A 57,671-nucleotide genomic window follows, 5' to 3' on the forward strand; every position below is an offset into this window, starting at 1 on the left:
ATTAGCAAAACTTTTTTGAAAAATATTTTTTCATCACTTTTCGCCAACCCTCAGTGTTTACTGAAGCGGACTGCAAAGATAAGACTCTTTATTTCGATTATCCAAATTTATTTTTAAAAAATATTTTCGAACCAATCTCAAGTCTTTTCTACTGCTTTTCTATGAACGTCTGCTTGTTTAATGCGGATGCAAAAGTAGTACCTTTTTCGCCACTTCCAAATTATTTGTTGCTTTTTTTTCAGTAAAATTCCACTTTTATTCACAACTCATTACTATAACGCACGTTAGATCGAAAAGTTTTTTTTGTAGGTTGCTCGTTGCTCTTCGTTCTTCGTTCGATGCTCGTTGTAAAGTACAAAACGGGAATATGAACAAAAACTGTATAGCTATAGCAGAACGAGACAGACGCACAACGTACGAATCATGTATACATATAGAAGGAGACAAAAAAAAAACTTAGAAAATAGGAGCAAGTGACATTGGGTTAGCAGAACAAAGAGCCACAGTTTCTTCACGCATGCCTAAGTGAAGGCATATTTCTGTTTTCTATTCATAGAAAATGCCCCGAAAGTATCTAACTTGTTGGGGCATTTACATGTATTACTAGAGTCGCTTTGGCTTCAACTTAAACTCAGAGTTGCTCGAATACATTTTTTATTTTTTCATTTCTACTTTCATTACAACAGGAAAATGGTCTGATGCATAATCATCTTTTACAGTATAATAATCGGTTACTGAAAAAATTTCTCTAGCCTTTTCATTCATCATCAGATAATCAATTGTTGTTCTCGGTTTTTTAGCTGGAGCAGTCAAAGGACATGTTCCCATACACCCTGTTTGAAACATAGTGGATAATGAATTCCACAACTCATGTGTTGGTGGCATATTTAAATCAGCTCCTAGAATAATGGGTTTACTATTATAAGGAGTTAAGAAATTCATCATTTCTCTTATTTGCACTTGTTTACTGCGGTCTTCTAGGTGATCAATATGCGTAGAAGCAACATACATACTTTGCCCTTCCTCAAATTCTATTTCAACTAAACCAATGGTTCTCAATTCTGATTTTGTTCCTTCAGCTCCGGGTAAACTGTGTTTAACTGAAAGTTTATGTTCTTTTTTGGTTAAAACAGCAACACCATATTCTCCATTTGAGCGATTTAAAGCTTTAGCAAAGTAATAATTCATGTTTGTTTTTGCACCTAATGTTAAGGCTTGATCTAGGGTTTTACCTGATCGATCAGTAAATCGATCCACTTCTTGTAACAATACCACATCTGGATTTTCTGCATTAATTACTGCTGCAATAGCATCGATATCTACAAATCCCTCTCCTTTTGATGGTGGGTTAGCGATATGGATGTTATAACTCATCAAGGTCAATACCTTTGCTTCCTCTTTGGGACCTTCTTCTTTTCCTCCTCCTTGTTCTTGTTCCTTGTCTTTTTCATTTCCGACTACATGATCACTTGAATTACAAGCTAAAGTGAACATTAAAATAACGAGACTCGTTACTTTACTAGTGATTTTTTTCAATTTTACCATCCTGGATTTTGTTTTAAATTTGTATTGATTAATAAGTCTTTTTCTGGAATTGGGTATAAATAGAATTTGTCTACCCATTGAATACGATCATTCCACAACCATTCTAATTCTCCTTTTGTTGTTTCTGACAAGCGTAATCCTCCTTTTGTAGGATCCACATTCACGTAGTTCACGCCTGGGATCTGGTCTTTGGGTTTACCTATATAAAAGACGACATCTAAAACACCGTCACTATTTAAGTCAATTGGTTCATCAAGTTGTTCGACATAGATTCCATTTCTTTCCTTTTCATACAATTTTCCCAACTTCCAACGCAGGACATCATCAAATCGAAAGCCTTCTAAAGCGAGTTCAATGGCTCTTTCTCTCCTTACCTCTAAAACTACTGGATCTGAAATTCCAGGATAAAAGGTAGATTGCAAGTATGTATCTACTGTATTGGGCTTGCTTTCATTATTTTCAATTCCTGCTCGTGCTCTTAATTTACCGATGGTTTCTTGCCATTGTTCTTCTGACATGAGGTTTAGCTCTGCTAAGGCTTCTGCATAATTGAGTAAGACCTCAGCATACCTCAGAATTGGAACTGCATTTGTATTATTTCGACCACTATCATAAGACACATCATCCTTTACCCACTTGATGGGTTGATATCCACTGTAGGTATAGCTAAATACGGGAGGAGTCGGTGTTAGGATTCCACCAATATTTCTTTGGTAACCTTTTGTACGGATAAGTTGGGACAATCTTTTGTCGCGCTGCTCTACTTCTGCCATAAAGGTTTTTGTTTTATAGGAAGCATTGGATGTAAAGAAAGTACCATCTTGATTGAGGAAGGTATGCATGAAACTACGAGTAAAACTAATTCGATCTCCGTAGGAGGCACTCGTATAATACCAATTGGCATCGTGGAGTATACCTAGTTCTTTATCATAGGCATTGACCAACAAAAACTCATTGGCATTGGGTTGATCTTGTATAAATAGATCGCGATATGGAGTTTCTGATTTGGTATGTAAACTATATTGCCCGCTTGAAATTACTAATTCAGCCGCTATAACAGCTTGATGTAGGAAATCATCGGCTGTGGAAGCGAGATTAAGTTCGGTATGATACTTGCGATAAGTTCCTTCGAATAAGGCAATTCTCGATTTAAAGGCTGCAACTACTTCTCTTGTAATTAGTGTTCTTGAGGCTTCTTTTTTTGTTCTGATATGAGTATAGGCAAAATCGAGATCTTGCATTATCGCATCCATCACAAGCACGCGCGAATCTCTACCTGCATAAAGCTGATCGTCATCTACATCTAAAGTTTTATTGATCCAGGGCACATCTCCAAATCGCTTTACTTTTTCAAAATAAAACAAAGCTCTAAAAAAACGCGCCAGTCCATTGTAATGGTTTCTTGTTTCTAGGTCAATTTGACTCGATGTGTTCTGCTCCAAAAAATAGTTAACATTTCGCAATTGTCCCCAACTCCATCCAGAGGATTGTTTCGGTCCAAAAGCACCTGCTCTAAAAAAATTAGGCACATCTTTGCGCACTATATAATCGGCCATATTATCTCCACGGAGGATTTCGTTGGCCGTTGGCAAGATTTGGTAGAAGGATTTGGAATACAATTCCAATCCTTTTTCACTATTGAAAACAGCTTCTCTACTCACTGTAGATACAGGATCTTGGTCTAACTCTGCACATCCGACGCAACAGAGAAGTAGAAAAGTGTAGAAGAAATTTATTTTTGACATCGTACTTAATTTTTAAAAACTGATATTAATTCCAAAAGAGATACTCTTTAAAAGGGGGTAATTAAAACCATCCCCATAATTTGTATTGGCTAAATCTTGATCAGAGGCTCCAATATTTTCAACATCAATAGCGCTCGAACGTTTATAAAAGGGTGAATAGGTGAATAAATTTTCACCTGACACATACAATTGTAGGGTATCTACTCCCATATGTTTAGGCAATAGTTTTGCTAGGTCATAACCGAATTGAATATTTTTTAAACGGATATATGCTACATTTTGCAAGTATTTCGTTTGGGTTTGACGCAGTGTTCCCGAATCAGACCAAGCGAGATAGCCAGTATAGCGAGGGAAATAAGCATTTGGATTATCTTCTGTCCAAATTTCGCCTAGTTGTGATTGAAGTGGATGTCCATAGGGTGCATTATACTGTCCCCAAAACGAGTTTGCTCCTTTACTCGGATACCAATCTTGTTTGCCTACCCCTTGAAAGAATGCTGAAAAAAAGAAATTATTCCAATCAGCAGCAAGCTGTAAACCAAAGGTATAACGAGGCAATGAATTACCTATTACTTTGCGATCACCTGGATCATCAACCGTATTATCACCATTATCAATAACCCCATCGTTGTTTAAATCTTGAAACTTTATATCGCCTGTACGCCAAACACCTTGAGCTGTTGAGCTGAACAAATCTTGATTCGCTGAACTTTTAATCTGATCTTCTGAAGTAAAAAAGCCATCGGTAACATAGCCCCAAATTTCACCTAATTGCTGACCTGCATAATAATCACTCAGCTTATTAGTAGGGTTATTGTACTTTGTTATTTTAGTTTTATTATCAGCTAGTGTAAAACGAACATTGTAATTGAGTGGTTTTGCCAATAGGTTAATCTGATCTCTCCAGTTTATTGTAAGTTCCCATCCGTTGGTACGCAAGTCGGCATAATTTCCTTTAGGGGAACTCGATCCAAAAACAGCGGGTAACTCTGGCCCAAGGGTGAACATATCTTTTGTTGTTCTACTGTAAACATCTCCACTAAAAGTCAATCGATTATTGAAGAAGTTAACGTCTAACCCTATATTTTTTGTTGTTACGGTTTCCCAAGTTAGTCCTTTGGGAATCACGCTAGGAGCTGAAGTGTAAGTAGCTAAATCCCCATTTAGGATTCTCAATTCTCTATTAATCATTAGCTGTTCGATAAACGAATACGAACGAATATTACCATTTCCTAAAGCGCCATAGGATCCTCTAAGTTTCAGTAAACTAATGTATTGAGGAGATAGGTTCCAAAATGGTTCGTTTGATACATTCCATCCTGCAGAAACAGAGGGAAAGAATGCAAATCGTTCATTGCTAGGAAACTTCGAAGATCCATCATATCGACCGTTTAGTTCTATCAAATAGCGGTTATCGAAATCATAGTTTAAGCGATAAAAACCGCCTAATAGACTCCAGCGTTCATATCCTCCTGATACGACCATGGATTCTCCTGTTGCTAAGTCCAAATCATTTGCATCGTCAAAAAGAAGTCCATTGCGTTGAGAACCTGTATTTTTGAAAGTTGACATTTCTTGATTCACCCCCAAGAGTGCATTGAAATTATGTTTATTCCAATCCTGTTTGAATTTGAGATATACGTTTGACGTCAAGTATTCTGTATTTCGGTTCATCACGCGATAATCGTTTGTACTAGCCCCTAGGTACTGAATTATACCCGGGGACTTGCTAAAAGGCACAGGCACTCGTCTTCTTGTTTCTTCCTCTACTTTCAATTGATAGGTAAAATCTGCATTTACACTTACTACATCTTCTTTTATATTCGCCTTAAAACTGGTCGTATTTTTGAATAGCTTATTGTTTTTATCTAGTCCATTTTTCCCATAATAGAAATCACCTACGGTATAAGCTGCAGAATGGGTCAGGGTACCATCAGGGTTTAACATTGGACTCATTGGGTGTCCTTCTGCAACCATATTTCGCCATATTCCTCCTGCTTCTCCTACATTTAAGGGATTGTGATAGGCTGTTTTAGCAAAAGAGGCAGTATTTGAGAAATCCAACCACGAACGTAGTTTTGAACTAGCAACCGCTCTGAAATTATACATTTTATAGTCATCAGAATTGTAGCGAAACAATCCTTTTTGATCGATAATTTGTCCACTTAATGAGAATTGGCTTTTCTCTGATCCACTTGACAAATACAAATTATGAGTGAGGGCATACGTTTGGTCTTTATACAACAATTTTTGCCAATCCGTATTTCCATAATACACATATTCTCCTGTTTGAGGGTCGATTTCTACTTTAGGAGCATTGGGATCTTTAGATCTTCGTTCTAACTCCAACAAATACTCTTGAGAGAAAGGCATGGTTTTATTGACATTTTGTGGTGTACTACTGTAGTTATTCCAACTAGAGAAAGCTTCGTTAAACATCGATGCCCAAGTGTAACTATCTGTTACAAAATCAGGTAGTCGCGTTGGTTTTTTAAAACTTACATTTTGACTATATGAAATTACGAAATGGTCTTTTTTTGGTTTTTTCGTTGTGATAAGCACAACACCAAAAGCACCTCTAGCACCGTAAATAGCGGCAGAGGAGGCGTCTTTCAGTACCGAAACACTTTCGATATCATTTGCGTTTAACAAAGCGGGATCTCCTTCTACTCCATCAATCAATACTAAAGCACTACCTCCTTGTCCAATCGAGGTTGCTCCTCGAATATTAAAACGTGGAGATTGGGTTGGTTTTCCATCAGTAGGGGCAATATTTAAGTTGGCTACTAACCCTTGTAAGCCCAGAGCCGCATTAGGTATTGCACGATTTTCTAATGCACTTCCCTTTATTTGATCAACAGCTCCTGTTAGGTTTTCTTTTTTTTGTTCACCATAAGCCACTACTACCACTTCATCAAGATGTTGATTTTCTTCTTTTAGATGTACGAGAACCTCTTTTCCTTGCTCAAAGCGGACTTGCTCAGTGACATAACCATATAAGGATACTTCTAATACCCCTGTAGTAGTGGTGGTTTGAATGGAAAATCTACCATCGAGATCAGTAAGCACAAGTGTGGCTGTGTTAGTATCTTTTACACTTGCACCAGGCAAATGACCATCTGCTGCTTGTACTTTACCTTTAATCACTATGCTTTGGGCTTGAGCATACCCACTTGTTGCAAGTAGGATAAAAAAAGTACAAACGAAATACCTTATGTTTTGTTCTATCTGTTTCATTGCTTGACTACTTAGAATCCGAATATGATATCATCTATGTTTACTCGAGGTCTATTGCCATTTTCGAAAGGTTGAGAAATATTGACTACTCTAAATCTCATTTTTCCTTGCTTGTGTTCCTCTATTTTAAATTCTGATACTTTTAATTCTTTTGATTTAGTATCTACTTCGATTTCACCAATACTGTGATACGTTGCGCCTTGATCCATCGAAATTTCGACGCTTAATAAGGTTGGGTTTTCGTTATTTACTTCTGCCTTAGCAGGATAAATTCCGTGGTGTATTTTTAACGTTTGTACGGGTTCATCTAAATCAAAATTCATACTGAGGATTCCTTTTCTCAGCTCATTCGATACATGTCCTTGTAGACGAATACTCTGTGCTCCATTTTTAGGATCTGCATCCGTTGCGGCCGTAATTCCACCATCAATAATCCATTCTCCTGTTCTAAAAAGCAAACTTTTTACATCGTATGAACTACTAGAGCTCTGTTCGAAATCTTCTTTCAATTCTGAAATTTTGAGTGTCATATCTTCTAATGAGCGAGGCATCAGTCTAACTCCCTTTTCATCCATTCGAGCAATTGCTGCTAGTGTGGCTAATTTTTTCACTATAGGCTGATCTGCGAATTGCGCTTCTTTACGCACTTCTAATGCAGCTGTGGCAATGCCATCACTTACTTGACGACTTCCTTGCCAAGTTGTCTGGTCTTGTGTATCGACTTGCAAATCGTCTAACACTACTAAAATAGGCCCCCAATAAGGAACTTCTTTCTTCAACGTTGAAAGATCAACGGCAATTGGTGCAACTTGAAGTTGTTCTCCAGTAACTTTTACATTTACTCCTGAGATATTTTTGACTATTTTTTCTCCATCTACTTCTTGTAAGGTTGCTCCTTCGAGGTTAATTTCTACGACTTCCCCCACTTTATAGCGAACTGCATTGGTCAATTCTAATACAATCGCCGCTTTTGCTATTTTATCTTGTACCACGAGATAATTGTGTTCGGTATTTCCTTGAGCGGGATCACTCACCACAACAGCTGTTAGCGCTGTGGCTCCAAATTTTAAGTCGGGCGATAGGGTTACTTTTCGCAAATGCTCAATAGTTTTGGGTTGAGGCCTTTGTTCCAATTGATCATCGGAAGAAGAACAATTAGCTAAAAAAGCTAGGTTCAACAAGGCGAATAAAAAAAACAATTTTTGTTTCATTTCGTTTAGGTTTACGTTCTTGGTTACTTTTTTTATTAGGTTATGGATCTAGAGGTTCAAGTGGATTAATCTGTGTCATGACTTCTACAGGATAGTACTCTAGGAGTTCACCATTTTCTATTTCGATAAATTCCCCTGGGAGATAGCCTAATTCTGTGACGAATCGCTGTTTGAATTTGGCATCGTAAATCATCCTAATGTGATTATAGTGACTGACGATCATGCTTTTTTGTTTGATATTAAATCCATAGCGCAGCATTAAACGGGTTGCATTTCTCAAATTGGTTGTAGTGTGTCGAGCATAAGGTTCAACAATAATGGCTTTCTCAGGAATACCGTAGACTTTCATCAACTCGTCTTTCATGACAATTGCTTCACAAGTTGCAGTTCTGTTGGGGTGTACGTGTCCTCCTGAAACAAGAATAAAGGGTGCTTTCTTTTGTCTGTATTGAGCCACAGCAATCTCTAAATTAAGCTTTCCTAAAGCCGATAAAGGATCTCGATAATTGGCTGGTCCATCCCCTAAGACAAGCAGCGCATTATAAGGGTAGGATCCAAAATCAACTTCTTTTGCATAGTCTATTGCCTTTGCATTGTACTGCTCGTCTAACGATTCATAGCGAACGCCTTCATCTCGATGATTGAAATACATCAAATACAAAGCATAGTCTAGTGAACGCTCAAAAAACAAGGAGATGTCCTTTCCGTTCTCCAATAAATGACTAGACCAATAAAGCAAGGTTCGCTTGTAGTAATTGGAGGTTACCTCATAAGAAACAGCGTCAATTTTTGGATAGAACGGATCCAATCCTTTACCATATACATTTAAGGTGTGATTGATTCCTTCTAAATTTAATCGGACAATTTCAGCGAGAAATGAATCGTCGTTTGCAGTATCCAAATTTGCATACTTTCCTGAATCTCGCATAGATTGAACAAATTTCTTCACATCTTTGTGCTTGCTCATCTTTTGAAATTCACTGACTATGGCAACCATTTCTTCTTTTGTAAAAAGATAAGGGGTGATCAATTGATCAGCTGTTATGATTTGTGTTACATCCGCTTGACTTTCAAGTTTTACTTTTTGATTTTCTGTCCAAGCTTGGAGTTTTCTACTTTTCAACACGTGCTGACTCACTTCTGCATTTTGAAGGAGCTGACTAAAAAAGTAAAAATTGTTTTCCTTCAATTGTTCAACTGTTTTATTGTTGTGGCTTTCCTGAGCAGATCCAGTCAAACTCCAGGCAGCAAAAACAAACAGCAACATCATTTTTTTCATACTTAATAATTTGGGTTTTGTTCGATTTTAATTTCCCCTGCTCCATCGATATAGCGCTGAGGAATAGGGAGGTACTCATTTTTTCCTTTTTGAAAATGAGCGTTGGTTAAGAAATTTCTCTTTTGTTTTTCTCGAGGTAAATATTGATTATTGATGACATCCGAGGCAATTCCCCATCGCACAAGATTAAAAAAGCGTTCACCTTCTAGGGCTAGTTCTAATCTCGACTCTAATCGAACCGCTTTTTGGGCTTGTTCTTTTGTTCGCCATGGGTTTTTATAGGGTTCGATATAGTAAGGCGCAGCAGCACCTTGTTGATCTAATCGTTTTACGTACTGTGATTGTTTCGCTCGCATGCGAATTTGATTTACTAAGACTTGAGCTTGATTAAAATCTCCTTGTTCAACCAAGGCTTCTGCCCTCCACAACAAGACCTCAGCATATCGAATCACATAGTAATTCAATGCCGAAACATACGGCCAAGTCTTACTATAGTATGGTGATTTTGCAGAAACGATGCGTTTTTTGGGACCATACGGTCCATATGTAGCCTCGTCTCTAGCCCAACTTTGGTGGTACAGAATACCTAAATCGCGATAGGGTATTCCTGGTCGTCCAACTGTATGGTCCAATCGTGGATCTACAAAATCACTAGCACGGAGATCTAGCGTATCCAACACTGGCAATCCATGTTCATTTGTTCGAAAAGCATTAATTAAATTTTGAGAGGGACGATGAAAACCATATTGCGGATAAAACGGCCCACCAGGTGAAGCGAGTCTATCTCCGACGCTCCCGTTATAATTGTGAAGACTACCATCTTGTATGGCGTGCTGCACAGCAAAAATGATTTCTTTATTGTTGTCGTTTTCAGGTAAGAAAAGTCCTTCAAAATCGGCATATAAACCATAAGTACTTCCTAGCACTTGTTGGGTTAAATGAATAACTTCTTCCCACTTTCCTTGGTATAATTTCACTTTAGCGTGATAGGCAATCGCTGCCGTTTGTGTAGGTCTTCCCACTTCCATTTGCTTAAGGGGAAGTCGCTCACTGGCTCGCAAAAAATCTTGACCTATTTTTTCCCACAGTTCCTCTGATGTATAGAGAACATTGGAAACAGTAAAGGCGTCCATGTCAACGATACTTTCATCTAGATAGGGAATTCGATTGTAAAGACGTTTTAACTCAAAGTAATAGTGTCCCCTCAAAAAGTAGAGTTCCCCCTTTCTTTGTTGTTTGTGTTGTTGATCAAAATCATCGACAAGCTCCAACAAACGCAAAGCTGTATTGACCCTGTAAATTCCTTCATACAGAACGCTCCATTTGCGTTCAACATCGAGAATCGTTGGGTCTGTTTGATACATTTCCATACGGTGTATTTGCACTTGGTCTCCTGTTCCTCCCCCTCCTTTATAAGCGTCATCAGACATCACATCACCAAAGCTCCAATTAGAGGCTGGTGAATTCATTGCATTGGAAGAATTATCTAATTGTCCATTGAGTATTTGATAGGCTCCAATGATCAATTTTTCAACATGTTCTGTTGTAGTTATCTCTTCGGGTAACAACTCTCCTGGAGGTGTCTCCGTTAAAAAATCTGAATTACAAGCCCACAATGACGTGATACTTACTGCCAAAAGGAATCGCAAACTCAACAGATAAAAGGATATATTTTTTTTCTTCTTCATCGTTTAATAGCTAATGGTAAAACCTAGAGACATTGTTTTAGCTGGTGGATACAGTCCTCGATCTACGCCGAGATCAAGGCTTCTATTGTTACTAGCGTAATTTTGAAATCCCACTTCTGGGCTGACTCCTGAATATTTAGTCAGTGTAAAAACGTTACTGACCTGGAAGTATAGTCTGAATTTGGCTTTTTTATATCGTTTGCTTTCAAAGGAATAGGCCACTTGAAGCTGACTCAATTTCAAAAATGAACCATCTTCAATATAATAGGAAGAAGGACGAATATTATTATTGGGATCATCCCTTGTTAATCTTGGGATTGAACTGTTTGGATTGTCCACCGTCCATGCTCCTAATAATTCAGTTGATTTATTATAAGCCTCTTGATTAAAAAAATGCGTTTGATACTTCGTAAGGTTATATATTTCATTACCATAACTACCAATCCAAAACAGTTGTAATTCGATGTTTTTATAGGCAAAGTTCATGGATAAACTCGCAGTAAATTTGGGGTGAGGCGTTCCTATTTGGGTTCTATCCCTATGGTCGATTGTCCCATCTTGGTTGGTATCAACAAAGCGCAAATCCCCTGGTTGTGCATTGGGTTGTAAACCATAGGTTTCTATTTCTGTTTGGTTTTGAAAAACTCCAGCTGTTTTATAACCGTAAAATGCTCCTATTGGCGCTCCTACTGCTGTTCTAGAGACCTCTTGTCCAAAATTCACATCGTGTAAAGACGAACTGGGAATGGTCAAATAAGAGGTAGATGATAGACGGGTCATTTTATTTTTATTTTGTGTAAAGAGTAACTCAAAAGCACAATCGAGTCCCTGAAAAGAATTGCGATACTCGAGTCCGATTTCAATACCTTTATTCTGTACCACTCCATCATTTATCCATTGTCCTTTATGTGCACCACCAAAAGTCAGAGGCAGTGATCGGTAGACAAGAAGGTCTTTGGTTTTCTTTGAATAGAAATCAACGGTGAACCTCAACTTATCGTAAAAAAAAGAAGCATCCAATCCAGCAGAGACTTGCTCAGTTGATTCCCATCGCAAATTGGGATTGGCTACACGTGTGGAAACCAACCCAGTTTCACTTGTATGTTGAGATCCATCAATATCGTAATTCGAATTGTAGTTGTTGTGGCTAAAACTTTGAACAGTAGAATACGTAGGAACTTGTTGATTTCCACTAATTCCCCAGTTAAATTTCATTAATGCCGTGGTATTTTGTTGCTTTAACGGCCAAAAATGCTCTTCACTAATCCTCCATCCCAATGAAAGCGCAGGGAAATTACTCCATTTGTGTTTTTGTAACCGCGATGTACCATCGCGTCTAAGGAGCAACCCACCTAAATATTTTTGTTTGTAATTGTAAGAGACTTTTGCAAAATAGGAACTTAAATTCCATTGATAGGCATTGCCTGAATTGAGTTGATTTTGTGTTCCATAATCCAAGAACCAATTGGAGGGATCTTCTTGCAAAAAGTGATGTCTTGAAGCAGATAATCCCTCATAATAGTATTGGATTGCCTCTTGTCCTAGGAGTAATTGAACGGATTGATTTTGAAATTGGCGTTGGTATCCCAACGTATTGCTCATAACCATTTCGTAATTAAACCTACTTTCTGTTGTCAGGGCATTCACTTCATTTTGCACGAATAACTCATCAAAAGTCGCAGAAAACCGCTTTGCGTTTACATTCTGAAAATCAAGCCCTAAGGAAGTTTTGAAAGAAAAATCCCCATAGTTAGCCTGAGCATAAAGATTGCCTAAAGCTCTTAATTGTTTCACTTTATTATCCTTATTTCGGTGTAAGCGTCCTAGAGGATTTTGTCTGTCATTAATAGGATTTCCTGAAAAATCGCCCGCTTCATTGTACACAGGAATAATAGAGGGATACATATAGGCATCATATACAATAGAATTTAAGGCTTTATTCGTGCCAATTTCGACTTGATCTGCATAGGCTAAACTTACATTTTCCCCTAACACAAGATGAGAATTAAACAACTGATAACTAGAGTTATATCGAGCAGTAAGTCGTTTAAAATACGTGTCTTTAATAATTCCTTTTTGTTCAAAATAGCCTAAACTAAATAACTGTTTAGCTTGGGTATCGCCTTTTGAAACAGAAAAACTATGTGATTGAATACGCGCTGGAGTAAAAATTGATTTGACCCAATTTACGTCTGCACTTCGAATTGTTTGATCAGCAGTTAAATACTCAGGTAGTTGTATTGCTGTGGGATTATTACCATAAATACTGTGATTGGGCAATACTCCATCATTTTGATACGCTTGCCAAAGTAATTGGCCATACTGTTTTGCATTGAGCATTGTAGGTAGATTCACAGCATATTGAATACCTGCATAGCTAGATAGAGCAAGTGTCACAGCATTTAGATCATCCCCTTTTTTTGTTGTAATCAATAGGACACCATTTGCTGCTCTTGATCCGTACATCGATGCATCAGCGTCTTTTAAAATTTGAATATGTTCTACATCATTGGGATTGATTGTATTTAACCCATTAACCAAGGGTAATCCATCGAGGATAATTAGGGGGTCATTCGCGTGTATGGTACTGAGACCACGTATTGCCATAGCATTTCCACCACCAGGACTATGTGCGCTGAATACCTGAACACCTTTTGCTTTTCCATCTAACATATCTACGAGATCCCCATGCGGTAAATCGTTGATTGCCGAACCGGAAATATGCTCAACAGCTCCAGTATAATTAGCTCTTCTTTGATTGGCATATCCAGTAATGACAATTTCTTCTAAATCTTTATTTTGTTTGGTTAGTTGCAGGTGCAATTGTTTTGCTTGTATAGAGGTAACAGCAACTTCTATTGGATCATACCCTACTAGTTCTACCAACAAAATAGGATGCTTTATTCCTTTGACAAGTTGAATGCTAAAATTCCCTTCCTCATCAGTCCTTGCAAAGTCAGGGGTATGCAAAAGGCGAACCACAGCGTGTGAAAGAGGCTGTCCTTGTTGATCTTTAATGCTCCCTTGAATCAAATCGATTGAATTGGAAGTTTCTGAGGTAGCCGATCGTTCTTGAGCTTTTCTTCCATTTTTAAAGGAAATTAAATTTCCACTTACACTGTACATCATATCCCGTTTCGTTGTTATTTGAGCCAATAAAGTCCCTAAGTCAACATGCAGGGTAGAGGAATGAATCGTACGAGAAGTATCAATAGCTTCCAAAGAATATACAATCCTAAATTGAGTTTGTTTTTCAATTAGAGAAAAGAGTGTTGCTATGCTATTGGTTTTATGTTGTAGCACAATTATATTTTTAGGAGGCAAAACGGATATGGATTGGCAAGAAGCAAAAAGTTCGGCATACTGCAGGAGCAGCATACTAAGCACAAGGCCAAGATTCAGATACTTTCTTCTTAAACATTTCATCCGTTCCACTCGTTTTCAAAGTGAATAGCAGCGCCTGAAACCGTGTATCTCACTTGGTGAATAAAACAAAAACTGTGTAGAATATCTTTGAGGGAGGTATGTCTAAAATCTCCCGTAGTAAAAAAATCTGTGGTAGAGATACCCTCAAAATGAAGTTGTACATTAAACTCTTCTTCTATTCTTTTTTTCCAGGTAATCAAGGGTAATTCATGCATAACAAGCTCCTCTTTATTGGTTGATATTAGAGTTAAAACATCAACTGTAGAGGAGTGAAGACGCCCGTCAAACAAGGTAGTTTTCTCATGAGCGTTTAACCATACTTTATCCAAAGTATCCTTTTGATTTTCAACCGTCACTTTTCCTGTACGAACCACAACTTCTGAAGCACGAACCGTAAAAGAAGTTCCTAAAACCGTTACCGAAACTTGTTCTGTATGTACAATAAAAGGCTTGGTTGCATTGCGATTTACATTAAAAAAGGCTTCTCCTTCTAATGTTACTCGGCGATCAACAGCATTAAAATCAGAGGGGAGTATTAATTGAGAACCGGGCATTAGCTCTACTTCTGTTGCATCATCCAGCACAAAGCGTTTAGGTTCATCCCCTCGGGCTACTGTATATTGAAGTGTATCTTTAAAAATAAAATTGGACGTTAGCCACAAGCTAGTGCATATCAAACCTAAAAAAGCAACTAATAGCAATAGAGTTTGTTGACGTCTTTGTTTTTTCTTACGAACTACTGTTTTGAATTTTATACTACTAAAAATTCGCTGTTTTAGTTGTTTGTCTTCTCGAACAAGTTCGCCTGTAGTGAAGGCCTGTTTTTGTAGTTCCTGGATAAAATCATCTACTACCTTTTGCTCTGCTTGTGTAGCGGTTTGATTCAGGTATTTCTCACAAAGTTGTCTAAACTTATTAATCATGGGTCTAATGGGTTTCTATAATTAAGAGTGAGACATAGCCCATTCTCCCCATTCCTCTTGTTGTTTCTTAACAATTAGATAATATACCCTTGGATCAATAACCTATACGCAACCTAAGCTTGACTAATAATCAACAGTACAGTCATCACGTCAATAGCATAAGGCAAACTTGTTTTTAAGCTCTTTATCGCTTTGTGAATTTGTTTATCTACCGTACTTTCAGATATGCTGAGTTTTTCAGCTATTTGCCTATAGGTTAAATGGCTGCCATAGCGCAACTCAAATACTTCCAAACATCGTTGAGGGAGCACCTCTCTAGCTTTAGCAAAAACAAGGTGCACCAATTCTTCCTTATAATATCCTTGTTCTTCTTCTGACAACGACTCATTTTGAGTAAGAACGTGATAAACTGTTTCAATTTGAACTGTATCAAAATCAATTGATTTTAGAGCTAGAATACTTCGATTTCGCACACTTCTCCAAAGATAAGCCTTGGGATCTAAAATGGTCAATTGATGAAAGTTATTCCATATTTGTACAAAAACATCTTGTACTACATCTTCTGCTACCAAGTGATCGCGGACAATATTACACGAATACGTATAGAGTTCATCCCAGTATAGTTCAAAGTGATCATTGATCCATTTATCCTTTTGATCCATTTCGTTCTCATTAGTTCAAGCCAAAGGTATATCGCAAGAGGATGGGAAAGATTATGGAGCTATTACTAAACTGTTACCTCCATATTAGTTAACTTTTGAGTGAAAATAAAAAAGTATAGATCGGATAAGGTCTCCTAGGATTATCTCGTATTTTTGTAAAAAATTAGAATCACATGAAAAAGCTTTTTTATACACTGTCCACTTTTTTACTTTACAGTACTTCTTCCCTATTTGCGCAGAACCTTGAAATTATTCCCTTGGGGGTTTATGGTGGCGGAGATGAAAGTAATTTATCTTGTTATTTAGTAGGAGTTGAAAACAGCAATAGTTATTTAGCCCTTGATGCAGGAACGATAAGAAGTGGCATAAACAAAGCTATTGAAAAGGGCACTTTTGAGGTTTCCTTTGAAACTGTCCTCCAAAATTACATTAAAGGTTACTTTATATCGCATGGGCATTTGGATCACGTATCGGGTTTGATTATTAACTCACCTGAAGATTCGGCTAAACCGATATACTCCTTGCCTTTCGTGACTACTATTTTTAAGCACAATTATTTCACCAATGCTTCTTGGGCGAACTTTGGAAGCGAAGGAGAATCTCCTATCTTGGGTAAATATACCTATAAGAAGGAAAAACCGTTACAATCTTTTGCTATAGACCAGACAACCTTTACTGCGGAGATATTTGAATTGAGTCATGTCAATCCACAAAAGAGTTCGGCTATCTTACTCAAAAACAACAATGACTATGTCTTGTACTTTGGAGACACTGGAGCAGATCGCATTGAAAAGACCAATCACCTAGATGAGATTTGGCAATACATTGCCCCTTTAGTGCGCAATAAAAACCTAAAGACAATCTTATTAGAGGTTTCTTTTCCCAATAGTCAACCGGAACATTTACTCTTTGGTCACTTAACACCTAAACTATTACAGGAAGAGTTAAACAAGTTGGCACAATATGCAGGGCTGGAAAACTTAAAGGACTTAAAGCTGATTGTGACTCACCTAAAGCCATCAGGAAATCAAATTGAAGTTATCAAACAAGAGCTATTCCAAGAAAATCCACTACAGCTAAACTATATTTTTCCAAAACAAGGTGAAAAAATATCCCTATAAAGCAAGAAACCCCGTCTCATAAAGGCGGGGTTCTATTTTTTTACGTTTTTAGTTAAACGTATTTCTAATTTCGATTGAAGAGGTAAGCCACTAAAAACACAACAAAAGAAGGCAATAACCAAGGAACGTCATAACTGTATAGCGGAATCTTGTGTAATCCCTTCTCAACTTCCCATAGCCAACTATCTTCTGTAGCGGTTTTCAAGGTGATTGTCAAGAAAAATTGCACTAAAGAATAAATTGTTGTCGTAATAATGGCACCTACAAAAGGCACTTTGCTTTTGACTATCTTTCCAAAAACAACTACATATAATATTAAGGTAAGGGTAATCGGATAGATAATGCCCAAGAAAGGTCCTGCATAGTCTATAATCTGATCTACTCCATTTACAGCGAGGATAGCGGAAAAAACACAGGTAGCGATTACAATTGTTTTATAGCTTACTTTACCTTTAGTTAGTTGACTAAAAAAGGTTCCAGTTGCGCAAACCAAGGCAATTGCAGTGGTTAAACACGCTAGGGCAATACACAAGGATAAAGCAATTGTACCTTCATTTCCCAAGACGCTATTTGATATATAGAGCAATAATTCCGTCCTTTTTAAATCACCCGAAGCAGTGTAGCCAGAAGTTGCACCAAGATATACAAGTCCTCCGTAGATAAACAATAGACAAGAAGTTGCTACAGCGCCTGATAAGAAGGTTGCTTTTGTTTTAGCTTCTGTACTAGTATATCCTTTGGCTTTCACTGCGGATATAATAATTCCCGCATAAATAACGGATGCCAGTACATCCATTGTTTGATACCCTTCTGCAAAACCAATACGGAAAGATTCAACAGGATTTATTCCCGTATCTTCTGTAACGTCTAATGGATAAAGCACCCCCATCAGAATCATAACAACCAGTATGATTAACAGCAAAGGTGTAAGATATTTTCCAATAATATCCACAACTTTAGAAGGAGATATAGAGAGCGTTAGCGTTACACCAAAGAACAATATAGAGGAAATTACAGGGCTAAAATCGGGCCAGATTGGCGCCAATCCAACTTCAAACGTCGTTGCAGCGGTACGCGGAATTGCAACAAGCGGACCGATACTCAAAATAATCATGGTAGCTAAAATCACCCCACCTGTTCTATTGACTCTTTTCCCTAAATCCGTAAACTCATCCCCTGAGAACAGCACAGCAAGTATTCCAAGAAAAGGAGCTATAATAGCAGTAATAGTAAAACCCGTCACTGCCGATGTCCAATCTTCTCCAGTAATCAAACCAATGATTGGAGGTAAGATGATATTTCCTGCGCCGAAAAACATAGCGAATAGCGCAAACCCAATTGTTAATATATTACCGATTGACTTCTGTTTCATTTGTTTTGATTGTATTAAGTTGGATTCAATTTAAAAATTCTAAAATAATCATAATTTAATCCTACAAAAATCATGCTATTTAAAACTTAACTTTGAATTATATATCACAATATAGAATATTAATTATATTTTTTATCAAAAATTTTCACATTCTTACTTCCCTGAAAACCAATACAAAACCCGTATATTTATCTACTTTTTACATGTAAGATCAAATGTCTATTCTATTTAAAACAGAGCGCTTATCTATTTGCCCTATTCATTTGCCTTTGGATTATGGCGATTTATTAGCCCTACACAATCACCCCGTCACTATGCAGTGGATTCCAAACAATAAATCACCTTGGACACTTGCTGATTTGGAAGCGAAATACCAGATGAACCAAACACTGTATGACAAAAAAATCGGGTTATACAAAATTATTTGGGAAGAGGCTGGCATTCGCATTACAATTGGAGAAATTGGTTTATTTCCCTGTGGAGACGCTCCCACCCACATCGAAGTCGGGTATATCTTACACCAAACGTATTGGAAAAGAGGGTTTGCCACTGAATTATTATGTGGAGTAGAACAATTCGCTCAACAACACTTGGCGTATACCCATATTCGCGCACAGCTATTTGAATCAAATATCAATTCTAAAAAGTTACTCGAACGCTGCTCTTTTTTGCATCTTGCTTCAGTGTCCATTGACGCAGCAAACACTAAACTTATATACAGCAAGTCCCTTGTAGATCCATCCATTTAGGCCCTACACCTACTACTTGCCTTTTTTAACTTGTTAACAGACGACAATTGCACTGTGTACTTGCTGACTAGCTAAAAGGTACCTGCCTTTTTGCATTTATACAATAGCACATGCATGTACAACAACACTTCCCTTTGACTTCCTTTTAATATTCGTGCACTTGTGCGTATCATTTTGTAAAAGGGTAAAACCGCTACATACAAACGATCAAAAAAAATTAAAAAAGTCTCTTTTTTTTAAAAAAAGTTGATCTTGATCATGGAGTTTACGCTCTACCTAGAGCAGACTGTTTTTTTAATTGAGCGGTTGGACTTTTGTGTTTTCTTGGCTCTATTTTTTGAATCGCCTTTTGATTATAAATAAAAATTACCAGTAAAAACCTCAACCTCAGACTACAACGGAATAAATATTACTGATATTTCGAATTCAATTCACAATAAAAACGACTAACACTTACTAAAAACACATTTTGTCATGGACAAGATACAGTATGAAAACATATTTTTAAAAATATATAAAAAACACAACAAATAACGCATTTTAATCAAACATAAAGTTACAATAATACATAATTTTACCAATACCTATAAAACACAAATAAATAAGATCACGCTTTAATGATACCAGAATCTATATGTAAGAAACCAATAAGCGAAAAAAATGACAAATTCAACCCCAAAGATAGAATTGGATGATATCGATCAAGATCTGACGACTATATTTAACATTAATGCAAAGGAATTCGCTGTTTACTCACAGAAAGAAGGCAAAGAGTTACTCATACCTTATAATATAAAGACACATTATAAGGTATCGTATTTAAACAGTAAAAGCAAGTTATTCTGCGGTACGGAAACCCGTGAATTTAGTGGTCCAATTTTATTTTTTTCAAATCCATTATCTACCTATACCCTTGAGCCAACTTCCGAATCACCGGATGGTTTTTTTTGCTTGTTCACCAATAATTTTCTTGGCTTTAAAAGCAACGAAATTCGCTCTACCTTACACGCCTTACAAGCAACACCTATTTATGCTTTAGATTTAGAGCAAGATCGAATGATCCGGTCCTTATTTGAAAATATTGTCATGGAACACCGACAGGATTATCCATTGAAACAGGAGATTTTGCGGAATTATGTAGAGATTATTATTCATCAAGCTAACAAACTAAAGAGCACCTACACTTTAACAGAAAAGAAAAATGCAACGAATCGCTTGTGTGCTCAATTTTTAGAACTAGTCGAAAAGCAATTTCCCATTACTGACAAGCATCAAGTGGTTCGATTAAAAACAGCGACAGACTTTGCCTTCATGTTGAATGTTCATACCAACTATTTGAATTTTGTAGTGAAGCAAACCCTGGGAAAGCCAACCACTACGATTATACAAGAACGCATTCTAATTGAAGCCCAGCGATTACTAAAACACTCTACCATGAGTGTATCTGAAATAGCCTTTACTCTTGGTTTTGAATATGCTACTTACTTTTCGAGTTTTGTAAAAAAATATACAGGTTACTCTCCCAAGCAACTAAGAAAATAATACGTTTTTCTTCCGCTAAAGATCAACACAAAAACCACTCTTTTACTCTATATTAGAGGATCTTGTTCATACTAATTTCTTTAAATTAAGGCGTATCCTATGGATACGCCTTAATCCTATGTGCTCTACCGAGATACAAAGCAACTGTTAGCCACACCACCTGCTACTTGCCCTTACTAGTTTAGACGACTATGTCCATTCAGCTAAGGCCTGTGTTTGCATCACAAAATGAATAGTTTTTTAGGGTCTTTGTACTTAATTCTAGATATTTGTTTACCCCAATGTCTTAGACTAATAACTCTTTTATGACCGTGCACAGCATCCTTAATGACAAGGGGTATAAAACAAAAGAAAAAGTACAACTTACAACGAGACAGGTCATCGTTTATGGTTCGTTTTTTTGCTTAAAAGAGGACGATATAGAGATGCCTAAAAGTTAGAAACTTGATGAGGAAGGTCTTTCAGCGACCTTTTTTAATCATATCGAATAGCCTTAACAGGCGATATTTTTGTTATTAAATAAGAGGGAATCAGCAGTACGAGCATCGCTACAAGAACTACACCAACATTGAGCAATACAACATCAGACAAGCGAATCAACACGGGAGCTTCACGCACATAGTAAGACGTTGGATCTAATTTAATCAAACCTGTATACTTTTGAATAAAGAGCATCCCTAATCCAATGAGATTCCCGTATAAGAGTCCTTTTCCAATTAAGTAAAAGGCATTGTATAAAAATATTTTTCTCACACTCCAATTTGTAGCGCCTAAAGCTTTCAGCATCCCAATCATTTGAGTGCGTTCCAAAATTAGCACGAGCAAAGCGACAATCATATTAATAGACGCTACGGCAATCATGATAATGATGATTACTTTAATATTAAAGTCAAACATCCCTAGCCAGCCAAAAATATTCTCATATTTTTCGACGATGGTTTTACTATCCACAGTAGAAGGCAAATTCAAATAAATTTCACTTCCCTTCTCTTCAATTTGATCAAAGTCGTCCAAGATAACTTCGAATCCGCCTACTTCATTGGCAGACCAGCGATTTAACCGTTGAACGTGGCGCAAATCGCCAAGGATTATATTTTCATCAAACTGTTGCAATCCTGAGCTATACAGCCCGACAATTTCAAATTGACGAATATTGGGTACTTTATTCCCCCAATCTTTCATAAAATAGGTGTTTACTTTATCGCCCAAGTGAAAGCCCATGCGATTGGCAATATAAGTTGACATCAAAATTTCGTTACTCATTTCCCCTTCTTTCAGCACTGGTAGGCGTCCTTGTTCGATGTATTCTTCGATTTCCCCAAAGTGATACTGAGCGGTTACTCCTTTGTAAATGATTCCTTCGAAAGCATTTTCTGTGCGGATAATTCCCGCTTTTGAAGCAAATGGTTGCACATTTTTCACTCCTTTTACCTCGTCAAAATTAGGGTAAAAACGCTGATTTAATTCAATTGGTTTCAGCGTAATGTCAGTAATATTGGCATCGTACTTAGTAATTACAATATGACCGCTGAAAGCTGAAATTTTATCTCTAATTTTGTGTTTCAAGCCCAAACCTGTAGCAACAGAGACAAGCATCATAATAATCCCCAAAGCAATGGCTGTTATGGCGATTTTAATAATCGGAGCAGATACACTACTTTTATGATTCTTTGTAGTTACTAAGCGTTTAGCTATAAAATATTCTAATTTCAACTTTGTTATGATATCAAATTCAACAGTCAAAAATACATTATTATTCTTAGTAACCCTATTGATTTATAGTGTAAATTCTTATTCTTTTTCACCAGCTCCAGATGGGATTCCTTCTGCTGTATCGACAATTGTGGTAGGTGCTGAAAACACAGCGGCTTATTTTGATTTATTGCGCAACAAAAAAGTGGGTATTTTAACAAATCAAACGGGGGTTGTCCGCCAGGACATTACGAAAACAGACTATACCTCAACGGTTGATTTTTTAATTCAAAATAAGATTAATCTCGTCAAGATTTACGCTCCAGAGCACGGTTTTAGAGGAACGGCGGATGCGGGAGAATTAATAAAAGACGGCAAGGACACCCAAACGGGTTTGCCTATTATTTCGCTTTATGGCAACAGCAAAAAACCATCCAAAGACCAATTGGCTGGCATTGATGTTTTGCTATTTGACTTGCAAGATGTTGGCGCTCGATTTTACACCTATATTTCCTCCCTTCATTACGTAATGGAAGCCTGTGCAGAAAACGATATTCCAATCGTCATTTTAGATCGTCCCAACCCTAATATTGCTATTATTGATGGTCCGATTTTGGAAATGAAAAACAAGAGTTTTGTCGGCATGCACCCCATCCCTACCTTACACGGCATGACCATAGGCGAGTATGGATTGATGATAAATGGTGAGAAATGGTTAAAAAACGGGATTCAAGCAGATTTAACCGTCATTCCCAATTTAAATTATGACCGCAGCATGCAATACGCTCTTCCGGTAGCTCCATCGCCCAATTTGCCGAATGACCAAGCCATCAACCTCTATGCGAGTTTGTGTTTTTTTGAAGGTACAAATGTCAGTTCTGGTCGCGGTACCTCGTTGCAATTTCAGATTTATGGATCGCCGTATTTAGAGCATATGCCTTTTAGCTTTACCCCAAAACCCAATGCAGGAGCGAAAGATCCGATGAACAATGGAAAATTGTGCTATGGGGAGGATCTTTCAAAAGAGGAATACGTCAATAAACTGGAAATAAAATGGTTGTTAAAAGCTTATCAGCAATCGAAAAACAAAGAAAAATTCTTTACTAATTTCTTTGTTAAGTTAGCGGGAACAGAACAGTTGAAGCAGCAGATTATTGCTGGTCTAACAGAAGACGAAATTAGACAATCTTGGATAGAAGGCTTATCAGCCTTTGCGGTAACTCGTACCCCATACCTTCTGTATTAATTGTAACAAGTTGTACTTTTTATGAAAAAACTCCTGCTTTCACGTAGAACACTTTTGAGTATTGCAATTGCCATTGTGAGCATTACCTCTGTGGCAATTTTGTTCTTGAGTAATTCTATCAACAGCAGTTACGAAGAGACCTATCAAGATATTATCAAAAAAAGTTTTAACCATCGAAAAAATGCGTTAGAAGAAGAGTTTAAAAAATTTGACAATCAGCTACACTTGTTGGCGGATCTCGTTCAGGAACCCCCCTTAGATCAGCTTCAATTTAAGTATAATGTGGTCAATGAGATACAACCCTATAACAGCATACCTAGCTATAATTGGTATATCGTTATAGATTCGACCCAACACATAGAAGAACACAACCTAAGTCCAGATTCAGTAATGCCGTTGGAAACGCCTTTTGTGCAACAGCTGATACACCATCAACCGCTAACAAATACCAATACTTTCATCCAACTTCATCAGGATTTGTATTGGGTCATTTGGACCTATATAGAAAGAGAGCATAAACGCATTTTAACGGGGTTTACCTTTGACCTAAATGAACTCCACAAACACCTGACAACAATTGACATCACCACGCCAAACTACGCTTATATATTCGCAGCAGATGGCACCTGTATTTATCACCCTGAAATCAGTTTAATAGGGAAGAACGTCTTTGAAGTTTCCTCGACAACAAGTCGAGATACAACCACCCATAAAAACAATAAATCCCTTCCCCAAGTCGTTCAATCTGAATTTTTAAACTTAGAAGTATATCGCTTTTTTACGGCTTTTAACGTAGCCAGTTTTAAAGGGTATATCAGTATAAATTTTCCAAAAGTAAATGTAGATGAAAACGTAATTCCCTTGAAGCGAAATACTTATTTAATTTTTATTAGCTCGATATCAATCATCCTCCTATTGCTTTACTTTTACAATTTAGAGAGCAAACGCGCTTATAAAGAAAAAGAAGAGTTAGAGAAGTTGACTAAAGAAAAGGCTTTGATCCAACTCAAGCAGTTGAAAAATCAGATTAACCCCCATTTTCTCTTTAATTCTTTGAATTCGCTGTATATGCTCATTACCATTGACAGTGATTTAGCACAGCAATTTACTTTAGATTTGAGTCAGACCTACCGCTATTTGATTCACTCACCCAACAGCAATTTAGTTGAATTGGACGATGAGTTAAAATTCATTGAACAATACATTGCTCTACATCGCATTCGATTTCCGAAGGAACTACACTTTGAAGTCATCGATAAACGACAAGCGCCTACGCTCACTAAGATTCCTTATTTAGCCTTGCAAATTGCAGTTGAAAACGCGATGAAGCACAATATTGCTACGATAGAAACGCCGTTGTTGATCCAAGTAACCTTAACTAATGAATACGCAACCGTGATCAATAATATTCAACTCAAGGAGCAAAAAGAAGAAAGCGAAGGATTTGGTTTGTTCTATATTGCTTCAATATACCAATACTATCAAATAGACACCTTTGAAACCTATTCACATAATGAGACTTTTACTTGTATTTTCCCCTTGATCAATTGTTAAAATATCCACTCACTCCCAAAATAAATCCACTCACTCCTTAAAATTTTAAGTTTAACAAGAAGACCCTTAGCTTTATCCCTTACTTAACTTAAACTTAACATTGTAATGAATCGAAACACGGTTAAACTAAGTATCAGTACTTTAGCGTTACTAGGCTGTTTGACACAAACACCAACGGGCTTACTATACGCCAAAGAGAAGAAGACTGAAAAGAAAGCAGAGCAGAAAAAGGGGGAGGAAAAAGAAAAAGACTCTACTGATACGAAAGAGAACAATTACGCTGATTTAATAAAAAAGGGAACCTATACCAAAGGGCTATTTAATGTTATTCAAGTCAAAACGGATGTTTATTTTGAAATACCGGATAGTTTATTAAACCGTCAGTTTTTGTTGGTGAACAAGCTTTCGCAAGTGCCATTGGAGATCAATGATGCTGGGGCGAATAAGGGGATGAATTACGAGAACAAATTGATTACGTTTCACAAGGATACCCTTGCAAACAAAATTTGGGTAAAAACAGAAACGCCTCGTGTATCTTCTCCTAAAGAAGATGCGATTACACGTTCGGTTGCGGACAACTTTATCGAATCGATATTGGAGGTTTTTGACATTGAAACCCAAAATCCAGATTCAACGGCTACCGTTATTAAGGTAAACAAGGTATTTGATGGAAATCAAAAGAGTTTTAACGATGTTTTATCAGGATTGAGTTTACCTACCTCAATCAAGACGAATCTATCTTATATTGAGGGAATCAAGACGTTTCCAGAAAACATTGTGGTAAAATCCATGATGACAACTAGTGTGAATGAGGGGTCTGGTGATGTATCGGTTTCCATGGGAGTAACGACGAATATCGTTCTGTTATCAAAAGAGCCGATGCAACCGAGAATTGCGGATAAACGCGTGGGATATTTTACGGAGAAACATTGGTACTTCAGTGATGCCCAACACAAAATGGACGAAAAGGAATTCATTACCAAATGGAGAATGGAGCCAAAAGAAGAGGATATTGAAAAATACCTCCGCGGTGAGTTAGTGGAACCAAAAAAACCGATCGTATACTATATTGACCCTGCGACACCACCACAGTGGAGAGAGAAAATAATTGCAGGTGTACACGATTGGCAGGTTGCTTTTGAACAAGCAGGATTCAAAAATGCAATTACCGCTAAAGAGCCAACTGCAGAAGATACCGATTTTGATATTGACGACGTGCGTTACTCTGTGATTACTTATGCTGCTTCTCCAAAATCCAATGCGATGGGCCCTTCAGTAATTGACCCCCGTAGTGGAGAGATTATCGAATCAGATATCATTTGGTGGCACAACGTTATGACATCGGTCCACAGCTGGATGCGTATTCAAACAGGTCCTATTGACGAAAGAGCTCGTGCGAATAAATTTAGCGATGAACATATGGGAGAAGCAATTCGATTTGTATCCTCTCACGAAGTTGGACATACTTTTGGTTTGAAGCACAACATGGGAGCTTCTTTTGCTTTTCCTGTTGACTCTTTACGTTCAAAATCTTTTACAGATCAGATGGGCGGGACAGCACCATCAATCATGGATTATGCGCGTTACAATTACGTAGCTCAACCCGAAGATAAGGTAACCGCTATAACGCCACAAATTGGATTGTATGACAAATACGCCATTGAATGGGGATACCGCTGGTATCCAACCCAAGAACAAGAGAAAAAAGCACTTCGCCAAATGATTGAAGATCATCAAGATGATCCGATGTATTTTTACGGTGAACAACAAAGCTACTTGAATATCGTCGACCCAAGATCACAATCTGAAGATTTGGGTAATGACGCAATGAAAGCTAGCGAATATGGATTAAAAAATTTAAAAATAGTAGTAGAAAATATAATTCCATGGACCTATGACCAAGGAGAAGATTACTATGAAGCTGGAAAATTATACATGGGCGCTATTGGACAATGGCAAATGTATAATCAACATGTTTTAGCTAATATTGGTGGTGTTTATTTAGATCATGCTGTATTCGGAAACAACAAGAAAGCATATCAACCCGTGCCTTACGAAACACAAAAGAGAGCCGTTGAGTATTTGAGCAAAAATGTGTTCACTATTCCTAACTGGTTATTCTTCAATGACATCAATGAAAAAACATACAGCTTAAAAGATTCTCCTGTCGGTCCATATGAATACTCGCCTTACTCCTTAGCAAGAGAATTGCAATACACGGCTATTTATCACCTGTTTACAGATGAGCGTTTACTTCGTCTTTTGGAAAATGAAGCCTTGCAAACTCAGACTAAAGGAGAAAAAGTATATACGGTTCAGGCGTTATTTGATCAAGTAAGAGGGGATATTTTTGCCTCTACAAAAAAGGGGAAATCACTTTCTATTCTGGAGCGAATGACACAAAAAAACTACGTTGATGCACTCATTATAGATGTGAACAAACTATTTGAAAAAACAAACAAAAAAGGGTTAATCCTTGAGCAATCTTTGCAAATGCCTACCTTGTGTAGAGTTTCATTGAACGACAATCAGGCGCGCAACATTAACTATACCGTAATGAAGCGAGTGTCAGAGGTAACGAGTTACAAGAAAGGTGAATTATTTGCCATTCGAAAACTTGTCAACAAAAAAGCAAAATCAGGTGATGCAGCGACACAAGCTCACTATGCAGATTTAGCAAATAGAATTAACCAAGCATTAGGTATATAAAACTAACAACCTTACTTTTTAAGAAAATGAAAAAACTATTTCTTTTATTTTCGTTCTTCACCCTAACTTTAGCCTTTGCGCAAGAGAAGAGAACGATTACAGGTTTTGTTCAAGATGCGAGCGACAAATCGGGCTTACCTGGAGCATCTGTTATTGTTGAGACACAAAGTGTATCTACAGAAACAGGTCAAAAAGGGGTTATCGAAAGTACGAGTATCGGAACAATGACAGATTTCGATGGTAATTTCACCCTTGATCTTCCAAAAGATACAAAAGCAATTCGCGTTAGCTTTATTGGCTATGCGTCCAAATTAATTCACTTAACGTCTAAGACGCATTATAGCGTAGCCTTGGGAACAGATGAAAACATCTTGAACGAAGTGGTGATTACAGGATACCAAACCATTGAGAAACGCAAGTTAACATCTTCAGTTGCACAAATCAGCATGGCTGATATTGAACAAGGAGGTGTAGCGAGTGTTGATCAAATGTTAGCAGGACAAATTGCTGGAGTGGCAGTAACTACCCCAACAGGTGCTCCTGGTGGACCAGCGAAGATTAGAATTCGCGGTAACGCTTCTTTAAACGGCCCTCAAGATCCACTATGGGTGATTGATGGAATGCCTTTGGAAGGAAACAATTTGCCCAATTTTAACGACAAAGAGAATATCGACCAATTGCAAAACTTCTCCATAGCAGGATTAAACCCAGATGACATCTTGGATATTACCATCTTAAAAGATGCTTCTGCAACAGCAATCTACGGTGCAAGAGCGGCAAATGGAGTAATCGTGGTAACGACCAAAAAAGGTAAAAAAGGAGCGATGAAAGTGAATTTCTCAGCGAACACCTTCGTCAATGAACGTCCTCAATTCTCTAAACTAAACCTGATGAATGCATCGGAAAAAGTAGATTTAGAGTTAATGCTTGCTGGTAGAGCTGACATCAATAATTTGCGCTCAGGGCAAGGAGAAGTAGCGAGAATCTTAAATAGCAACAACGAATTAGACGCTTATAGAGCCGGCGGATTTAACTCGCTTTCTCCCGAGAGTCAAAATGCAATTAATCGCTTGAGATTAATGGATACCGATTGGGGAAAAGAACTCTACCGCCCTACCTTCAACCAACAGTATGGACTAAGCATTTCTGGTGGTGGAGAAACCTCTGATTACTACTTCTCTTTGGGATACTACAACGAAGAAGGAACAACATTTGGTACTGGATTTGAACGTTACAATATTACGTTGAAAAACAACTTTCAATTAAGTGATAAGCTAACTGCTGGAGTGTCCTTGTTTGGAACTCAATCGAAAAAATCAAGCTTTATTTCTGATAGAGACGCAAGTGTAAACCCTGCTAACTACTCGAGAAATGCCAATCCATACCTACAGCCTTACAATGAGGATGGAAGCTTTCAATATGACAAAGACATCAATGGAATTAACGATACCTATATTCCATTTAACTTTTTAGAAGAGCGTCAAAATACAAGTTATGAATTAGTAAACCAATCGCTAAAAGCAGTTTTCGATTTGAATTATCAGGTTTTTGATGATTTAAAAATTACGTCTCAATTGGGATTACAACTTGAAAATAACGACACCGAAAAATACCTCGGAAAGGAAACCTATAACACGCGTAAATTCAGAGAAAGTAGTAAGTATTACGACAGTGCTTCAAAGCAGTTTAAGTACTTAGTTCCCGATGGTGGAATCATTGAGAACTTTGCTGACAACTATTTCCAATACAACTGGAAAACACAAGCAACCTATAACGCTATCTTCAATGACATGCATGAAGTAGATGTTATGGTGGGTACGGAAATTCGCAAAGAAGAGCGCAAACAGATCAAATCAAAAGGATATGGATATGATCCGTTGACTTTAACTACGATTGATCTTGTTCTTCCTGAAGGACACAGCAATTCCAATAAAAACCTATACGAAACCTATAAGAGAACAAAAGGAGAAGATGCCTATGCTTCTTTCTTTGCAACAGCTTCTTATACGTATGATAGAAAATATACACTATTTGGTAGCGTGCGTTACGATGGTTCAAATTTATTTGGAGTAGATCCTAAATACAGATACCTGCCGTTATGGGCAATTTCAGGTTCTTGGTTAGTGTCTAATGAAAAATTCATGGAGAATATTGACTTTATCAATAATTTCCGTTTACGTGCATCCTACGGATTACAAGGAAACATTGACCGTACAACGTCTCCATTTGTCATTGGGGAATACAACTCAACTTCTATCTTACCAGGATATCCAGAAGGTACAATTCAGGTAACGAATTTGCCAAATGGTACATTGAGATGGGAAAAAACAACCAATACAAACCTTGGTTTCGACTTAGGTTTATTCAACAATCGAGTATCAATTGAATTTGATGCTTACAACAGAAAAAGTACAGATTTGATTGGCTTACGCGCCCTTCCTTTTGAAACGGGCTTTGAGTTTACAAACATGAACTGGGCACAAGTAACAAACAAAGGATATGAAATTTCATTGACTACGCGTAATATTGCTACGCCAACATTTTCTTGGACGACAACCTTTAACTTTGCTCACAACAAGAGTAAAGTAGATCGCATTCAAGTAAATGACGGAGAGTATTTACCATCTCGTGAAGGATACGCAGTAAATTCTGTTTTTGTATTGAAAACAGCTGGATTAGATGACAATGGAAATCCGTTATTTTGGCAAGATGGCGAAAAAGTTTCCGCCAAACAGTTCTTTAAACTATACGACGCATGGGAAGATATCATGCCTGGTTATATGGTTGGTTCAGAATTAAGTGCAGAAGACTCAAGAAACCTATTTACCTATGCAGGAGATCGAGATCCTAAGTTTACAGGAGGAATCATCAACACGTTTAAAATTAACAATTTTGATTTCACTATTTCCGCTGCATTTAACTTAAAACAAACGGTATTGCGTACCCCTTCTTACAATTCTGCCTTGGTAGATCCTGGAAGAAATTACACGAAAGAGGTATTAGATATGTGGACGCCTATCAACAACACTGGAACTCTACCTGGATTAACAGGAAACGATCCGTATGATGGTACAGATAACTGGATGTTAACTAAATGGTTTGATTATGGCGGAGCCCCTATTAACTATTACAACTATTTGGATATTTGGGCAAAAGAAACGAGCTATTTGCGTATCAGCAGCCTACGCCTAGGATATACCTTACCAAAAGCCGTATTGGAAAAATTGCGTTTAGAAAATGTGCGTTTTACAGTTGAAGGAAGAAACTTATTTGTATTTGGTACCAATTACAACGGCTACTTTGACCCAGAAACATACGGAAACATTTACGCACAACCTATCCAACGATCGTTTACTTTAGGATTAAATGTAACCTTCTAACCCTTTTGATTATCATGAAAAAACTATTTTTATTTATCGGATGTATCAGTCTAAGTGCTACAACAGTTAGTTGTGATAAATTCTTAGACATCGAACCAGAAGGAAAAATCATTCCCAAAACAACGGATGATTACAGAAAATTTTTAACCTCAGCATATCAAGCATATCCCAATCATAAATCGCTAACGACTGTTCGAACAGATGAAGTGCAAATCAACATGATTGAGGACAGTGAGATTATTACTGTGCGCGATATTTATGCTTATAACGATCAAAACCCTGATGCAAGCACAAAAGAATTTCCTTACGAAACACTGTATAAGGTAATTTTTTATGCGAATTCAACGATCAATGATGGTTCGAAAACCATGCAAGAAGGGGATACAAAAGAGCAACTTTTAGGTGAGGCTTATGCCCTCCGTGCTTTGGCCTATTTTGATTTGGTGAACCTATTTGCTAAACCTTATAATCCAGCCAATGCAGCAACAGAACCTGCTATTGTTATACTAAATCAAGTCGAGGTAAACAGCAAAAAACCAAAATCGACGATGGCTGAAGTATACGCTCAAATTCATGCCGATATTGAACAAGCAAAGAGTTTATTAAAAGTTAGCACCTATGATGCAGGAAGCAATTACCGTTTTTCTAAACTGGCCATTTACGCCTTAGAAGCACGAGTGAATTTGTTTCAACAGCAATACCAACAGGCTATAACTAGCGCTGAAAATGCTATGGCGATCAAGAGTAACTTACAGAATTTGAACACCACAAAGGATGTATCGGTAGCCAATTTTAAATCGGTAGAATCCATTATGAATTTAGAAGATGTCTATACCCAAAACTTCAATAAGTTCATCTATGTTTCTGAAGAATTAAAGGCGACTTTTGACGTGGAAAATGATTGGCGTTACGCTGTATCATTTGACAAAATTGGTGAGCAACTCGTTGTAGTTAAAACAGGAAATGACGCAACGCGTATTACCTTTAGAACAGCTGAATTGTACTTCATCAAAGCCGAAGCTTATGTGTTTTTAAATCAATTGGATCAAGCTACACAAGCATTAGCTCCAATTCTTGAAAACCGATACAAACCAGAAGCTGCAGCAGTCCTATTAGAACAACTAAAAGGATTCAATCAAGCACAATACAAAACCTACCTATTGGAAGAACGCTTCAGAGAATTTGCTTTTGAAGGACAACGTTGGAATGACTTAAGACGATTAGATCAACGAAAAATTGTTCACAAATTAGGTAAAGACGAATTTATACTACAACAAAATGATCCGCGTTATACCTTGCCGTTCCCAAGAAAAGCAAGAGAAAACAACCCAAATTTATAGCCGGTGACACTGCAAAAGCTACCAGAAATGGTAGCTTTTTTTATTTTCTCCCCTCCTGAGCTAGTAAACGAATTTTTAGAACATTGAACTTTTTAGTACTTTTACCAAAAAAAGTGCGTATAGCAATTGTCGAAGATGAAGCTCTAGCAGCAAACTATCTTAAGAAATTATTACTTACTCAAGACATCCTTCCCCTTGGGGTTGGAGATATCGTTATGCTATCTTCGATCAAAGAAGCTACAACCTTCTTTTTTCAACACAGCGTAGATCTAGTCTTTATGGATATTCACCTAGGCGATGGAAAAAGCTTGGAGATTTTCGACAAAATTGCTGTTAAAAGCCCCGTAGTCTTTATCACCGCCTACGAAAACTACGCTATTGAAGCCTTTAAACAATTTGCTATTGGTTACATCCTAAAACCCTTCAATAAGTCGGCATTAGACGAGGTATTGCTCAAGTATATCACCATAACCAAACACTTACAGGAAGATCAACTTCCAACGACTAAAGCTGTAGATGAACCGACAACAGATAAGCCTAAAGATCGCTTTTTAATCCATGATGGCCATCGACTAAAATCAATCGAAACGAGTGAAATCGCCTATTTATTTGCCTCTGGAAAACACTTGTTTTTACACACCTTTGCTGATGAACGCTTCATTTACGACGATACGATAAAAGCTATTATTGCCAAACTTGACCCTAAAACATTTTTCAAAATTAACCGCAGCTTTATCGTTAATATCCAAGCAATCAAAGAAGTTATCCGTCACAACAGCCAAAAAATCGAACTTGTTTTGAATGTTCAAAGCGAAGATCAGCAACATATATTTGTAAGTAAAGCCCATATTGCTCCGCTCAAAGATTGGTTGAGTTAAAGTAATCTTTCCCTATATCTCGACTTATTTTTTTTGATTACATTTGGGTAAAACAAAAATATACACCATGAGTATAGGAGATTATATCGTTAAATTAGTAGACGGCATTTTAGATTTCTTTCAATTAATCAAAGATTATGTGGATGACGCATTGCGTATTTTCGAAAAAATAAAAGAAGTTGTTTTAGATATTATTGCCTACTTTTCAGATGCGATTGAAGATTTCTCCCAAGAAGCTTCTACGCTATTTCAAGACGCGGAAGAAGAGTACTTCTTTATCTAATCAGCTTTTATTTTAGTATGATTTTCTTTTTCATTTGCTCCACTACTTCAAAAGCAGCTGGACAGATTGCTACGTTTTCTAGCGTCAAATTAGCAATCTGTTGAAACTTTTTTCGATCTGTATGTGGGTATTCACGACATGCTTTGGGACGTACATCGTAGATCATACAATAGTTTTCTGCGTCTAAGAACGTACACGGCACTTGTTGCAAAACGTAGTCGTTGTCTTCGTCAATTCGCAAATACTGATCGATAAATTGTTGAGATTTTAAGCGCAAATGCTTGCTGATGCGTTCAATATCCGCACTCGTAAATAAAGGTCCTGTCGTTTTACAACAATTGGCACAGGACAAACAATCTGTTTTTTTAAATACTGCCGCATGGATTTCTTCCATCTGATAATCTAAATCCTTAGGTGGTTTCTTTTGTAGCTTCGCAAAATATTTTTTGTTTTCATTATGCTTATCTTTGGCTAACTTTGGAAGCTGTTGCAGTATTTTATTCATTCCTTTATTTTTTGAAGGACAAAATTACAACAACTCTCTTTTTTATAGATTAAAAATCAAAGAAAAAATGAAAGACCTCATTGGCCAAGCAATTTTAGATTACCAACTCACCCAAAAACCAGCTGTAATTCTAACAGAGACTGATATTTCCGAAGCAGAAGAAATGGATGTTTCCTATTGGTTTCGCTCCTATAAAGAGATGCCTGAATTGGAACAACTTGCCTTAAAAAAGAGCAAAGGAAAAATTTTAGATATTGGCTGTGGCGCAGGTTCACATGCCCTCTACTTACAAGAAAAAAATTTAGACGTAACGGCAATTGATATATCACCTAAAGCGGTTGAAGCTTGTCAATTGAGAGGTGTGAAAAAAGTACAACTCCTAAACGTTTTGGATCTAAAAGATCAACAATACGATACCCTCCTACTCCTAATGAACGGAACGGGTATTTTTGGTCGACTGATTCACATCACCCGATACCTAGAACACCTCAAGAGTTTATTGACTCCTACGGGACAAATCTTAATCGACAGTTCGGATTTGATTTATATGTTTGATGAAGATGAAGACGGTGGAAAGTGGATTCCGATGGATAACAAGGACTATTATGGCGAACTGGTCTTTCAAGTACACTATAAGGGAGAAACAGAAGATGCCTTTGATTGGCTCTATTTAGATTATAATACGCTTCAAAATGCTGCACACGGCAGCGGATTGGAATGTGAACTAGTATACGAAGGTGAAAATTACGAATACCTCGCGCGATTGACAAAAAAGGAAGCTAAATAGCTTCCTTTTTTTATGCCTTTTTGTGGGGTTTTCAATACAAAAATTTACATAAAAGGGATGATTTGCGTATATAATTGAAATAAAAAGAAGGAAAGGTATGATACTTGATTTTATTTAAACGTTAAACATTTAAAATCATATAGCATGAAAATTTTACTATTCGCTCTGCTTGGTTGCTGTTTCTTTATTGGTTGTTCCTCAGACAATCACGAAAGTATTTCAACCCAATCCGATCAAAAATCAATTTACTTAAAGAAAAACCTACTTGATATTTTAAAACTATCTAATGAAGAGATAGATACATTCAAAAACTCCATGTTTTTTGACACCAATGGAGCCTTATTCTCATGGAATAGTGACCTACTTGAAAAAGCATATTCTTCGGATAAAAAATACACTGCAGTTTTAACTTCTATCATTAAAGAACTAGGAGGAAATCCAAATAGTATAACAGTAGTCGATAGACATGCTAATGAAAAAACATTCTATATTGATCATTCTTTTGAAAATCCTGATTTCCTTCAAAATGAATCAAAAATCAAAAAAGAGGATTGGGTCGCACATAAAGATTACATCAAAAATAACGATGGAATATGTACCCCGTTTATTGGACAGACCTGCATCTATGTATATCCATCTCATAAAAAATGAAAAAGATCCAACGGATACTAAGCTGTATACTTGTGCTATGTTGCGCTTGTAATTACCACACACCTAAAGATGAATACCTACAAAATCATCTTCCCAAAATACTAAACCTTGAACGATCGGAGATTGAAGCTTTTAAAAAAAACATGTTTTTTGATAGCCTTGGTCGACTTACTTCATGGAATAGTGATCTGTTAGAAAAAGCCTATACCACAGACGAAGAGTACACCACAATATTAACCCATTTAATTGGGGAATTGGGAGGAAAACCAGATCGGATCATTGTTGTTGATCACGATAACAATGAGAAAATCCTCTATCCTTCATTTTACGATAAAGAGAAATGTAGCTATCCTTTACTAGAAGTTCAAGGTTGGGATGCTTTGTTCTATATTACTTCGACAAACTGCGGCGCTTGCATAACTGGATATCAAGCCATGAATGAACTTGCAGCTAAACACAATGACAAAAAATTAAAATTTATTGCACTGTTCGATAAAATAGACAATATAGATAATTATAAAAAAGGACTCTTACATCAAGAAAATGGCTTCTTAAGTCCAACTTGGTTACTCCTGCAAAACAACGATTTAGTCCACTACTTAACCACACAATACCAAGACAGTTTAGGTGTTCCTCATATATTCTTTAGAAAAAAGGGCAACGAAATTGGTCCACTGTTTAAATCTACAGAACTCAATCTCATCGATGGTTTTATTACAACAAACTACGGAGAGTAGGTCTTCAAATCAAAAAAGCCTAAGCAAATTGCTTAGGCTTTTTTGATTCTATGTATCTTACATTTCCATGTATTTCATCATCAATCCTTGTAATCCCATCCCCCATTCTGTACCAACAGCTTGACCTTTATCATACAAAACTTTATTTTTTTCGTATAATTTTTTTCCAATTGGGGTTTCGTAAAGTTTAATTAACTCCTTCATTTCACTAGGTGTAAACTCACTCATATAAATTTCAGCCATTTGAGATTTAAAATCAGCCAAACTAGCCTCAAATTCTTTTTTAAAATCAGCGCGTTTCGCTTCTGGAATATTTTGTATAATCTCTTCTGTTAGGTAGTCAAAGGTTTTCATTTGACCACTTACTTCTAAATATTTTTCAGCATCTGCTTTAAAAGCTGCATCCTGTGCAAAACCGAAATGTCCAGCCAACATAAATGCTGCAACTACTATAATTTTTTTCATAATTGTATTTTTTGATCGAGTAAATATAAAACTATACTAAGGAATATCCAAGTATTTATGGGTCTGAAGCGAGATTTTCCACTGCGGATTTTTCTTCACATATTCTATAATTAAAGGCATCATCACCGCGCGTTTACTCCATTCTGTTTGCATCAAAAGCAGCGCATCTTTATTCACCTTGGCAGCTTGTTCCTCTGCAAAAATAAAATCGTGTTTGTTGTAGATAACCACCTTTAATTCATTTGCCGCTTCATATGCGCTTGCTGTTGGCAGTTTTGCTTTTTTAGGTGATAAACACACCCAGTCAAAATCACCAGACATCTCATAAGCCCCAGACGTTTCTATATTGGTTTTTAACCCTGCTTCTTTTAATTTTCGGGTGAGATAATCCAAATTATACATTAGAGGTTCTCCGCCTGTAATAACGGCTAAATTAGCCACTGCTGCTGCATCGGATACTATTTGTTCCACTGGAGTTAACGGGTGTAATTCCGCATCCCAGCTTTCTTTAACATCACACCAATGACACCCTACATCGCATCCTCCTAAACGAATAAAGTAAGCCGCATGACCCGAGTAAAATCCTTCCCCTTGAATGGTGTAAAACTGTTCCATCAAAGGCAATACTTTTCCTGCGGTCAATGCCTCATTTTCTAGGTTTTCCTTTATCATATTAAACTAATTATTGACTAGTAACCTTTACCCTATAAAGGTAAAATTACGTTGCAAATATACAGTAAAAACGCGAATCTCTTGTTTTCTACTATCTTATTCCTTGAGGTAATTTACAAGTAAAATCAAAGCATCCTTTCATGTCCCTCCCTGCCTTTACCCCTATTGTAATCTTCCTTTGAAGGAGAAGAGGTGTAAGCAAAAAAAATCCAGAGGAACAATTCCTCTGGATTATATATTTAAAAACGCCTAAACGCTTAGATTTTATTGCGCTTACGATCTGTTTCTTTTAAGAAGATTTTTCTCAAACGAAGTGATTTTGGCGTTACCTCAACGTACTCATCTTTTTGAATGTACTCTAAAGCTTCCTCTAATGAAAATTTAATTGCAGGAACAATTTTCGCTTTATCATCTGATCCTGATGCACGAACGTTTGTCAATTTTTTCGTTTTTGTAACGTTAACCGTCATATCATCTCCACGAGAGTTTTCTCCAATTACTTGTCCTTCGTAAATATCTTCGTTTGGATCAACGAAAAACTTACCGCGGTCTTGTAATTTATCAATAGAATAAGGAATTGCTTTTCCGTTTTCCATAGAGATTAAAGATCCGTTGATACGACCAGCAATTTCTCCTTTGTACGGTTGGTACTCTAAGAAACGGTGTGACATAATCGCCTCACCCGCTGTTGCTGTCAACAATTGATTTCTCAATCCGATAATACCTCTAGAAGGAACTAAGAATTTAATGATCATACGGTCACCTTTTGGTTCCATACTCAACATTTCTCCTTTTTTCAACGTTACGTACTCTACACCACGTCCAGATAAGTTCTCTGGAATATCGATTGTTAACTCTTCTACTGGCTCACATTTAACTCCATCAATTTCTTTGATGATTACCTGTGGCTGACCAATTTGAAGTTCATATCCTTCACGACGCATTGTTTCAATCAAAACAGATAAGTGTAATACACCACGTCCGAATACCATAAATTTATCCGCACTATCAGTTTCGTTTACGCGTAACGCTAAGTTTTTCTCTAATTCTTTGTTTAAACGGTCTTTGATGTGACGAGAAGTAACAAATTTACCTTCTTTACCAAAGAATGGAGAGTCATTAATTGTGAACAACATACTCATTGTTGGTTCATCAATTGTGATAGTTGGCAATGCTTCTGGATTTTCAAAATCAGCGATCACATCTCCAATTTCAAATCCTTCAACTCCTACAACCGCACAGATATCACCTGCATATACTTCAGCTACTTTTTTACGACCTAATCCTTCAAAAGTATGAAGCTCTTTAATTTTAGATTTTACGATTTTACCATCGCGTTTAATCAAAGAAATATTCATTCCTTCTTTTAATATTCCACGGTGTAAACGTCCAATTGCAATACGGCCTGTAAACGTAGAATAATCCAAAGAAGTAATCAACATTTGTGGGCTACCTTCGCGTACTTCTGCCGCAGGGATGTGCTCCAAAACCATGTCTAATAACGGTTCTAAGGAATCCGTTTGTTGTTTCCAATCCGTAGACATCCAGTTGTTTTTAGCAGAACCATAAACGGCTGGGAAGTCCATTTGCCATTCTTCAGCACCTAATTCGAACATTAAGTCGAATACTTTTTCGTGTACTTCTTCAGGCGTACAGTTTTCTTTATCCACTTTGTTGATAACCACACAAGGCTTCAATCCTAAACTGATAGCTTTTTGTAATACGAATCGAGTTTGTGGCATAGGTCCTTCAAATGCATCTACAATTAAAAGAACACCATCAGCCATATTCAATACACGCTCTACTTCACCACCAAAATCCGCGTGACCTGGAGTATCGATAATATTAATTTTAGTTCCTTTATAACTTACAGAAACGTTCTTTGAAACGATCGTAATTCCTCTTTCTCTTTCGATATCCTCGTTGTCTAAAATCAACTCTCCAGAAGTTTCATTTTCACGAAATAACTGACAGTGGTGTAATATTTTGTCCACCATTGTTGTCTTACCATGGTCAACGTGTGCGATAATTGCAATATTCCTAATTTGTGTCATATAAGGATTTTAAAATTATATTAGTATTTATTGAAATGTATAGTATAAACAAAAAAAGCCCTCATGGAATTGAGAGCTTAGTGTATGTCTTCTATAAACACAACCTATTGCTTCTTATAAAGCAGCAACGTGTTTTGTCAATTTAGATTTTAAATTAGAAGCTTTGTTAGCATGAATGATATTTTTCTTAGCTAGTTTATCAATCATTGCAACAACTACAGGTAATTTATCAGCAGCATCTTTTTGATCTTCAATCAAACGTAAAGCTTTGATCGCGTTACGTGTAGTTTTATGCTGATATCTGTTTAATACTCTCTTTTTTTCGTTACTTCTAATTCTTTTTAAAGCTGACTTATGATTTGCCATTTTTTAAATATTTTATTAAGTCTATACTATTTTTTTCTGTAGTCCGTAGGGGAATCGAACCCCTGTTACCAGGATGAAAACCTGGCGTCCTAACCCCTAGACGAACGGACCAAAAAACTCGTTTTTGATTCTCGATGAATCTTGTAGTCCGTAGGGGAATCGAACCCCTGTTACCAGGATGAAAACCTGGCGTCCTAACCCCTAGACGAACGGACCAAAATTTGGTATGGATTCTGTGAAAGAATCACTGTAGTCCGTAGGGGAATCGAACCCCTGTTACCAGGATGAAAACCTGGCGTCCTAACCCCTAGACGAACGGACCAAAAAAGCATTATTCAATTCTAAAAAGAATCTGTAGTCCGTAGGGGAATCGAACCCCTGTTACCAGGATGAAAACCTGGCGTCCTAACCCCTAGACGAACGGACCAAAAATGCGTTTATATTTCTAAAAAGAACGTGTAGTCCGTAGGGGAATCGAACCCCTGTTACCAGGATGAAAACCTGGCGTCCTAACCCCTAGACGAACGGACCAAATGCGTTAGCTTCCAAAGAACTTGTAGTCCGTAGGGGAATCGAACCCCTGTTACCAGGATGAAAACCTGGCGTCCTAACCCCTAGACGAACGGACCATTTTGTTTATCTAACGCGGATGCAAAAGTACAATATATTTTTAAACCCGCAAGAGAAAAAACAAAAATTTTTATTTCTAATACGCTTTTGCGAACAATACGCGTCCTTTCGAAGGCGCACCTGTTAACACGCAAAATCCGTCTTCCTCTTTTCTATCAATTGGAATACAGCGAATTGTAGCCTTAGTCAAGTCTTTTATCTTCTCTTCTGTCTCAATAGTACCATCCCAATGCGCAGCAATAAAGCCTCCTTTATTTTCCAATAAATCTTTGAACTCCTCAAATGAATTCGCCTCTGTAATATGCGAATCCCTGTATTCCTTCGCTTTATTGAATAAATTCGCCTGAATCTCCTCTAGCATATCTTGCACATAAGTAACAATATCGTCTTTTGCTACAATCTCTTTGGTGAATGTATCGCGACGTGCGACTTCAAATGTACCGTTTTCCAAGTCTTTTGGTCCAATTGCAATACGCAATGGCACTCCTTTTAACTCGTATTCGTTAAATTTCCATCCAGGCTTGAACGTCGTGCGATCGTCAAACTTAAACGAAATATTCAATTTTTTCAATCGATCGGTTACTTTTTTCACTTCTTCGCGAATCGCCTCTAACTGCTCATCCGTTTTGTGAATCGGCACAATCACAACTTGAATAGGTGCTAAGTTGGGTGGTAAAACTAATCCATTGTCATCGGAATGTGTCATCACCAAAGCTCCCATTAAGCGGGTACTTACTCCCCATGATGTTGCCCACACATATTCTTGTTTTCCTTCTTGACTCGTAAACTTCACGTCAAAGGCTTTGGCAAAGTTTTGCCCTAAAAAGTGAGATGTTCCCGCTTGTAGCGCCTTACCATCTTGCATTAACGCTTCAATACAATATGTTTCAATTGCTCCTGCAAAACGCTCGTTCTCCGTTTTGAATCCTTTTACGACTGGAATAGCCATGAAGTTTTCTGCAAAATCTGCATATACGTCTAGCATTTGCTCTGCTTCTGCCACCGCCTCACGCTCTGTAGCATGAGCCGTATGTCCTTCCTGCCATAAAAATTCTGATGTTCTCAAAAACAAACGCGTTCTCATTTCCCAACGCACTACATTAGCCCATTGATTGACTAAAATTGGCAAATCACGATATGATTCAATCCACTTTCTATAGGTATCCCAAATAATCGTTTCTGACGTAGGGCGAACAATTAATTCCTCCTCTAACTTCGCCTCTGGATCTACTTCAATTGTCTTTCCATCTTCTGCCGTTTTTAAACGGTAATGAGTCACTACAGCACACTCCTTTGCAAACCCATCCACATGACTTGCCTCTTTACTAAAATAAGACTTGGGGATGAATAAGGGGAAATACGCGTTTTGATGTCCAGTTTCCTTGAACTTCTTATCTAACTCTGCTTGCATTTTCTCCCAAATCGCATAGCCATATGGTTTAATAACCATACATCCTCGAACTCCCGAATTTTCGGCCAAATCAGCTTTTACAACAAGCTCATTGTACCATTTCGAATAGTCCTCACTTCTCTTAGTAATATTCTTGCTCATTTTTAATATATTAGCAGTTAAGTTGTTTAACTCTTAATTAACTATAATAATTCGACAAAAGTAACTAAATTTGTTTTTAACAACAATTAAAATCCCATCGAAAATGACTACAATTCTTCAATTAACACGAAAGATGAGAAGAATCAGCCTTTTCTTACTTCTAGGAGGATTCGCTATTTCTTGTGGCTCATATCATAACGCTACCTTTCCTCAAGATGGCATTTATGGTCAACGCACACAAGCCGACCCCTATACAGGTAACAATTCGGGTAATTACTATGAGAACTACTTCGCCTCTTTAAACCAAGATATGGATTATTTCACGGATGTAAATGCCTATAATTCGCCTGTAAATGACAGTATAATAAACAATCAACCCAATAGGGCTGTAAGTTATGGTTCATGGGGTTCGGAGCCCACAAGTATTCAAGTCAACTACTACAACAACGGTTTCAGACCGTATTGGGGGTATGGGTATTATGATCCTTTCTACGATCCGTATTACTATGGTGGAGGCTGGGGATTAAGCTTTGGTTTTGGCTGGGGCTGGGGTGGATACTATCGCCCTTGGTACAACAATTACTATGGTGGTTACCCCTATTATGGTGGCGGCTACTATTACCCTTACTACACAAGACCTTACTATGTACACCATGCAACGGGATCAAGATCTTCGTATAACGGCAGCAGTAACTCAAGATCTTCTTACAATGGCAACAGCGTAAGAAATACGAATTATTACTCGAGATCAAATAGCACGTCAAATTCAAATAACTACTATTCGAGATCTTCATATCAAGGAACTCGTCCTACTTCGACCAGCGGAAGTAACAACTATTATTCGCGTGGAAACTCAAGTGGCACAACCAATGGAAACTACTACAACAGCAGTAGACCTAATACGTCAAACAACTACAGTCGTTCCAATTCGTCTAGCAACTACAACCGCGGAAATTCATCTGGCAATTACAGCCGTTCGAACTCTTCAGGCAGTAGTTATAGTCGATCAAACTCTTCGAATAGCAGCTATAGCCGATCAAGTTCTTCAGGTAGTAATTACAGCCGATCAAGTTCATCGGGTAGTTCAAGAAGTAGCTATAGCGGCGGTGGAGGAAGTAGCCGTAGCAGCAGTTCTCGCAGTAGATAATTCTATTAACTTATTTGAAACACATTATGTATATAAATAAATTTATTCTTGGAGTAGGTGCAACACTGCTAACTATAGGAGCTTTACAAGCACAAGAAAACAATCCCTTAGACATTTCGAGGTATTCTGATTCAGACCTGAATGGTACTGCGCGTTTTAGAGGAATGAGTGGTGCCTTTGGAGCTGTTGGAGGGGACTTATCTGCCTTAAAAATCAACCCCGCTGGAGGTGCGATTTTCAACTACAACCAAGCGACTTTTAGTTTATCTGTGGTCAATAAAGACAACAAAATAAACTACTTGAACCAAACTACATCCAAAAACTACACAGGAGTTGACGTTGGACAAGTAGGCGCTATTTTCGTATTTAATTCCAATGACCCTTCTGCTCTGATGAAGAAATTTACGGTTGGTTTTAACTATGAGAGCAGCAAAAACTTAAATAATGATTACAACATGCTAGGAGCAGGACAAAGCACCTCTCTTGGCGAATATTTCTATCAATCCGCAATTCAGCATCAAGTTCCACATGACATTTTAAACAGTCCGAATATTCATGAAGGTTATATGAATGCTGGATATTATCAAGGATTTCCTGGTCAACAAGCCTTTTTGGGATATGAAGGTTTCATCATCAATCCAGGGCAAGCAGATGGAGAATACACGCGAAACTTTGGCAGTAATACCGACATTTACGCACAGGGAAAATACGTGAGCTCTAGTGGTTATAACAGTAAGTTTTCAGGTAACTTTGCTGCCCAATTAGGCGATCGCATCTTTGTTGGAGGTAATCTGAATTTACACGTGGTCGATTTTACTCAAACGTCGCATGCCGTCGAAATGAACCAATCGAGCTTGAATAAAGATATGATTCAGCGCATTGAGTTTTCTAACTACCTTTATACCTATGGTACTGGTTTCTCTTTAAATTTAGGGGTGATCGGACAAGTAACGGATGAGTTGAGAGCTGGGGTAGCCTACGAATCTCCTACTTGGTACAACTTACACGACGAATTGACGCAAGGCCTATACACAACGCGATTTAACAATAACGAAGACCGCGCTATCTATCCAGACGTAGTTAATATTTACGATCGATATCGATTAAAAACACCTGCTAAATACACTGGAAGTTTGGCGTATGTTTTCAATAAACGCGGATTAATCAGTGTGGATTACGGTATTAAAGATCACAGTAATGCTAAGTTCAGCCCTAAAAAAGACAACACCTATAGCATGTTGAACGACTTTTATGCAGCGGAAATGAAAACGGCAAGTGAATTGCGTATTGGTGCGGAATATCGCGTGAAACAAGTTAGTTTTAGAGCGGGATATCGATACGAAGAAAGCCCGTACAAAAATATTAAATACACCGGTGACCTCAACAGTTTCTCCGCAGGTATTGGCTATGAATTTGGCAATTCAAGATTGGACTTTGCTTATAGTCACACAGCCCGTGATTATAAAACAAGTGTGCTAGATTTGAAGGCAAATGACCTATATTCATACGGAACGTGGAAGATGAAGGAAAATTGGTTTAGCTTATCTTACAACATCAATTTCTAATTTCATTTAGAACTTTTAATACTATGAATCTCTTTAAGGATAAACTCTTAAAGAGATTTTTTTATTGTATTTTTGCATCAAATTTTAGAAATTAAAAAATTCAAACGAATGAAAGCCTTTTTAAAAATTATTGCTAGCGTATGCTTATTGGCAACTACAGTAGGATTTGCACAAGAGACAGCCACTACGCCTTTGCGTTATACAGCCTCAAATAAAGGTAAATTTTATATATACTGGGGAGGAAATAGAGGATATTTTACCAATTCAGACATCCGATTTAGAGGAGAAAACTACGATTTTACCATCAAAGATGTAAAAGCAGACGACAAGCCAAAAGGATGGCACGTAGATTATATCAACCCAGGACGAATGACTATTCCACAAACCAACTTGAGAATTGGATATTTTATCACCGATAAATACAATATCTCCATTGGTGTGGATCACATGAAATACGTGATGCGCCAAAATCAAATAGTAAACTATACCGGCGAATACTACGGACAAGGCAGCTATGGTGAACAAGTGGCAGGCCATCCTGATCAAGTAAAATTAACAGAAGAATTTCTGAAGTTTGAGCATACTGACGGATTGAACTACCTCAACGTAGAAATCAACCGCGTCGATGATATCTCGAAACTATTCAATATTTACAACACGGATAAAATCCAAATCAACTTAACGGAAGGTGTTGGTTTTGGTATTATATACCCTAAAACAAATACAACGCTTTTAGGAAAAGAACGCTACGACGAATTTCACGTTTCTGGATTAGGTTTCTCTGCTAAAGCTGGTTTAAACGTTACCTTCTTTAAACATTTCTTCGTTCAAGCTGAACTAAAAGGAGGATTTATTGATATGTATGATGTACGCACAACAGCAAGCAAAAAAGACAAAGCATTCCACAACTTCTGGTTTGGACAAACCGTTATAGCTTTTGGTGGTATTTTTAAATTATAACCTCCTTTAAACACATAATGCGTTCTAATCAACCGATACAGGATTGCGCATTTAACATACAAAATAGAACAGTAGTACGCTTTGGTGTACTACTGTTTTTTTATATCCACTACACACAGGGTAGGAACCACGCAATAAAAGTAATTCCCTGTTCACTAGCCTCGTTTTTGACTCGAACACTTTGTTTTACGAGGTTGCTAAAACGGAATCATTTTAGATTAACTCAAGAGTTCTTATAATTCTCAAAAAGCTTCTTCGCTATAAAGAAAAAAAATGTACTTTTGCAGTCCAATTTTTTCAAACAAATGAGAACTAAATCTTTAAAAAAGAACAAGATAAACGTTGTAACCCTAGGTTGTTCTAAAAACCTTTACGACAGTGAAGTGTTAATGGGACAGTTAAAAGCTAGTGGGAAAGACGTTACACACGAAGCAGCGAACGACGAAGCAAATATTATTGTAATCAACACCTGTGGATTTATTAACAATGCAAAAGCTGAATCGGTTAATACAATATTGGAGTACGTTGACAAAAAAGAGCAAGGTGTTGTAGATAAAGTTTTTGTAACAGGCTGTTTATCTGAACGATACAAGCCTGATTTAGAAGCAGAAATCCCCAATGTAGATCAGTACTTCGGTACTACCGATTTACCTCTTTTATTAAAAGCATTAGGTGCAGATTATAGACATGAACTTTTAGGTGAGCGTTTAGCAACAACACCCAAAAACTATGCTTATTTAAAAATTGCAGAAGGATGTGACCGTCCATGTAGTTTCTGTGCAATTCCTATTATGCGTGGAAAACACATTTCTCAACCTATTGAAAAATTGGTAAAAGAAGCCGAAGGTTTAGCTAAAAATGGCGTAAAAGAATTGATTCTTATCGCTCAAGACTTAACCTATTACGGATTAGACTTATACAAAAAAAGAAACTTAGCGGAATTACTCGAAAACCTTACAAAAGTTGAAGGTATTGAATGGATTCGTCTACACTATGCCTTCCCTACTGGTTTCCCTATGGATGTATTAGAATTAATGAAGCGCGAGCCTAAAATTTGTAATTACATTGACATCCCTCTACAACATATTTCGGACAATATTTTGAAATCAATGCGCCGTGGTACTACACAGGCTAAAACAACAAAATTGTTAAATGATTTCAGAGCAGCTGTTCCTGGAATGGCCATCCGAACAACGCTAATCGTTGGATATCCAGGTGAAACGGAAGAAGATTTTCAAATCCTAAAAGATTGGGTACAAGAAATGCGTTTTGAGCGTTTGGGTTGTTTTACCTATTCTCATGAAGAAAATACGCATGCTTACCAATTAGAAGACGATGTTCCTCAAGAGGTGAAACAAGCGCGTGCCAATGAGATTATGGAAATACAAGCACAAATCTCTTGGGAATTGAATCAAGAAAAAATTGGAAATACCTACCGTTGTATTATTGATAGAAAAGAAGGAAATCACTTCATTGGCCGTTCAGAATTTGATAGCCCCGATGTAGACAACGAAGTTTTAATTGATGCTACTAAACACTACCTAAAAATTGGAGAATTTGCCAATATCACCATTGATGAAGCAACAGAATTTGATTTGTACGGAAGTCCAGAAAATAAATAACAAAAAACGCTGCCTTTTCAGGTAGCGTTTTTTTTGATCATTTAGATAAAAGCAATTCATACAGCTAACAAACCTTGCGAATCGTAACCTGAGTAAAACAACAAACTATACTCAACAACTTGGGGTTTCTTTAAAATAGTTTTAAGTTTAGAAAAAATATAGGATTATGATAAAACATACGATTTCGCTTCTAACCTTAACACTAACTTCAATGTTGTGGGGGCAACAACAGGTACACTTTACCTCAACCCCTTCGCTAAGCCCTGATGGCACTACGGCTTACTTTAGTTTTGACGGTGACATATGGCAAGTGCCTACACAAGGAGGAGAAGCAGTCCGTTTGACGGCTTTACCAGGAAATGAGACTACCCCTAGAGTATCCCCCAACGGCAAATGGTTGGCATTTAGCTCAGATCAATACGGCAATAAAGATATTTTTATCATGCCTTTAGCGGGAGGCCCTATTCAACAGCTCACGTATCATCAAGCATCTGATGAAATGGAAAGCTGGAGCTGGGATAGCGAAACGATTTACTTTACGAGTAATGCCTACAACAATTACGCTTCCTTCAAGATAAATAAAGACGGCGGCACGCCCTCTCCTCTATTTACCAACTATTTCAACAATACCAACGGTTTGGTTGAAACACCTGCAGGGGAATACCTTTTTACAAATTCGACAGAAAGCGCTAATCAGCTCACGCGCAAACGGTACAAAGGAGAGAACAATCCTGATATTTTAGGGTATAATCCAACAACACAAGTCTTTAAACAATATACGGATTACAACGGAAAAGATTTCAATGCTACAATTGATCGTCAAGGTGTCATCTACTTTATTTCAGACGAAAACAATGGGCATTACAATTTATATACGTTCAAAAATGGTGTAAAGACGGCGCTTACTGCCTTTGATTCTTCCATCAAAAAACCCTTCGTATCAGCAGATGGTAGCAAAGTAATCTTTGAAAAAGATTATCAATTGGTGGTATTTGATACTCAATCTGCGCAAATTCAACCGCTTGATATCAACTTACATACCAATGCTACTCTTGAAAAAGAACAAACCTTTGCTGTGGCAGACAACATCAGTTTCTTTTCGATTTCACCTGATGGGAAGAAACTTGCTTTCATAAGTAGGGGCATCGTTTTTGTATCAGATATAGAAGGTAAATTTGTGCGACCAGTCACGGATGGAAAAGAGCGCGCTATGGAAGTACAATGGTTAAAAGACAATGAGACTCTTATCTTTAGTCAAACCTACCAAGGGTATCAAAACTGGTTTACCCTGGCTGCCCATGGCAAAGAAAAAGCAAAACAACTTACCTTTGATACGCGAAACAATCGCGACCTCGCGTTTAATGCTAATTTAACGCAAGCCGTTTACAGTAGCGGACGAGATGAAATTCGCCTACTCGATCTAAAAACCTTTACTTCAGAAACGATAATTAAAGATGAAATATGGGCGTTTCAAAGTGCTCCACCTTCATTTTCACCTGATGGAGCCTATGTCCTTTTTACCGCAAAACGCAACTTTGAGGATGACATTTTTCTGTATAACATCAAGAAAAAAGAAACCCTCAATTTAACCAATACAGGAGTTTCAGAAACAAACCCTACCTGGTCGCCTTCGGGTAAATACATCTACTTTACAAGTGATCGTTTAAACCCTTCTTATCCGATGGGAATGCAAAATGCAAGTATCTATCGCCTAGCTTTAGATTGGTATGCTGATCCTTTTAAATCAGATCAATTTGATCAATTATTCATCGACAAAAAAGAAGATGACAAAGAAAAAGACAAACAGAATAACAAGAAAAAAGAACAAAACTCAACAGCTGTTGTCGTTCAAATCAATACCCAAGATATACTAGACCGCATTGAATTAGTCAGCGATAAATTTGGCAATCAACTAAGTCCAACCGTATTTCATGAAGACAACAAAGAATACGTCTTTTACGCTTCTAATCAAGAGAGTGGGAAATATAGGTTATATCGAAAAATTTATGAGAATTTCGAAAAAGAGAAAACCGAAAAAATTTCAGACCTATACCTGAGCTCTCTTCGCAAAAAAGAAAAGAATATCTACGCATTAAGTGGCAATAATATCTACAAATTTACTTTAGATAAAGGCACACCAGAGAAGATCAATATCGATTATTCGTTTACTAAAAATTTAGCGGAAGAGTTCAGTCAAATGTTCGAAGAAACCTGGGCTGGTGTAGAAGAGAACTTTTATGACGAAACCTTTCATGGGGTGGATTGGAAGAAAACAAAAGAATATTTTACCTCTTTTCTTCCTTATGTAAACAATAGAAATGATCTTCGTGTTTTACTCAATGATATGCTAGGTGAATTAGGGTCTTCTCATTTGGGCTTTACCACAATGGGAGAAGAAGAAAAAACAAGACTACAGTACAATACTGTAGAAACTGGAATCATTTTCTCGGCATCGAATCCATATGAAGTAGCGCGTATACTGCGCAAATCTCCTGCAGCAACAAAAGATAGTACAGTGCAACAAGGTGATATTCTGACGCATGTTAATGGGCAGAAAGTAGATCCTACACAAAACCGCGATGCTTATTTTACGTTTGCTCCTACCCAAGAAGAAATAGAGTTAACCTTTTTACGCCATACAAAAGAAATAAAGGTAAAACTTCATCCCATTTCATTTACAGCACAGAAAAACCTGCTGTATGACGAGTGGATTTACCAAAACAAGCAACGAGTGAACGAGTGGAGTAACAACAGAATTGCTTATAGTTACATGAAAAACATGGGGTCGAATGAACTGGATTCTTTCTTATTGGATATGGTAGAGCAAGAACACCACAAAGAAGGGGTAATTTTGGATCTACGCTTTAATACTGGGGGAAATGTACACGACAAAGTACTAAACTTCTTAGCACAACGCCCCTACCTCCAATGGAAGTATAGAGAAGGGAAACTGACTATGCAGAGTAATTTTAGCCCAAGTGGAAAGCCAATTGTACTGTTGATCAACGAATTTTCACTGAGTGATGCTGAAATGACGGCAGCAGGATTTAAAGCCTTAAAATTAGGAAAGATTATCGGACAAGAAACCTATCGTTGGATCATCTTTACCTCTGGCAAATCACTTGTTGACCGCTCGAATTATCGCTTACCTTCTTGGGGTACTTACACATTGGATGGTGATAATCTAGAAAAAACAGGAGTTGCTCCTGATATCTATGTCAAGAATACATTTATGCACCGCCTACGAGATGAAGATCCTCAGTTAGCACGTGCTGTAAAAGAAATACTAAACGATCTACTTTAGTAGATATCTACTTAAAAGGCGAATTTTTTTATAAAAAAGTTCGCTTTTTTATTCAATTGTCCCTATATTAAACCTAAAGTTTGGATTGAGTGAAGCGGAAAGACTTTTCATTTTGTTTACAGTATGATAATCCTTGGATAATCGTCTTTCTGTATAATTTATCCACTTTTGCTTTTCACTAATCAATACCTTGAACATGAAATTAAACGCACCCTTTTTATCTATACTCTGTACAATCATCACGTCGACAGCAATTGCACAAGAATCCAAAACGCTGCGTATTGGACATCGAGGTGCCATGGGACACATTACAGAAAACACGGTTGAATCAGTCAATAAAGCTATTGATTTACAATGTGATATGATTGAAATTGATGTCTATAAGATAAAAAGTGGAGAACTTGTTGTTTTTCACGATGAAACACTCGACCGAGTAAGCAACGCCAAAGGACGTATTGAGAGCTATACACTTGAAGAACTAGAGTATGTAGTAGTTGGTGGTAAATATAAAATCCCCACCTTAGAAGAAGTTATTGATGCTATAGGCCGAAAATCAGTGTTAAATATTGAATTAAAAGGTAGTAATACCGCCGTAGACACGCATCGAATTATTCACAATTTCATGGAAAGAGGGTGGAGTTATGACGATTTTATCTTGTCCAGCTTTAAGTGGGAAGAATTAAAAATTGCACATGATCTCGATCCTTTACTTCCTTTAGCCGTTTTAACAGAAAAAAAGCCTGAAGATGCGATCGAATTTGCTTTGAGTATTCAAGCTAAAGCAATTAATCCGTATCACAAAATGCTCAACACCGAGAATACCGCTTTAATTAAAAAAGAAAAACTCAAAATATACCCTTGGACCGTTAATGATACTAAAGACATTGAACGCATGAAAAAACTAAAAGTCGATGGGATTATTACCAATTTTCCAGAACGAATTTAATAGGGAAGTTTTTAGCCACTGTACTAAAAACTGCCTGCGTTAAAAATAAGCTTGGGTTTAAACCCAAGCTTATTTTTTTTAGTTACACACTTTGTGAGACTGTGTCTAATCTAGCTCAAATACTCAAAAAAGTTAGTACACTCTTGTAAGAACAACACCCATAGAATGATGACGATAGTACCAACAAGGGCACCGAATATCCCCCCTAATCGAAAGTCTTTTTGTTTGAGCATGCCTGTACCGAATACAATCGCATTGGGTGGTGTAGAAACAGGTAAAAACAAACCACAAGATGCACAAAGTCCCACAACAAGCCCTACGGGCAACAATTGATCTACTGGCAATACAATGGCTGCTATATTAATTAAAATTGTTGCAGTTGCAGTACTACTCATGATATTAGAGAATAAAACCGTAATTACAGCAAATACAATCATCATTATCACAACATTAAACTCAGCACCAGCTAAAAACTGAGAATAGTACGGGGCTAGTAACTCTTTGATGGCAATACCCAATGACAATCCCCCCGCCACCAACATAAGCGTATCCCAAGGCAGTTTTCGCACATCTTCTGCCGTAATAATGCCCAACATAGGCAAAAACATAATGGGAACCATTGCCGCTCCAGCAGTCGGAATATGGTACTTTGTTCCAAACATCCACATGCCCACTGTAACAACGAGAATGACAATAACAGCTAAGCGCTGTAAACGCATACTATTCGTCATTTCCAAGGCCTTATTGACAAATGAAACATCAAGTCCCTCAACTTTGGAAGTATATTTTTTGACTACTGCCCACCAGAACCCCGCAAGCAAGATCACAGCAGGAACAAGTCCTAAGAACAACCATTGCGTAAAATTGACCGAATAACCTTTGGTCTTTAAAACGTCTACAACAATTAAATTGGGAGGCGTAGAAACCATACTGATCATACCCGCAAAAGTTGCTGCGGCTGGAATACTAATTAAAATTGCTTTAGACATAGGCGAATCTTTTCCTTCTCTTTCAATCAACGGCATAACCGAAGCTAAAATCATCGCTGCCGTCGCCGTATTCGAAATAATAAGGGATAACACAGAGGTCACTATAATAATTCCAAGTACTAGTTTATTGGGATTTGATCCAAATATAGCAATGGTCTTTTTAAATAACGACAAGTCTAGATTCGTCTTTCGCATGCCTTCACTGAGGAAAAACCCTCCTAAGAAAATCCAAATTACACTATCCGACCAAGTAGAGGAAATCTCTTGAGGTGAGATCGTGGCTCCTTCTATATTTCCCATGGTATAGACCAAAAAACCGATGATCATAATTCCCACAGCAAAAGGCGGAATTGCCTCTGTAGCCCACAATAATATGGAAAAAATAAGAATGAAAAAGGTGTACCTCTGCGCTTCCGAAAAAACATCTGGTGTCAGAAAATACGTCCCTAAAAAGGCAATGACCAATGAAAAAAAGAAAATACCAACACGTGTTTTGATATTCCATACATTCCAAGAAGCTTCTATCAACAATTCGCTATAAAAGCGAATCCCAGTTCGTATTTTTCGAATCTGGTCAAAATAATCAAATTCCATAGTATTCCATTTACTATGCAAAGCTACGAAATAACTAACTAAAATCTATTTTAACAATTATCCAAAAAAACTCATCCCTATTTTTCTTAAAACCACTAAAATATCTACTAATAAATCCAGTAAAAAAGGAAAGTTAATGCTAACTTTCCTCTGCTCTACTGTAAATATGTCCTTATAAACGATCTTTTTCTTGCATGTCTATTTCCTTACTACTGTATCTTACCTTCTGATTGCCAAAACTGTAGCTTAATCCAAAACCTATACCCTGCGTATCCATATAATCTTTGAAATAATTGTATTGATTCGCATATTGCGTTTTGATTACCTGTCTATCACTTCCAAAAATATTGTAGACGTATAAATTAGCCGTCCATTTTTTTTGATTAAACGTTCGACTCATAATTAAATCTGTGCGCTGATAGCCACTAATTTTAAAAGACCCTTGAACCGTAGGAGTATAAAAATTATAGGTTAACATGGCTTTCCAATTGTTGTCCTTATCTAAATTTACAGTAGTCGTCCCTCGTCCACCAAAAACAAAGGCTTCATTTTTATGCTGTTGTTGATCTACGCCATAAAAGTAGTCTTCTTGCTGTTGGAGATATAGAAAACTAGTTATAGACCAACGAGGTAGAATTTGATAGGTATAATTTACAACCATACCCGCTAGTTGTCGCTTGTCGATATTCGTATAATGGTAGATCAACATATTGGTTTCATCTTCTTGATAGGATATTTCCATGGAAGGATTGAGCTCGCGGTTGTAAAAAAATTCTACATTCAATTCATTAAACGTATAGTTCAAACTAAAGTTATGGCTGATTGCTGCCTTCAAATTCGCATCTCCCTGAAAATAGGAGAATAAATTATAGTAGCTTTTTGCGGGGTTCATCCAAGAATAAGAAGGTCGGTCAATTCGCTTGCTATAGGAAAAACTCAATTGTTGTTGATCCGACAGATCGTATTTCAAATAAGCCGTAGGAAACACTTTGAAATACGACTGATCCTTACTCCCCACTCCTGTACTTTGGGTTTGAATCCCCGTATATTCTCCTCTAAATCCTACTTTTGCTTGCCATTTCTTCCATTGTTTAGTATAGGAAATATAAGAAGCCCAATTGATTTCTTGATAGTCGTATTCATTACTTTTTTCTTTGTTATTGGACGTTATCCCTTCTTCTTGATCAAAGAAATCCAACAAATAAGTAGCTTTTACTATACTGTATTTACCTCCTACTTCAACTTTTGAATGTTCGTTGTCTACGGAATAATCGAGTCCTGAAACGGCTAATCGCGTACGTTGATTGTTATCTGTGGCAAAAAACTGTTCCGATAGTGGTTGATCCTTAAAGTTTAGTTGAGTCAATACTGCTTGATCTTCCTTTTGGTTTTCATAGGTAAAATAAGAGGACCACACTAATTTTTTCATAGGATTAAACATTTTCTCCACCAAAAAATAACTAGTATAGGAATCCATATTGGCTTGTCTATCGTTAAAAGTGGTATAAGTAGACTCTATGCTCTCTTGTGTATTGTAAATCGAAGTAGGGATGGCATAATGTCCTTTACTACGCTCGTTGATATAACCATTGCCACCAATGGTCAGCGTCAGGGTTGTATCGAGTTTCACGTCCATTTCTACAGCGAAATTATGTTGTCCTTTGATGTGATTTTTACGCGTCATCACACTACTCCATCGTTCGCCATTTTGATAATAAACATTATCCTCATTGTAGCGTACGCCTGTTCCATTTCCAAAGGAATAATTCCCTGATAAATTAATTTTTTCTCCCGAATACGTATGTTGCGTAGCAATTGTATTCATTGCATACGTCGTTTGTTTAAATCGATTAGACAAACTTCCCTTATATCCTAGTAAATTATTTTTTTTCAATTTAATATTGAGTACAGCATTTCCTTGGGCTTCATATTTTGCGGGGGGATTGGTAATTACTTCTACTGCCTCTACTTGTGTCCCTTCGGTTGCCTCTAACATCGCTTTCAATTGATCTCCCGACAGCATGACCTTGCGATCATTGATCGTAACCAAAATACTTTGACTTCCTCTGATACTCAGATTATCACCTATGGCATTGACTCCTGGGGTTTGTTTAACAATATCCCAGGCATTTGAGGTGGCCAAAGGCGTGTCTTGTACATTAAAAACTAAGCGATCTATTTCGCGTTTAATCGTTGGTCGTTTTGCTTGAACCACGACTTCATCTAAAAGAACGGGATCTTCAACCAACCTCAGAATAGAAGGAATCCCCTCATTCACAGCAATAACTTGAGACTGATAGCCGATATAGTGAAAGGTTACTGTTGTGAATTTCTCTTTTGAATCAATTTGATATTCACCTTGTTCATTTGTATAAAAGGAAGAGACAACTGTTCCATTTTCATCTTGTAACACAACTGTAACAAAAGCTAGTCCTTCTTGTTTTTCATCCGTTACTCTTCCCTTTGTAGTAAAATCTGTTGTTTGTGCCTGTACCAAAACAGACATCAGCAATAAAAACAACATAATAATTAGACGTACCATACTTTTATTTATTTAAAACAAAGGTGTTATAAAGTAAATTTGAAACGGGTTAACGAACGGTTAATGAACGGTTAACGCAAAATACAAGGGGTAAAATCCATTAAATTAAGCTAATTTTGCACCTATGAAGTATTCAAAACCAAAGTATTATCTTATTGCCTTTAGTGTATTCTATCTTCTTTTGATTGGGATAATGACGTTTTATTTTCTTCAAGTACTCGCCTTAAAAAAGAAAGAAATTAACACGATTGCCCACCAGAAGTTAGATGCATTGGAAAGTGTGCTTGTTTTTGATAAAAAATCAAAGAAAAAAGACAATATACTGTATCAAGCCGTTATAGATTTACTGTATAAAAAGGCAACTATTGCAGATATTAAAACAAAGAATGAAGATTTTTTTCGCCAAGCAAATCTCGACGCTTCTCAAAAAATAGATAGTGCCTTTCAAGACCTTGGATATGCAGTGGCCTATCGCGTAGACTTGACTCATGTAATTCTCAATACAACCAAAGAAAATGTGCTACTGGAACCTGTAACCATTTTAGAAACACAAAAAAAAATAACAGAAGCTAGTCGTATTAACACGTCTCAGTGGGAAGTAGAAGAAACGAGCAAACATACTACTGAGGAGGAACTTTGTGCAGATTGCCCGGAAGACTATAGCAATCACTTTACAGTTAATCAAGAAAAGTACATTCAAGTACTCAATTTTTACAGCATAGCCTTCCGTGATTTATTTCCACTACTATTGGGTTCTTTCCTCATTTGTACCTTTATTTTAGTTTTGTATTTTATAACCTATAAAACCATCAAAAAGAAAGAACAAGAAGTATGGACGCTTCACAATATGGTTGACAATGTATCCCATGAGTTCAAACTGCCCATTGCAACATTGAAATACGGATGCAATAACCTGCAACAAGAATACAATTCACCTACGGTAGAATTGATTCAACGTCAATTGAGCCGCTTAGAGCGCTTGCAAAATCAATTAGGAGGCTTCGTTTCCATCACCGACCAAATGTTTAGTAAAACACAACTCATGCAGTTAATTGCCGATCTACAGCTCAAGAACACTGAAGTTCACTTTACGATACATTGGGAAGTAGAAGAAGTACTCGAATTCCCACAAACAGAAATGGAAACAATCTTGTTGAATCTCATAGAAAATGGCATTAAGTATGGAGGTACAGCAATTAGCTGTACATTGAAAAAAGAAAAAAATCAGTTGTGTATACAGGTTACTGATAATGGGATAGGCATTGAAAAAGGAGAACAAAATCTAATTTTTCGCAAGTTTTATCGCATTAGACAACACAATATTCACAATACGCTGGGTTTGGGTATAGGCTTATATCAAGTCAAGCAAATTGCCATACAGCGAAAAGGCAGTGTTCACTTAAAAAGTAAATTAACCGAAGGCTCTACCTTCACTATTCTTCTCCCTTATGCATAAAATTCTCCTAGTAGAAGATGATCTCGATTATGGTACGGTAGTCAAGCAATATCTTGAGTTCAGTGGTTTTCAAGTCATATGGACACCTACGGCAACCGATGTTGCATCGTTAATCGCACAACACACTTTTGATCTAGCAATTTTAGATATAATGTTGCCTGTGAAAGACGGATTTACTTTGGCCAAGGAAATACACCAAAACCACTCCCAGATTCCCTTTCTTTTTCTAACAGCTAAAAATCAAAATATCGATCGTCTGTTAGGATTAAAATTAGGCGCTGCTGATTATGTTTCAAAAACCTGTGATCCCGAAGAATTAAAATTGCGCATCGACAATATTCTTCGGTATACGCAGTCGAAAAATATGCAAACCTACCAGTTGGGAATCTTTGTGTTTACACCCAATTTGTTGCGTCTAGAAACTTCCAAAAAAACGTATCAATTGACAGAACGCGAAAGAGATTTGCTTTTGCTTTTCATTCAACACGATCGATCCATTGTAGAACGCGAGGTAATTCTAAATCAATTGTGGCAATCCGCAGATT

Annotated in this window: 40 protein-coding genes and 6 tRNA genes (1 of these 46 running past the window's edge); 21 read left to right on the forward strand and 25 right to left on the reverse strand. The window is 37.2% G+C overall.

Annotated features, from left to right (window positions below):
* Window positions 1-654 precede the first annotated feature (654 nt).
* The 9 genes from H4K35_RS13805 to H4K35_RS13845 form a co-directional block, all read right to left on the reverse strand.
* On the reverse strand, window positions 655-1,545 hold the full coding sequence (locus H4K35_RS13805; RefSeq protein WP_182628546.1) for an endonuclease/exonuclease/phosphatase family protein: 891 nt from the start codon (window positions 1,543-1,545) through the stop codon (window positions 655-657).
* Window positions 1,539-3,290 (reverse strand): RagB/SusD family nutrient uptake outer membrane protein, encoded by a 1,752-nt coding sequence (locus tag H4K35_RS13810; protein ID WP_182628547.1) that lies wholly within the window; start codon window positions 3,288-3,290, stop codon window positions 1,539-1,541. The genes H4K35_RS13805 and H4K35_RS13810 overlap by 7 nt, the downstream gene beginning before the upstream one ends.
* A 12-nt stretch (window positions 3,291-3,302) precedes the next feature.
* Window positions 3,303-6,527, reverse strand: a complete 3,225-nt coding sequence (locus H4K35_RS13815) for a TonB-dependent receptor (protein WP_182628548.1) — start codon at window positions 6,525-6,527, stop codon at window positions 3,303-3,305.
* An 11-nt stretch (window positions 6,528-6,538) separates the two neighbouring features.
* Window positions 6,539-7,738, reverse strand: a complete 1,200-nt coding sequence (locus H4K35_RS13820) for a DUF5689 domain-containing protein (protein WP_182628549.1) — start codon at window positions 7,736-7,738, stop codon at window positions 6,539-6,541.
* Window positions 7,739-7,778: 40 nt separating this feature from the next.
* A complete protein-coding gene (locus H4K35_RS13825) occupies window positions 7,779-9,017 on the reverse strand; it encodes a YdcF family protein (protein WP_182628550.1) in 1,239 nt (412 codons plus the stop codon).
* A 2-nt stretch (window positions 9,018-9,019) separates the two neighbouring features.
* Window positions 9,020-10,705 carry a RagB/SusD family nutrient uptake outer membrane protein gene (locus tag H4K35_RS13830; RefSeq protein ID WP_182628551.1) on the reverse strand — a complete coding sequence of 562 codons (1,686 nt, stop codon included), beginning with the start codon at window positions 10,703-10,705 and terminating at the stop codon, window positions 9,020-9,022.
* A gap of 3 nt (window positions 10,706-10,708) precedes the next feature.
* On the reverse strand, window positions 10,709-14,008 hold the full coding sequence (locus H4K35_RS13835; protein WP_182628552.1) for a SusC/RagA family TonB-linked outer membrane protein: 3,300 nt from the start codon (window positions 14,006-14,008) through the stop codon (window positions 10,709-10,711).
* A gap of 119 nt (window positions 14,009-14,127) precedes the next feature.
* Entirely contained in the window at window positions 14,128-15,054 is a 927-nt protein-coding gene (locus H4K35_RS13840) for a FecR family protein (RefSeq protein ID WP_182628553.1), read from the reverse strand.
* A gap of 113 nt (window positions 15,055-15,167) precedes the next feature.
* A complete protein-coding gene (locus H4K35_RS13845; RefSeq protein WP_182628554.1) occupies window positions 15,168-15,716 on the reverse strand; it encodes a sigma-70 family RNA polymerase sigma factor in 549 nt (182 codons plus the stop codon).
* Between the two features lie 173 nt (window positions 15,717-15,889).
* Here H4K35_RS13845 and H4K35_RS13850 point away from each other — a divergent pair, with 173 nt between their 5' ends.
* A complete protein-coding gene (locus H4K35_RS13850) occupies window positions 15,890-16,837 on the forward strand; it encodes a 3',5'-cyclic-nucleotide phosphodiesterase (RefSeq protein WP_182628555.1) in 948 nt (315 codons plus the stop codon).
* A 64-nt stretch (window positions 16,838-16,901) separates the two neighbouring features.
* Here H4K35_RS13850 and brnQ read toward each other — a convergent pair whose 3' ends face one another.
* Window positions 16,902-18,209, reverse strand: coding sequence for a branched-chain amino acid transport system II carrier protein (brnQ, locus tag H4K35_RS13855; RefSeq protein ID WP_182628556.1), 1,308 nt, complete (start codon window positions 18,207-18,209; stop codon window positions 16,902-16,904).
* A 215-nt stretch (window positions 18,210-18,424) separates the two neighbouring features.
* Between brnQ and H4K35_RS13860 the strand changes: the two genes are divergently transcribed.
* Both H4K35_RS13860 and H4K35_RS13865 read left to right on the forward strand, forming a co-directional pair.
* Window positions 18,425-18,958, forward strand: a complete 534-nt coding sequence (locus H4K35_RS13860; protein WP_182628557.1) for a GNAT family N-acetyltransferase — start codon at window positions 18,425-18,427, stop codon at window positions 18,956-18,958.
* A 660-nt stretch (window positions 18,959-19,618) separates the two neighbouring features.
* Entirely contained in the window at window positions 19,619-20,500 is an 882-nt protein-coding gene (locus H4K35_RS13865; RefSeq protein WP_182628558.1) for an AraC family transcriptional regulator, read from the forward strand.
* A gap of 474 nt (window positions 20,501-20,974) precedes the next feature.
* Here H4K35_RS13865 and H4K35_RS13870 read toward each other — a convergent pair whose 3' ends face one another.
* Window positions 20,975-22,213 (reverse strand): ABC transporter permease, encoded by a 1,239-nt coding sequence (locus tag H4K35_RS13870; protein WP_182628559.1) that lies wholly within the window; start codon window positions 22,211-22,213, stop codon window positions 20,975-20,977.
* A gap of 7 nt (window positions 22,214-22,220) precedes the next feature.
* Between H4K35_RS13870 and H4K35_RS13875 the strand changes: the two genes are divergently transcribed.
* The 7 genes from H4K35_RS13875 to H4K35_RS13905 all read left to right on the forward strand — a co-directional run bounded on the left by H4K35_RS13875 (window position 22,221) and on the right by H4K35_RS13905 (window position 33,582).
* Window positions 22,221-23,438, forward strand: coding sequence for an exo-beta-N-acetylmuramidase NamZ domain-containing protein (locus H4K35_RS13875; protein ID WP_182628560.1), 1,218 nt, complete (start codon window positions 22,221-22,223; stop codon window positions 23,436-23,438).
* A gap of 21 nt (window positions 23,439-23,459) precedes the next feature.
* Window positions 23,460-24,992: a histidine kinase gene (locus H4K35_RS13880; RefSeq protein ID WP_182628561.1), complete on the forward strand. Its 1,533-nt coding sequence runs from the start codon at window positions 23,460-23,462 to the stop codon at window positions 24,990-24,992.
* A 105-nt stretch (window positions 24,993-25,097) separates the two neighbouring features.
* On the forward strand, window positions 25,098-27,701 hold the full coding sequence (locus H4K35_RS13885; protein ID WP_182628562.1) for a zinc-dependent metalloprotease: 2,604 nt from the start codon (window positions 25,098-25,100) through the stop codon (window positions 27,699-27,701).
* 26 nt (window positions 27,702-27,727) lie between these two features.
* Window positions 27,728-31,081, forward strand: coding sequence for a SusC/RagA family TonB-linked outer membrane protein (locus H4K35_RS13890; RefSeq protein ID WP_182628563.1), 3,354 nt, complete (start codon window positions 27,728-27,730; stop codon window positions 31,079-31,081).
* A 14-nt stretch (window positions 31,082-31,095) separates the two neighbouring features.
* Complete coding sequence (locus H4K35_RS13895; protein WP_182628564.1) at window positions 31,096-32,421, forward strand: RagB/SusD family nutrient uptake outer membrane protein; 1,326 nt, start codon at window positions 31,096-31,098, stop codon at window positions 32,419-32,421.
* Between the two features lie 113 nt (window positions 32,422-32,534).
* Window positions 32,535-33,299, forward strand: a complete 765-nt coding sequence (locus H4K35_RS13900) for a LytTR family DNA-binding domain-containing protein (RefSeq protein WP_182628565.1) — start codon at window positions 32,535-32,537, stop codon at window positions 33,297-33,299.
* A gap of 67 nt (window positions 33,300-33,366) precedes the next feature.
* Window positions 33,367-33,582, forward strand: a complete 216-nt coding sequence (locus H4K35_RS13905; protein ID WP_182628566.1) for a hypothetical protein — start codon at window positions 33,367-33,369, stop codon at window positions 33,580-33,582.
* Between the two features lie 7 nt (window positions 33,583-33,589).
* Here the strand turns inward: H4K35_RS13905 and H4K35_RS13910 are convergent, their stop codons facing one another.
* Window positions 33,590-34,087, reverse strand: a complete 498-nt coding sequence (locus H4K35_RS13910) for a YkgJ family cysteine cluster protein (RefSeq protein ID WP_182628567.1) — start codon at window positions 34,085-34,087, stop codon at window positions 33,590-33,592.
* 67 nt (window positions 34,088-34,154) lie between these two features.
* Between H4K35_RS13910 and H4K35_RS13915 the strand changes: the two genes are divergently transcribed.
* The 3 genes from H4K35_RS13915 to H4K35_RS13925 all read left to right on the forward strand — a co-directional run bounded on the left by H4K35_RS13915 (window position 34,155) and on the right by H4K35_RS13925 (window position 36,262).
* The gene (locus H4K35_RS13915; RefSeq protein WP_182628568.1) at window positions 34,155-34,874 is read left to right on the forward strand and encodes a bifunctional 2-polyprenyl-6-hydroxyphenol methylase/3-demethylubiquinol 3-O-methyltransferase UbiG; all 720 of its coding nucleotides are present in this window, start codon (window positions 34,155-34,157) and stop codon (window positions 34,872-34,874) included.
* Between the two features lie 144 nt (window positions 34,875-35,018).
* On the forward strand, window positions 35,019-35,525 hold the full coding sequence (locus H4K35_RS13920; RefSeq protein WP_182628569.1) for a hypothetical protein: 507 nt from the start codon (window positions 35,019-35,021) through the stop codon (window positions 35,523-35,525).
* A 143-nt stretch (window positions 35,526-35,668) separates the two neighbouring features.
* Window positions 35,669-36,262: a hypothetical protein gene (locus H4K35_RS13925; protein ID WP_182628570.1), complete on the forward strand. Its 594-nt coding sequence runs from the start codon at window positions 35,669-35,671 to the stop codon at window positions 36,260-36,262.
* A 57-nt stretch (window positions 36,263-36,319) separates the two neighbouring features.
* Here H4K35_RS13925 and H4K35_RS13930 read toward each other — a convergent pair whose 3' ends face one another.
* The 11 genes from H4K35_RS13930 to proS all read right to left on the reverse strand — a co-directional run bounded on the left by H4K35_RS13930 (window position 36,320) and on the right by proS (window position 42,001).
* Window positions 36,320-36,727 carry a DUF2059 domain-containing protein gene (locus tag H4K35_RS13930; RefSeq protein WP_182628571.1) on the reverse strand — a complete coding sequence of 136 codons (408 nt, stop codon included), beginning with the start codon at window positions 36,725-36,727 and terminating at the stop codon, window positions 36,320-36,322.
* A 36-nt stretch (window positions 36,728-36,763) separates the two neighbouring features.
* The gene (locus H4K35_RS13935) at window positions 36,764-37,399 is read right to left on the reverse strand and encodes a 7-carboxy-7-deazaguanine synthase QueE (RefSeq protein WP_182628572.1); all 636 of its coding nucleotides are present in this window, start codon (window positions 37,397-37,399) and stop codon (window positions 36,764-36,766) included.
* 257 nt (window positions 37,400-37,656) lie between these two features.
* The gene (gene typA / locus H4K35_RS13940) at window positions 37,657-39,453 is read right to left on the reverse strand and encodes a translational GTPase TypA (protein ID WP_182628573.1); all 1,797 of its coding nucleotides are present in this window, start codon (window positions 39,451-39,453) and stop codon (window positions 37,657-37,659) included.
* A 114-nt stretch (window positions 39,454-39,567) separates the two neighbouring features.
* Window positions 39,568-39,819, reverse strand: coding sequence for a 30S ribosomal protein S20 (gene rpsT / locus H4K35_RS13945; protein ID WP_002987410.1), 252 nt, complete (start codon window positions 39,817-39,819; stop codon window positions 39,568-39,570).
* 39 nt (window positions 39,820-39,858) lie between these two features.
* A tRNA-Glu gene (locus H4K35_RS13950) sits at window positions 39,859-39,930 on the reverse strand.
* A 33-nt stretch (window positions 39,931-39,963) separates the two neighbouring features.
* Window positions 39,964-40,035, reverse strand: a tRNA-Glu gene (locus H4K35_RS13955).
* Window positions 40,036-40,069: 34 nt separating this feature from the next.
* Window positions 40,070-40,141: transfer RNA gene (locus H4K35_RS13960), tRNA-Glu, on the reverse strand.
* A gap of 33 nt (window positions 40,142-40,174) precedes the next feature.
* Window positions 40,175-40,246: transfer RNA gene (locus H4K35_RS13965), tRNA-Glu, on the reverse strand.
* Between the two features lie 32 nt (window positions 40,247-40,278).
* Window positions 40,279-40,350, reverse strand: a tRNA-Glu gene (locus H4K35_RS13970).
* 26 nt (window positions 40,351-40,376) lie between these two features.
* Window positions 40,377-40,448, reverse strand: a tRNA-Glu gene (locus tag H4K35_RS13975).
* A gap of 77 nt (window positions 40,449-40,525) precedes the next feature.
* A complete protein-coding gene (gene proS / locus H4K35_RS13980; RefSeq protein ID WP_182628574.1) occupies window positions 40,526-42,001 on the reverse strand; it encodes a proline--tRNA ligase in 1,476 nt (491 codons plus the stop codon).
* A gap of 133 nt (window positions 42,002-42,134) precedes the next feature.
* Between proS and H4K35_RS13985 the strand changes: the two genes are divergently transcribed.
* The 6 genes from H4K35_RS13985 to H4K35_RS14010 all read left to right on the forward strand — a co-directional run bounded on the left by H4K35_RS13985 (window position 42,135) and on the right by H4K35_RS14010 (window position 51,545).
* Window positions 42,135-43,148: a hypothetical protein gene (locus H4K35_RS13985; RefSeq protein ID WP_255492483.1), complete on the forward strand. Its 1,014-nt coding sequence runs from the start codon at window positions 42,135-42,137 to the stop codon at window positions 43,146-43,148.
* A 26-nt stretch (window positions 43,149-43,174) separates the two neighbouring features.
* Window positions 43,175-44,713 (forward strand): OmpP1/FadL family transporter, encoded by a 1,539-nt coding sequence (locus tag H4K35_RS13990; protein ID WP_182628576.1) that lies wholly within the window; start codon window positions 43,175-43,177, stop codon window positions 44,711-44,713.
* Window positions 44,714-44,821: 108 nt separating this feature from the next.
* Entirely contained in the window at window positions 44,822-45,673 is an 852-nt protein-coding gene (locus tag H4K35_RS13995; RefSeq protein WP_182628577.1) for a hypothetical protein, read from the forward strand.
* 305 nt (window positions 45,674-45,978) lie between these two features.
* A complete protein-coding gene (gene rimO, locus H4K35_RS14000; protein WP_182628578.1) occupies window positions 45,979-47,295 on the forward strand; it encodes a 30S ribosomal protein S12 methylthiotransferase RimO in 1,317 nt (438 codons plus the stop codon).
* Between the two features lie 166 nt (window positions 47,296-47,461).
* The gene (locus H4K35_RS14005) at window positions 47,462-50,599 is read left to right on the forward strand and encodes a S41 family peptidase (protein WP_182628579.1); all 3,138 of its coding nucleotides are present in this window, start codon (window positions 47,462-47,464) and stop codon (window positions 50,597-50,599) included.
* A 196-nt stretch (window positions 50,600-50,795) separates the two neighbouring features.
* Window positions 50,796-51,545, forward strand: a complete 750-nt coding sequence (locus H4K35_RS14010) for a glycerophosphodiester phosphodiesterase family protein (protein WP_182628580.1) — start codon at window positions 50,796-50,798, stop codon at window positions 51,543-51,545.
* 110 nt (window positions 51,546-51,655) lie between these two features.
* On the opposite strand, the gene H4K35_RS14015 is transcribed toward H4K35_RS14010, so the two are convergent.
* Together H4K35_RS14015 and H4K35_RS14020 are read right to left on the reverse strand one after the other, a co-directional pair.
* Window positions 51,656-53,128, reverse strand: coding sequence for a DASS family sodium-coupled anion symporter (locus H4K35_RS14015; RefSeq protein WP_182628581.1), 1,473 nt, complete (start codon window positions 53,126-53,128; stop codon window positions 51,656-51,658).
* Between the two features lie 172 nt (window positions 53,129-53,300).
* A complete protein-coding gene (locus H4K35_RS14020) occupies window positions 53,301-55,670 on the reverse strand; it encodes an outer membrane beta-barrel family protein (RefSeq protein ID WP_182628582.1) in 2,370 nt (789 codons plus the stop codon).
* A 124-nt stretch (window positions 55,671-55,794) separates the two neighbouring features.
* Here H4K35_RS14020 and H4K35_RS14025 point away from each other — a divergent pair, with 124 nt between their 5' ends.
* Window positions 55,795-57,126 carry a sensor histidine kinase KdpD gene (locus H4K35_RS14025; RefSeq protein ID WP_182628583.1) on the forward strand — a complete coding sequence of 444 codons (1,332 nt, stop codon included), beginning with the start codon at window positions 55,795-55,797 and terminating at the stop codon, window positions 57,124-57,126.
* Window positions 57,119-57,671: the 5' portion of a response regulator transcription factor gene (locus H4K35_RS14030; RefSeq protein ID WP_182628584.1), read on the forward strand. The gene runs 131 nt beyond the window's last position; the window shows 553 of its 684 coding nt (coding positions 1-553); the start codon lies at window positions 57,119-57,121; its stop codon lies beyond the right edge, outside the window. The genes H4K35_RS14025 and H4K35_RS14030 overlap by 8 nt, the downstream gene beginning before the upstream one ends.

The organism is Myroides sp. NP-2 (assembly GCF_014145665.1).
Taxonomy (GTDB): domain Bacteria; phylum Bacteroidota; class Bacteroidia; order Flavobacteriales; family Flavobacteriaceae; genus Flavobacterium.

Bases quoted from the DNA above. Each gene is read 5' to 3' on its own strand.
- H4K35_RS13815 (WP_182628548.1), bottom strand. From the start codon at position 6,527: ATGAAACAGATAGAACAAAACATAAGGTATTTCGTTTGTACTTTTTTT.
- H4K35_RS13860 (WP_182628557.1), top strand. From the start codon at position 18,425: ATGTCTATTCTATTTAAAACAGAGCGCTTATCTATTTGCCCTATTCAT.
- rimO (WP_182628578.1), top strand. From the start codon at position 45,979: ATGAGAACTAAATCTTTAAAAAAGAACAAGATAAACGTTGTAACCCTA.
- H4K35_RS14020 (WP_182628582.1), bottom strand. From the start codon at position 55,670: ATGGTACGTCTAATTATTATGTTGTTTTTATTGCTGATGTCTGTTTTG.
- H4K35_RS13895 (WP_182628564.1), top strand. From the start codon at position 31,096: ATGAAAAAACTATTTTTATTTATCGGATGTATCAGTCTAAGTGCTACA.
- H4K35_RS13830 (WP_182628551.1), bottom strand. From the start codon at position 10,705: ATGAAGAAGAAAAAAAATATATCCTTTTATCTGTTGAGTTTGCGATTC.
- H4K35_RS13805 (WP_182628546.1), bottom strand. From the start codon at position 1,545: ATGGTAAAATTGAAAAAAATCACTAGTAAAGTAACGAGTCTCGTTATT.
- H4K35_RS13905 (WP_182628566.1), top strand. From the start codon at position 33,367: ATGAGTATAGGAGATTATATCGTTAAATTAGTAGACGGCATTTTAGAT.
- brnQ (WP_182628556.1), bottom strand. From the start codon at position 18,209: ATGAAACAGAAGTCAATCGGTAATATATTAACAATTGGGTTTGCGCTA.
- H4K35_RS14015 (WP_182628581.1), bottom strand. From the start codon at position 53,128: ATGGAATTTGATTATTTTGACCAGATTCGAAAAATACGAACTGGGATT.
- H4K35_RS13890 (WP_182628563.1), top strand. From the start codon at position 27,728: ATGAAAAAACTATTTCTTTTATTTTCGTTCTTCACCCTAACTTTAGCC.
- H4K35_RS13845 (WP_182628554.1), bottom strand. From the start codon at position 15,716: ATGGATCAAAAGGATAAATGGATCAATGATCACTTTGAACTATACTGG.
- H4K35_RS14025 (WP_182628583.1), top strand. From the start codon at position 55,795: ATGAAGTATTCAAAACCAAAGTATTATCTTATTGCCTTTAGTGTATTC.
- proS (WP_182628574.1), bottom strand. From the start codon at position 42,001: ATGAGCAAGAATATTACTAAGAGAAGTGAGGACTATTCGAAATGGTAC.
- H4K35_RS13985 (WP_255492483.1), top strand. From the start codon at position 42,135: ATGAGAAGAATCAGCCTTTTCTTACTTCTAGGAGGATTCGCTATTTCT.
- H4K35_RS13925 (WP_182628570.1), top strand. From the start codon at position 35,669: ATGTTTTTTGATAGCCTTGGTCGACTTACTTCATGGAATAGTGATCTG.
- H4K35_RS13910 (WP_182628567.1), bottom strand. From the start codon at position 34,087: ATGAATAAAATACTGCAACAGCTTCCAAAGTTAGCCAAAGATAAGCAT.
- H4K35_RS13885 (WP_182628562.1), top strand. From the start codon at position 25,098: ATGAATCGAAACACGGTTAAACTAAGTATCAGTACTTTAGCGTTACTA.
- H4K35_RS13865 (WP_182628558.1), top strand. From the start codon at position 19,619: ATGACAAATTCAACCCCAAAGATAGAATTGGATGATATCGATCAAGAT.
- H4K35_RS13850 (WP_182628555.1), top strand. From the start codon at position 15,890: ATGAAAAAGCTTTTTTATACACTGTCCACTTTTTTACTTTACAGTACT.
- typA (WP_182628573.1), bottom strand. From the start codon at position 39,453: ATGACACAAATTAGGAATATTGCAATTATCGCACACGTTGACCATGGT.
- H4K35_RS13935 (WP_182628572.1), bottom strand. From the start codon at position 37,399: ATGATAAAGGAAAACCTAGAAAATGAGGCATTGACCGCAGGAAAAGTA.
- H4K35_RS14005 (WP_182628579.1), top strand. From the start codon at position 47,462: ATGATAAAACATACGATTTCGCTTCTAACCTTAACACTAACTTCAATG.
- H4K35_RS13930 (WP_182628571.1), bottom strand. From the start codon at position 36,727: ATGAAAAAAATTATAGTAGTTGCAGCATTTATGTTGGCTGGACATTTC.
- H4K35_RS14010 (WP_182628580.1), top strand. From the start codon at position 50,796: ATGAAATTAAACGCACCCTTTTTATCTATACTCTGTACAATCATCACG.
- H4K35_RS13915 (WP_182628568.1), top strand. From the start codon at position 34,155: ATGAAAGACCTCATTGGCCAAGCAATTTTAGATTACCAACTCACCCAA.
- H4K35_RS13840 (WP_182628553.1), bottom strand. From the start codon at position 15,054: ATGATTAATAAGTTTAGACAACTTTGTGAGAAATACCTGAATCAAACC.
- H4K35_RS13995 (WP_182628577.1), top strand. From the start codon at position 44,822: ATGAAAGCCTTTTTAAAAATTATTGCTAGCGTATGCTTATTGGCAACT.
- H4K35_RS13920 (WP_182628569.1), top strand. From the start codon at position 35,019: ATGAAAATTTTACTATTCGCTCTGCTTGGTTGCTGTTTCTTTATTGGT.
- H4K35_RS13825 (WP_182628550.1), bottom strand. From the start codon at position 9,017: ATGAAAAAAATGATGTTGCTGTTTGTTTTTGCTGCCTGGAGTTTGACT.
- H4K35_RS13990 (WP_182628576.1), top strand. From the start codon at position 43,175: ATGTATATAAATAAATTTATTCTTGGAGTAGGTGCAACACTGCTAACT.
- H4K35_RS13875 (WP_182628560.1), top strand. From the start codon at position 22,221: ATGATATCAAATTCAACAGTCAAAAATACATTATTATTCTTAGTAACC.
- H4K35_RS13880 (WP_182628561.1), top strand. From the start codon at position 23,460: ATGAAAAAACTCCTGCTTTCACGTAGAACACTTTTGAGTATTGCAATT.
- H4K35_RS13820 (WP_182628549.1), bottom strand. From the start codon at position 7,738: ATGAAACAAAAATTGTTTTTTTTATTCGCCTTGTTGAACCTAGCTTTT.
- H4K35_RS13810 (WP_182628547.1), bottom strand. From the start codon at position 3,290: ATGTCAAAAATAAATTTCTTCTACACTTTTCTACTTCTCTGTTGCGTC.
- rpsT (WP_002987410.1), bottom strand. From the start codon at position 39,819: ATGGCAAATCATAAGTCAGCTTTAAAAAGAATTAGAAGTAACGAAAAA.